Annotated in this window: 48 protein-coding genes and 1 pseudogene (2 of these 49 cut by a window edge); 41 read left to right on the forward strand and 8 right to left on the reverse strand. The window is 71.1% G+C overall.

Going from position 1 to position 57,671, the window contains the following annotated elements:
- From uvrA to ACWGR4_RS19360, 16 genes are all read left to right on the forward strand, one after another.
- Positions 1-2,331 carry the 3' portion of an excinuclease ABC subunit UvrA gene (gene uvrA, locus ACWGR4_RS19285; protein WP_380011324.1) on the forward strand. The gene continues 516 nt to the left of window position 1, outside the view, so only the last 2,331 of its 2,847 coding nucleotides appear in the window; its start codon lies beyond the left edge, outside the window; it ends in the stop codon at positions 2,329-2,331.
- 104 nt (positions 2,332-2,435) lie between these two features.
- Entirely contained in the window at positions 2,436-2,912 is a 477-nt protein-coding gene (locus ACWGR4_RS19290) for a Rieske (2Fe-2S) protein (protein WP_380011321.1), read from the forward strand.
- A 39-nt stretch (positions 2,913-2,951) separates the two neighbouring features.
- A complete protein-coding gene (gene uvrC / locus ACWGR4_RS19295) occupies positions 2,952-5,108 on the forward strand; it encodes an excinuclease ABC subunit UvrC (protein WP_452133600.1) in 2,157 nt (718 codons plus the stop codon).
- A gap of 24 nt (positions 5,109-5,132) precedes the next feature.
- The gene (gene rapZ / locus ACWGR4_RS19300; RefSeq protein WP_380011315.1) at positions 5,133-6,026 is read left to right on the forward strand and encodes an RNase adapter RapZ; all 894 of its coding nucleotides are present in this window, start codon (positions 5,133-5,135) and stop codon (positions 6,024-6,026) included.
- Positions 6,023-6,988, forward strand: a complete 966-nt coding sequence (locus tag ACWGR4_RS19305; protein WP_380011312.1) for a gluconeogenesis factor YvcK family protein — start codon at positions 6,023-6,025, stop codon at positions 6,986-6,988. Before rapZ ends, ACWGR4_RS19305 begins: the two co-directional genes overlap by 4 nt.
- Positions 6,979-7,959 (forward strand): DNA-binding protein WhiA, encoded by a 981-nt coding sequence (gene whiA / locus ACWGR4_RS19310; RefSeq protein WP_020553580.1) that lies wholly within the window; start codon positions 6,979-6,981, stop codon positions 7,957-7,959. The genes ACWGR4_RS19305 and whiA overlap by 10 nt, the downstream gene beginning before the upstream one ends.
- Before the next feature lie 186 nt (positions 7,960-8,145).
- Positions 8,146-9,390: a GNAT family N-acetyltransferase gene (locus ACWGR4_RS19315; protein WP_452133599.1), complete on the forward strand. Its 1,245-nt coding sequence runs from the start codon at positions 8,146-8,148 to the stop codon at positions 9,388-9,390.
- 180 nt (positions 9,391-9,570) lie between these two features.
- Complete coding sequence (locus ACWGR4_RS19320; protein WP_452133598.1) at positions 9,571-12,798, forward strand: M14 family zinc carboxypeptidase; 3,228 nt, start codon at positions 9,571-9,573, stop codon at positions 12,796-12,798.
- Positions 12,799-12,942: 144 nt separating this feature from the next.
- The gene (locus ACWGR4_RS19325) at positions 12,943-13,479 is read left to right on the forward strand and encodes a hypothetical protein (RefSeq protein WP_452133597.1); all 537 of its coding nucleotides are present in this window, start codon (positions 12,943-12,945) and stop codon (positions 13,477-13,479) included.
- Between the two features lie 210 nt (positions 13,480-13,689).
- The gene (gene gap, locus ACWGR4_RS19330; RefSeq protein ID WP_380011300.1) at positions 13,690-14,694 is read left to right on the forward strand and encodes a type I glyceraldehyde-3-phosphate dehydrogenase; all 1,005 of its coding nucleotides are present in this window, start codon (positions 13,690-13,692) and stop codon (positions 14,692-14,694) included.
- Between the two features lie 137 nt (positions 14,695-14,831).
- A complete protein-coding gene (locus ACWGR4_RS19335; protein WP_452133596.1) occupies positions 14,832-16,019 on the forward strand; it encodes a phosphoglycerate kinase in 1,188 nt (395 codons plus the stop codon).
- Between the two features lie 5 nt (positions 16,020-16,024).
- Entirely contained in the window at positions 16,025-16,819 is a 795-nt protein-coding gene (gene tpiA, locus ACWGR4_RS19340; protein ID WP_380030711.1) for a triose-phosphate isomerase, read from the forward strand.
- Positions 16,820-17,069: 250 nt separating this feature from the next.
- Complete coding sequence (locus ACWGR4_RS19345) at positions 17,070-18,743, forward strand: hypothetical protein (protein ID WP_452132102.1); 1,674 nt, start codon at positions 17,070-17,072, stop codon at positions 18,741-18,743.
- Positions 18,740-19,084 carry a hypothetical protein gene (locus ACWGR4_RS19350; RefSeq protein WP_452132103.1) on the forward strand — a complete coding sequence of 115 codons (345 nt, stop codon included), beginning with the start codon at positions 18,740-18,742 and terminating at the stop codon, positions 19,082-19,084. The genes ACWGR4_RS19345 and ACWGR4_RS19350 overlap by 4 nt, the downstream gene beginning before the upstream one ends.
- A 126-nt stretch (positions 19,085-19,210) precedes the next feature.
- The gene (gene secG / locus ACWGR4_RS19355; protein WP_380011290.1) at positions 19,211-19,447 is read left to right on the forward strand and encodes a preprotein translocase subunit SecG; all 237 of its coding nucleotides are present in this window, start codon (positions 19,211-19,213) and stop codon (positions 19,445-19,447) included.
- Between the two features lie 198 nt (positions 19,448-19,645).
- The gene (locus ACWGR4_RS19360) at positions 19,646-19,981 is read left to right on the forward strand and encodes an RNA polymerase-binding protein RbpA (RefSeq protein ID WP_040877318.1); all 336 of its coding nucleotides are present in this window, start codon (positions 19,646-19,648) and stop codon (positions 19,979-19,981) included.
- Between the two features lie 154 nt (positions 19,982-20,135).
- Here the strand turns inward: ACWGR4_RS19360 and ACWGR4_RS19365 are convergent, their stop codons facing one another.
- The gene (locus ACWGR4_RS19365) at positions 20,136-21,497 is read right to left on the reverse strand and encodes a hypothetical protein (protein ID WP_452132104.1); all 1,362 of its coding nucleotides are present in this window, start codon (positions 21,495-21,497) and stop codon (positions 20,136-20,138) included.
- A 275-nt stretch (positions 21,498-21,772) separates the two neighbouring features.
- Between ACWGR4_RS19365 and ACWGR4_RS19370 the strand changes: the two genes are divergently transcribed.
- Positions 21,773-22,384, forward strand: coding sequence for a hypothetical protein (locus ACWGR4_RS19370; protein WP_452132105.1), 612 nt, complete (start codon positions 21,773-21,775; stop codon positions 22,382-22,384).
- A 123-nt stretch (positions 22,385-22,507) separates the two neighbouring features.
- Here ACWGR4_RS19370 and ACWGR4_RS19375 read toward each other — a convergent pair whose 3' ends face one another.
- Together ACWGR4_RS19375 and ACWGR4_RS19380 are read right to left on the reverse strand one after the other, a co-directional pair.
- A complete protein-coding gene (locus tag ACWGR4_RS19375) occupies positions 22,508-22,867 on the reverse strand; it encodes a hypothetical protein (RefSeq protein ID WP_126641309.1) in 360 nt (119 codons plus the stop codon).
- A gap of 112 nt (positions 22,868-22,979) precedes the next feature.
- Positions 22,980-23,930, reverse strand: coding sequence for a heme o synthase (locus tag ACWGR4_RS19380; RefSeq protein WP_078977682.1), 951 nt, complete (start codon positions 23,928-23,930; stop codon positions 22,980-22,982).
- 444 nt (positions 23,931-24,374) lie between these two features.
- Between ACWGR4_RS19380 and tkt the strand changes: the two genes are divergently transcribed.
- The 10 genes and pseudogenes from tkt (at position 24,375) to egtD (ending at position 37,769) form a co-directional block, all read left to right on the forward strand.
- Positions 24,375-26,465 (forward strand): transketolase, encoded by a 2,091-nt coding sequence (gene tkt / locus ACWGR4_RS19385; RefSeq protein ID WP_452132106.1) that lies wholly within the window; start codon positions 24,375-24,377, stop codon positions 26,463-26,465.
- A 126-nt stretch (positions 26,466-26,591) separates the two neighbouring features.
- Complete coding sequence (gene tal, locus ACWGR4_RS19390; protein WP_452132107.1) at positions 26,592-27,704, forward strand: transaldolase; 1,113 nt, start codon at positions 26,592-26,594, stop codon at positions 27,702-27,704.
- Positions 27,705-27,883: 179 nt separating this feature from the next.
- Complete coding sequence (locus tag ACWGR4_RS19395) at positions 27,884-29,566, forward strand: glucose-6-phosphate isomerase (RefSeq protein ID WP_452132108.1); 1,683 nt, start codon at positions 27,884-27,886, stop codon at positions 29,564-29,566.
- On the forward strand, positions 29,563-31,119 hold the full coding sequence (gene zwf / locus ACWGR4_RS19400; RefSeq protein WP_380011267.1) for a glucose-6-phosphate dehydrogenase: 1,557 nt from the start codon (positions 29,563-29,565) through the stop codon (positions 31,117-31,119). The genes ACWGR4_RS19395 and zwf overlap by 4 nt, the downstream gene beginning before the upstream one ends.
- Entirely contained in the window at positions 31,116-32,288 is a 1,173-nt protein-coding gene (opcA, locus tag ACWGR4_RS19405) for a glucose-6-phosphate dehydrogenase assembly protein OpcA (RefSeq protein WP_452132109.1), read from the forward strand. Before zwf ends, opcA begins: the two co-directional genes overlap by 4 nt.
- Positions 32,285-33,043, forward strand: a complete 759-nt coding sequence (pgl, locus tag ACWGR4_RS19410) for a 6-phosphogluconolactonase (RefSeq protein WP_380011261.1) — start codon at positions 32,285-32,287, stop codon at positions 33,041-33,043. Before opcA ends, pgl begins: the two co-directional genes overlap by 4 nt.
- 336 nt (positions 33,044-33,379) lie before the next feature.
- Complete coding sequence (egtA, locus tag ACWGR4_RS19415) at positions 33,380-34,630, forward strand: ergothioneine biosynthesis glutamate--cysteine ligase EgtA (protein WP_452132110.1); 1,251 nt, start codon at positions 33,380-33,382, stop codon at positions 34,628-34,630.
- Positions 34,627-35,973: an ergothioneine biosynthesis protein EgtB gene (egtB, locus tag ACWGR4_RS19420; RefSeq protein ID WP_380011255.1), complete on the forward strand. Its 1,347-nt coding sequence runs from the start codon at positions 34,627-34,629 to the stop codon at positions 35,971-35,973. Before egtA ends, egtB begins: the two co-directional genes overlap by 4 nt.
- Positions 35,973-36,674, forward strand: a pseudogene (gene egtC / locus ACWGR4_RS19425) (ergothioneine biosynthesis protein EgtC); the annotation flags it as partial. The gene egtB and the pseudogene egtC, both read left to right, overlap by 1 nt.
- Positions 36,675-36,791: 117 nt before the next feature.
- On the forward strand, positions 36,792-37,769 hold the full coding sequence (egtD, locus tag ACWGR4_RS19430; protein ID WP_452132112.1) for an L-histidine N(alpha)-methyltransferase: 978 nt from the start codon (positions 36,792-36,794) through the stop codon (positions 37,767-37,769).
- Positions 37,770-37,846: 77 nt separating this feature from the next.
- Here egtD and ACWGR4_RS19435 read toward each other — a convergent pair whose 3' ends face one another.
- The 3 genes from ACWGR4_RS19435 to ACWGR4_RS19445 form a co-directional block, all read right to left on the reverse strand.
- Positions 37,847-38,797 carry a COX15/CtaA family protein gene (locus ACWGR4_RS19435; RefSeq protein ID WP_380011252.1) on the reverse strand — a complete coding sequence of 317 codons (951 nt, stop codon included), beginning with the start codon at positions 38,795-38,797 and terminating at the stop codon, positions 37,847-37,849.
- A gap of 80 nt (positions 38,798-38,877) precedes the next feature.
- Positions 38,878-39,594 (reverse strand): ABC transporter permease, encoded by a 717-nt coding sequence (locus ACWGR4_RS19440; protein WP_452132113.1) that lies wholly within the window; start codon positions 39,592-39,594, stop codon positions 38,878-38,880.
- An 83-nt stretch (positions 39,595-39,677) separates the two neighbouring features.
- Complete coding sequence (locus tag ACWGR4_RS19445) at positions 39,678-40,607, reverse strand: ABC transporter ATP-binding protein (RefSeq protein WP_380011249.1); 930 nt, start codon at positions 40,605-40,607, stop codon at positions 39,678-39,680.
- Positions 40,608-40,810: 203 nt separating this feature from the next.
- Between ACWGR4_RS19445 and ACWGR4_RS19450 the strand changes: the two genes are divergently transcribed.
- The 8 genes from ACWGR4_RS19450 to ACWGR4_RS19485 are packed head-to-tail and all read left to right on the forward strand — an operon-like array spanning position 40,811 to position 47,509.
- A complete protein-coding gene (locus ACWGR4_RS19450) occupies positions 40,811-41,677 on the forward strand; it encodes a helix-turn-helix transcriptional regulator (protein WP_380011246.1) in 867 nt (288 codons plus the stop codon).
- On the forward strand, positions 41,674-43,086 hold the full coding sequence (gene sufB / locus ACWGR4_RS19455) for a Fe-S cluster assembly protein SufB (protein WP_380011243.1): 1,413 nt from the start codon (positions 41,674-41,676) through the stop codon (positions 43,084-43,086). Before ACWGR4_RS19450 ends, sufB begins: the two co-directional genes overlap by 4 nt.
- 3 nt (positions 43,087-43,089) lie before the next feature.
- Positions 43,090-44,322: a Fe-S cluster assembly protein SufD gene (gene sufD / locus ACWGR4_RS19460; protein WP_380011240.1), complete on the forward strand. Its 1,233-nt coding sequence runs from the start codon at positions 43,090-43,092 to the stop codon at positions 44,320-44,322.
- The gene (locus ACWGR4_RS19465; RefSeq protein WP_380011237.1) at positions 44,319-44,636 is read left to right on the forward strand and encodes a non-heme iron oxygenase ferredoxin subunit; all 318 of its coding nucleotides are present in this window, start codon (positions 44,319-44,321) and stop codon (positions 44,634-44,636) included. The genes sufD and ACWGR4_RS19465 overlap by 4 nt, the downstream gene beginning before the upstream one ends.
- Positions 44,637-44,643: 7 nt before the next feature.
- Positions 44,644-45,408, forward strand: a complete 765-nt coding sequence (sufC, locus tag ACWGR4_RS19470) for a Fe-S cluster assembly ATPase SufC (protein WP_380011234.1) — start codon at positions 44,644-44,646, stop codon at positions 45,406-45,408.
- Positions 45,405-46,664 (forward strand): cysteine desulfurase, encoded by a 1,260-nt coding sequence (locus ACWGR4_RS19475; RefSeq protein WP_380011231.1) that lies wholly within the window; start codon positions 45,405-45,407, stop codon positions 46,662-46,664. The genes sufC and ACWGR4_RS19475 overlap by 4 nt, the downstream gene beginning before the upstream one ends.
- Before the next feature lie 36 nt (positions 46,665-46,700).
- Positions 46,701-47,180 (forward strand): Fe-S cluster assembly sulfur transfer protein SufU, encoded by a 480-nt coding sequence (sufU, locus tag ACWGR4_RS19480; RefSeq protein WP_452132111.1) that lies wholly within the window; start codon positions 46,701-46,703, stop codon positions 47,178-47,180.
- Positions 47,177-47,509: a metal-sulfur cluster assembly factor gene (locus tag ACWGR4_RS19485; protein ID WP_078977703.1), complete on the forward strand. Its 333-nt coding sequence runs from the start codon at positions 47,177-47,179 to the stop codon at positions 47,507-47,509. Before sufU ends, ACWGR4_RS19485 begins: the two co-directional genes overlap by 4 nt.
- A gap of 612 nt (positions 47,510-48,121) precedes the next feature.
- Here the strand turns inward: ACWGR4_RS19485 and ACWGR4_RS19490 are convergent.
- Complete coding sequence (locus ACWGR4_RS19490) at positions 48,122-51,019, reverse strand: hypothetical protein (protein WP_452130671.1); 2,898 nt, start codon at positions 51,017-51,019, stop codon at positions 48,122-48,124.
- A gap of 545 nt (positions 51,020-51,564) precedes the next feature.
- Between ACWGR4_RS19490 and ACWGR4_RS19495 the strand changes: the two genes are divergently transcribed.
- Both ACWGR4_RS19495 and ACWGR4_RS19500 read left to right on the forward strand, forming a co-directional pair.
- Entirely contained in the window at positions 51,565-51,996 is a 432-nt protein-coding gene (locus ACWGR4_RS19495; RefSeq protein ID WP_452130670.1) for an ATP-binding protein, read from the forward strand.
- A 171-nt stretch (positions 51,997-52,167) separates the two neighbouring features.
- Positions 52,168-52,695, forward strand: coding sequence for a hypothetical protein (locus tag ACWGR4_RS19500; protein WP_452130669.1), 528 nt, complete (start codon positions 52,168-52,170; stop codon positions 52,693-52,695).
- A gap of 320 nt (positions 52,696-53,015) precedes the next feature.
- On the opposite strand, the gene ypfJ is transcribed toward ACWGR4_RS19500, so the two are convergent.
- A complete protein-coding gene (gene ypfJ / locus ACWGR4_RS19505; RefSeq protein WP_452130668.1) occupies positions 53,016-53,912 on the reverse strand; it encodes a KPN_02809 family neutral zinc metallopeptidase in 897 nt (298 codons plus the stop codon).
- 249 nt (positions 53,913-54,161) lie between these two features.
- On the opposite strand from ypfJ, the gene ACWGR4_RS19510 reads away from it, so the two are divergent.
- The 4 genes from ACWGR4_RS19510 to ACWGR4_RS19525 form a co-directional block, all read left to right on the forward strand.
- The gene (locus ACWGR4_RS19510; RefSeq protein WP_380011213.1) at positions 54,162-55,760 is read left to right on the forward strand and encodes an ABC-F family ATP-binding cassette domain-containing protein; all 1,599 of its coding nucleotides are present in this window, start codon (positions 54,162-54,164) and stop codon (positions 55,758-55,760) included.
- A gap of 430 nt (positions 55,761-56,190) precedes the next feature.
- Entirely contained in the window at positions 56,191-56,424 is a 234-nt protein-coding gene (locus tag ACWGR4_RS19515; protein WP_020553538.1) for a helix-turn-helix domain-containing protein, read from the forward strand.
- A gap of 244 nt (positions 56,425-56,668) precedes the next feature.
- Entirely contained in the window at positions 56,669-57,418 is a 750-nt protein-coding gene (locus tag ACWGR4_RS19520) for an enoyl-CoA hydratase/isomerase family protein (protein ID WP_380030737.1), read from the forward strand.
- Positions 57,419-57,654: 236 nt separating this feature from the next.
- On the forward strand, positions 57,655-57,671 hold the 5' end (the start) of the coding sequence (locus tag ACWGR4_RS19525) for an ABC transporter ATP-binding protein (RefSeq protein WP_452130667.1). 1,885 nt of this gene lie beyond the right edge of the window; 17 of the gene's 1,902 nt are visible here — the first part of the coding sequence; the start codon lies at positions 57,655-57,657; its stop codon lies beyond the right edge, outside the window.

Here is a 57,671-nt window from a genome sequence, read left to right on the forward strand (position 1 = left end):
AAGGGCTACAGCCGGGCCCGGGTGGACGGCACGGTGATCCAGCTCACCGACCCGCCCAAGCTGAAGAAGCAGGAGAAGCACACGATCGAGGTGGTCATCGACCGCCTCACCGTGAAGTCCTCCGCCAAGCGCCGGTTGACCGACTCGGTGGAGACCGCCCTCGCGCTCGGCTCCGGCATGGTCATCCTGGACTTCGTCGACCTGCCCGAGGACGACGCGCACCGCGAGCGCATGTTCTCCGAGCACCTCTACTGCCCCTACGACGACCTGTCGTTCGAGGAGCTGGAGCCGCGCTCGTTCTCGTTCAACTCGCCGTTCGGCGCCTGCCCCGACTGCACCGGCATCGGCACCCGCATGGAGGTCGACCCCGAGCTGGTCGTGCCCGACGGGCAGAAGTCGCTCGACGAGGGCGCGCTCGCACCGTGGAACGTCGGACACGCGTCGGAATACTTCGGCCGGTTGGTCTCCTCGCTCGCCGAGGAGATGGGCTTTCGGACCGACATCCCCTGGGACGGGCTGCCGCAGCGGGCCAAGAAGGCGCTGCTCAACGGCCACAAGACGCAGATCCACGTCAAGTACCGCAACCGCTACGGGCGCGAGCGCTCCTACTACACCTCGTTCGAGGGCGCGCTGCCCTACATCGTGCGCCGGCACTCCGAGGCGGAGACCGACGTCAGTCGCGAGCGCTTCGAGGGCTTCATGCGCGAGGTGCCGTGTGCCACCTGCCACGGCGCCCGGCTCAAGCCGATCGTGCTCGCGGTGACCATCGCCGACAAGTCCATCGCCGACGTGGCTGGCATGTCGATCAGCGACTGCGCCGAGTTCCTGAGCCGGATCAAGCTGGTGGCGCGGGAGAAGAAGATCGCCGAGCGGGTGCTCAAGGAGGTCAACGAGCGGCTGCGCTTCCTGATCGACGTGGGCCTGGAATACCTCTCGCTCAGCCGCCCCGCGGCCACTCTGTCCGGCGGCGAGGCGCAGCGCATCCGGCTCGCCACCCAGATCGGCTCGGGTCTGGTCGGCGTGCTCTACGTACTCGACGAGCCCTCCATCGGCCTGCACCAGCGCGACAACCACCGGCTGATCGAGACCCTGGTCCGGCTGCGCGACATGGGCAACACGCTGATCGTGGTCGAGCACGACGAGGACACCATCCGGGTCGCCGACTGGGTCGTCGACATCGGCCCGGGCGCCGGTGAGCACGGCGGCGAGGTGGTGCACTCGGGCACCTACAAGGACCTGCTCAAGAACAAACGTTCGGCCACCGGCGACTACCTCTCCGGCCGCAGGTCGATCCCCACCCCGACCGAGCGCCGGGTACCGGACAAGAAGCGCCGGCTGGTGGTGCACGGCGCCCGGGAGAACAACCTGCGCGACGTCGCCGTGGGCTTCCCCCTCGGCGTGCTCACCGCGGTCACCGGCGTCTCCGGCTCGGGCAAGTCGACCCTGGTCAACGACATCCTGTACACCCACCTGGCGCGCGAGCTCAACGGCGCGCGCAGCGTGCCGGGCCGGCACACCCGGATCACCGGCACCGACCTGGTGGACAAGGTCGTGCACGTCGACCAGGGGCCGATCGGGCGCACCCCGCGCTCCAACCCGGCCACCTACACCGGCGTGTTCGACCACATGCGCAAGCTGTTCGCGGAGACCACCGAGGCCAAGGTGCGCGGCTACCTCCCGGGCCGGTTCTCGTTCAACGTCAAGGGCGGTCGCTGCGAGAACTGCGCGGGCGACGGCACGATCAAGATCGAGATGAACTTCCTCCCCGACGTATACGTGCCGTGCGAGGTCTGCCACGGCGCGCGCTACAACCGGGAGACCCTGGAGGTGCACTTCAAGGGCAAGAACATCTCCGAGGTGCTGGACATGCCGATCGAGGAGGCCCTGGCCTTCTTCGAGGCGGTCCCCGCGATCGCTCGGCACCTGCGCACGCTCAACGACGTCGGCCTGGGCTACGTGCGTCTGGGCCAGCCCGCCACCACGCTCTCCGGCGGCGAGGCGCAGCGCGTCAAGCTGGCCTCCGAGCTGCAGCGCCGCTCCAGCGGCAAGACGGTCTACGTCCTCGACGAGCCGACCACGGGTCTGCACTTCGAGGACATCAGCCGGCTGCTCGGCGTGCTGACCAGCCTGGTCGACAAGGGCAACACGGTGATCGTGATCGAGCACAACCTCGACGTGATCAAGACCGCCGACTGGGTCGTCGACCTCGGCCCCGAGGGCGGCAGCGGCGGCGGTCTCGTCATCGCCGAGGGCACCCCCGAGGAGGTCGCCGAGGTGGCGGGCAGCCACACCGGCAAGTTCCTCCAGGACGTGCTGTACGACCGACGCTGACGCGAGTGGCGCAGGGGCCGGGTGCGAGGATTGACCGGCCTCACGGTGGCGCGGCCGACGTCCGGCCGCGCCACCGGCGTCACCCGTTCACAAGGAGATCCCGCATGACCGCGCAGCACCAGCCCCGGCCCGAGCACCCGTCCGACACCGCGGGCGGGACCGGACCGGATCGGCGCACGCTGCTGCGCGGCGCCGCGGTGGTGGGCGCGGTCGGCGTTGCCGGTGCGGCCGTGACCGCCTGCGCGACGGACAACCAGCCCGCGACGCCGCACGAGAAGAAGCTGCTCGACGGTCCGGTCACGGTGGGCCGGGCCGACGACGTGGTGGTCGGCAAGGGCAAGGTCTACACCGACACCTCGATCGTGGTCACCCAGCCGGCCAAGGACGATTACAAAGCGTTCGACGCCCGTTGTCCGCACCAGGGCTGTCTGGTCACCAAGGTCGACCAGGGTGTCATCCAGTGCCAGTGCCACGGCAGCCAGTTCTCGATGAACGACGGTTCGGTCGTGCGCCGACCCGCCAAGCGCGGTCTGACGCCGCTGCCGGTCACCGTCGCGAACGGCGAGATCGTGGTGGGTTGACCGCGAAAATCTGTTGGAGCCAGCACATAGGGTGGAGAAATGGACCCGTCGTCGTACCGGCCCGCGCCCGGCCAGATCCCGACGTCGCCCGGTGTGTACCGGTTCAGCGACGAGCACCGGCGCGTGGTCTACGTCGGCAAGGCGAAGAACCTGCGCGCCCGGCTCTCGTCCTACTTCCAGGACCTGGCCAACCTGCACCCGCGCACCCAGACCATGGTCACCACCGCCGCCTCGGTGGACTGGACCGTGGTCGGCACCGAGGTCGAGGCGCTCCAGCTCGAATACTCCTGGATCAAGGAATTCGACCCCCGCTTCAACGTCAAGTACCGCGACGACAAGAGTTATCCCTCGCTCGCGGTGACGCTGAACGAGGAGTTCCCGCGCGCCCAGGTGATGCGCGGTCCGCACCGCAAGGGCGTGCGCTACTTCGGACCGTACGGGCACGCGTGGGCCATCCGCGAGACGCTCGACCTGCTCCTTCGGGTTTTCCCGGTACGCACCTGCTCGGCCGGGGTGTTCAAGAACGCCCGCCGGGTGGGCCGGCCCTGTCTGCTGGGCTACATCGGCAAGTGCGCGGCGCCGTGCACCGGCAAGATCTCCGCCGAGGACCACCGCGCGCTGGCCGAGGACTTCTGCGAGTTCATGGCCGGCCGCACCGGGCCCTACGTCAAGCGCGTCGAGCGCGAGATGAAGCAGGCCGCGCAGGCGATGGAATACGAGAAGGCGGCCCGGCTGCGCGACGACCTGGCCGCGCTCACCCGCGCCCTGGAGAAGAACGCGATCGTCTTCGGCGACGGCACCGACGCCGACGTGATCGCCCTCGCCGAGGACGAACTCGAGGTCGCCGTCCAGATCTTCCACGTGCGCGGCGGCCGGGTGCGCGGCCAACGCGGCTGGGTCACCGAGCGGGTCGAGGACGTGGACACCGCCGACCTCGTCGAGCACTTCCTCCAGCAGCTCTACGGCGAACAGCGCGGCGAGGCGGTGCCGCGCGAGGTGCTGGTGCCCGCCCTGCCCGCCGACACCGCCGCCCTGAGCGAATGGTTGTGCGAACTGCGCGGCGCCAAGGTCGAATTGCGGGTGCCGCAGCGCGGCGACAAGAAGTCGCTCCAGGAGACCGTGCAACGCAACGCCGCCCAGGCGCTGAACCTGCACAAGCTGCGCCGGGCGGGCGATCTGACCGCCCGCTCGCTGGCGCTGCAACAGCTGGCCGAGGCACTGGAGATGGACACCGCGCCGCTGCGCATCGAGTGTTACGACATCTCGCACCTGCAGGGCACCGAGGTGGTCGCCTCGATGGTGGTCTTCGAGGACGGGCTGCCGCGCAAGAGCGAGTACCGGCGCTTCGCGATCAAGACCTTCGAGGGCCAGGACGACCCGCGCGCGATGCACGAGGTGCTGACCCGGCGTTTTCGGCGGTACAAGTCCGACCTCGCGCGGGACGCGGCCGGCGATGCCGCGGCGGAGGCGACGGACGCGCAGGGCGCCGACGGCGCGGAGCACACCGGGCCGATCGACCCCGAGACCGGCAAGCCGAAGCGGTTCGCGTATCCGCCGCAGCTGGTCGTGGTCGACGGCGGGCAACCCCAGGTCGCCGCCGCGATGCGGGCCCTGGAGGAGGCCGGCGTGGTGGACGTGACCGTGTGCGGCCTGGCCAAGCGGCTCGAAGAGGTCTGGGTCCCGGGGGAGGACGACCCCATCGTGCTCCCGCGCAGCAGCGGCGAGGCGCTGCTGATGCTCCAGCGCATCCGCGACGAGGCACACCGCTTCGCGATCACCTACCACCGCGCCAAACGCTCCAAGGCGATGACGGCGAGCGCGCTGGACGACATCCCGGGCCTGGGCGAGACCCGGCGCAAGGCGGTCCTCGCGCACTTCGGCTCGCTCAAGCGCCTGCGCGCGGCCCGGATCGAACAGATCACCGAGGTGCCCGGCATCGGTCGGGCCACCGCGGCGGCGATCGTGGCGGCGCTCGCCACGCGGGCGCCCGCGGCTCCCGCCGTGAACACCGCCACAGGCGAGATCATGGAAGACGACGACGCCGCCGGCGGCATCGACGCCGGTAGCGGTGCCGAGGTCGACGACGGCGGCGAAGGCGGCGCCGACGACGGTGTCGGCGCGACGGACGAGGCGGTCCCGGTTGCACCCCCGAGGCAGGAACCAGCAGGAGGAAGCGTTGAACTCGCCCAGCCGTAGGTGCGGCACGCACCGGGGGGACGCATGAGTACCGAGAACACGAACGACGAGGTCGAGGGCACCCCGGAGCTGGTGATCATCTCCGGCATGTCCGGCGCCGGTCGCAGCACCGCCGCCAAGGGCATGGAGGACCTCGGCTGGTTCGTGGTGGACAACCTGCCGCCGTCGCTGATCCCCGCCATGGTCGACCTCGGGGCCCGTACGCAAGGGGCGGTCGCGCGGATAGCGGTCGTCGTCGACGTGCGCGGCCGTACCTTCTTCGACGACCTGCGCTCCGCGCTCGGTGAGCTGGACGCGTCCGGTGTGGTGCGTCGGATCGTCTTCCTGGAGGCCTCCGACGACGTGCTGGTGCGCCGCTTCGAGGGGGTCCGCCGGCCGCACCCGCTCCAGGACGACGGCCGCATCCCCGACGGCATCGCCCGCGAGCGCGAACTGCTGCGCGAGCTGCGCGGCGAGGCCGACCTGGTGATCGACACCTCCGACCTGAACGTGCACCAGCTGCGGGCCCGGATGGACGACCGGTTCGCCGGCTCCGGCGAGCCGCAGCTGCGCGCCACGGTGATGTCCTTCGGCTTCAAGTACGGCCTGCCCGTGGACGCCGATCTGGTGGTCGACTGCCGCTTCCTGCCCAACCCGCACTGGATCCCGGAGCTGCGCCCACACACCGGCATGGACGAGGCGGTCAGCCGCTACGTGTTCGACCAGCCCGGCGCGAAGGAGTTCCTGGACCGCTACGCCGAGCTGCTGCACATCGTCACCGAGGGCTACCGGCGCGAGGGCAAGCGCTACGTCACGCTCGCGGTGGGCTGCACCGGCGGCAAGCACCGCAGCGTTGCGATGGCCGAGCGCCTCGCCCGCCGGCTCACCGAGGACGGCCTGGACACCGTGCTCGTGCACCGCGACATGGGCAGGGAATGAGCGGCCCCAAGGTGGTCGCCCTGGGCGGCGGACACGGGCTCTCCGCCTCGCTGGCGGCGCTGCGCCGGCTCACCGACGACCTGACGGCGATCGTCACGGTCGCCGACGACGGCGGCTCCAGCGGGCGGCTGCGCAAGGACCTGGGCGTATTGCCGCCGGGCGATCTGCGGATGGCGCTGGCCGCGCTGTGCGGCGACGACGAGTGGGGGGTGACCTGGAGTCGGGTCATCCAGCACCGGTTCCGCCGCGAGGGCGAGTTGAACGGGCACGCGGTCGGCAACCTGCTCCTGGTCGGCCTGTGGGAACTGATGGACGACCCGATCGCGGCGCTGGACTGGATGGGCCGCCTCCTCGGCGCGCACGGGCGGGTGTTGCCGATGTCGGCGGTCCCGCTCGACATCGAGGCCGACGTCGCCGGGCACGACCCGGCCCACCCGGAGCGGGTGTCCACGGTGCGCGGGCAGGCGCAGGTCGCGGTCACCCCGGGCGACGTGCGCGGGATCCGGCTGCTCCCGGCCGATCCGCCGGCGGTGCCCGAGGCGGTCGCGGCGGTCCGTGACGCCGATTGGGTGGTTGTCGGGCCCGGTTCGTGGTTCACCTCGGTGCTGCCCCACCTGCTCGTTCCCGAGTTGGCGGCGGCGCTGGTGGAGACCAAGGCCAGGCGGTTGCTGGCGCTGAATCTGGCCCCGCAACCGGGCGAGACGGCGGGTTTCTCGCCGCAGCAGCACCTGGAGGTACTGGCCGCGCACGCCCCGGGGCTGACCTTTGACATCGTCCTCGGCGACCGCGACCGTGTGGAGGACGTACCGGGCCTGGAACGGGCCACGGCGGCGCTCGGTGGACACATCCATCTGGCCCCCGTGTCGGCGGTCGACGGCTCGCCGCGACACGACCCCGAACGGTTGGCCTCGGCCTACGGCCGGATCTTCGTCGATCGTGAAAGGATCGCTCCATGGCGATGACGGCAGCAGTGAAGGACGAGCTCAGCCGCCTCCCGGTCACCCGGTCGTGCTGTCGCAAGGCGGAGGTCTCCGCCCTCTTGCGCTTCGCGGGCGGACTGCACATCGTGGGCGGGCGAATCGTCATCGAGGCGGAGCTGGACACAGCGATGGCCGCGCGCCGGCTGCGCAAGGACATCCTCGAGGTATACGGGCACAGCTCGGACCTGGTCGTGGTGGCCCCCGGCGGGCTGCGTCGCGGCAGCCGCTACGTGGTCCGGGTCGCGGTCGGCGGCGATCAGCTGGCCCGCCAGACCGGGCTGCTGGACGCGCGCGGACGACCGGTACGCGGACTGCCGCCCCAGGTCGTCTCGGGTGCCACGTGCGACGCGGAGGCTGCCTGGCGCGGTGCGTTCCTGGCCCACGGCTCGCTTACCGAACCCGGCCGCTCCTCGGCCCTGGAGGTGACCTGCCCCGGCTCCGAGGCGGCGCTCGCCCTGGTCGGCGCGGCCCGTCGGCTGGGCCTGGCGGCCAAGTCGCGCGAGGTGCGCGGGGTGGACCGGGTGGTGGTCCGCGACGGCGACGCGATCGGTGCGCTGCTCACCCGGCTCGGCGCGCACGAGAGTGTGCTGGCCTGGGAGGAGCGGCGGATGCGCCGCGAGGTGCGGGCCACCGCGAACCGGCTGGCCAACTTCGACGACGCGAACCTGCGCCGCTCGGCCCGGGCGGCGGTGGCCGCGGGGGCACGGGTGCAGCGGGCGTTGGAGATCCTGGGCGAGGAGGTCCCGGAGCACCTGGCGGCGGCCGGCAAGCTGCGGCTCGACCACAAGCAGGCGTCCCTGGAGGAGTTGGGCGGGCTGGCCGAGCCGCCGCTGACCAAGGACGCGGTCGCGGGTCGGATCCGCCGCCTGCTGGCGATGGCCGACAAGCGCGCGGGCGAGCTGGGCATGCCCGGCACCGACGCCGGATTGTCCGTGGACATACTCGTGTCCTGAGCGATCCCGGGGCGGGTCGCGCGACCCGCACGGGCGGTGCGAACCGGCGGGTCCGGCACGCGGCCCCGCCGCGTGAGCCAAAACCATTCGAAGGCGTCGATCCGCGAGGCATAGGGTCTCCGGATCGGCGCCTTCGTCCGTTGCCGCGGAGGGAAGGCCGCGCACGCGAGGGAAGGAACCACCACCGTGGACGTCCGCACGATCGACGAAGACGAGATCATCCCGTGGACCGCCGCCGTCGGCGTCGGCTTTCTCCGAGTCCCCGACGACTCCAAGGAGAACCGCGAGAAGCGGTTGGCCCACTGGCGCGAGCGGGCCGACCTGGCCAGGACGCGCGGGGCCTACGACGGAGATCGTTGTGTGGGCACCTTCCGCAGCTTCGCCACCGGGCTGACCGTGCCCGGCGGCGCGATCGTGCCGGTGTCGGCGATCACCAACGTGACCGTCTCGCCCACCCACCGCCGGCGCGGACTGCTGACCGAGATGATGCGGCTCGACCTGGCGGACGCCGCCGCGCGCGGCGAGATGCTGGCCATCCTGATCGCCGCCGAGTACCGCATATACGGGCGGTTCGGCTTCGGCGTGGCTACCGAATACCAGAAGTTCACGCTCGACATGCTGCGCACCGACTTCGTCCCCGACGCGCCGGTCGAGGAGGGCGGGCGGGTCGAGCTGGTCACCCCCGAGGAGGTGGCCGAGCTGGGTCCGCCGCTGCACGAGGAGTTCCGCGGGCTGCGCGCGGGCGCGATCGGCCGCACGGCGCTGTGGTGGGGCAACTACACCGGTCTGAACCCCTCCCCCGCCAACCCGGCGCCGCCCCGCTTCCACGCGATCTACCGCGACCCGTCCGGCAAGGTCGCCGGCCTGGTCTCCTACCGCACCGACGACCACTGGGACGAGTTCGTACCCAAGGTGACGCTGACCGTGGACGCGCTGCTGGCGCTGACCCCGGCGGCCGAGTTCGCGCTGTGGCGGTTCTGCGCGAGCGTGGACTACGTGGAGAAGATCGAGGCCGCCGACCGCAGCCCCGACGAACTGCTGCCGATGTTGCTCACCGACGCCCGGGCGATCACCACGCAGACTCGCCGGGACTTCGTCTGGACCCGGATCCTGGACGCGCCGGCCGCGTTCTCCGCGCGCACCTACGGCGCCCGGGACCGGCTCGTGGTCGAGGTCTCCGACGATCTCGGGTACGCGGCCGGCCGGTTCGCGATCGACGGCGGACTCGACGGCGGCACGTGTGTGCCGACCGGGGAGCCGGCCGACCTGTCCCTGGACGTGGCCACGCTCGGCGCGTTGTACCTGGGTTCGGGGTCGCCGGTACGGCTGGCCGTGGCCGGGCGAATATCCGAATTGGTACCCGGTGCCGCCGAGCGGGCCGAGGCATTGTTGCGGACGCCGCGCGAGCCATGGTGCCCCGACTGGTTCTGACCACATCGTGGAATCTTTGCGCGTAGCTTCGACCGAATATGACCGTCAGTCAGGTCTCGTGTACCACGCGGTAGGTGCCGTAGCATGCGCAACACCCGGGCGCAGGAGTCACGTTCCATCCCTCGGGTGGTGATTTCGCGCCTTACCCGTATGCACGCCTAACCCACGACTGGGGGGTCGATGAGGCGTCATCGTTCCACGGGCACCACCAAACGAGTTCGGCTGGCCACGACGGGGATCGCGGCGCTTTCGCTGGCACTGGGTCTGTTGACCGCAGCGCCGGCGAGCACCGCGGCACCCGCCGCCGGTCCCGGCTCCTATCCCGAAGTGACCAGCGCACCGCCGGAAGCGAAGCTTCCTCCGGCGGGCGACAGCGGTCCGCAGTCCTACCGGATCAAGGCCGACGCCGCCCAGGTGAAGCAGATCTTCGACCTGGGCGTGGACCGACACGAGACGAAGGCCACCAAGGCCGCCGACGGCAAGGCCGAGCTGGAGGTGGTCCTGAGCGATGCCCAGGCCGCCAAGCTGCGTGCCGCCGGCCTCTCGGTGGAGGCGAAGTCCCAGGCGCAGGACCGCACGGCGGCTCCGGCCGCGGCGGGCGTCTTCCGCAAGTACAGCGGCCCTGGCGGCCTCGGCGCCGAACTGGTGCAACTCGCCAAGGACCACCCGGACATCGCCAAGACCGTCAGCATCGGCAAGACCGTGCTCGGGCAGGACATCCTCGCGGTCAAGGTGACCAAGAACGTCCGCACCAGCCCCGACGGTTCCAAGCCCGCCGTGTTGTACATGTCCAACCAGCACGCGCGCGAGTGGATCACGCCGGAGATGACCCGCCGGCTCCTGCACCACTACGTCGACGGCTACGGCACCGACGCCGAGGCGACCCAACTGGTCGCGGACAACGAGCTGTGGTTCGTGATCTCGGCCAACCCCGACGGCTACGACTGGACCTTCCAGACCGGTCAGCGGTTGTGGCGCAAGAACCTGCGCGACAACAACGGGGACGGGGTGATCACCGCCGGCGACGGTGTCGACCTCAACCGCAACTTCGATTACAAGTGGGGCTACGACAACGAGGGCTCCTCGCCCGACCCGCTGAACGAGACCTACCGCGGCCCCGCCCCGTCCTCCGAGCCGGAGACCCGGGCGCTGGAGGGCTTCGCCGGGCACATCAAGGCCAAGTTCGTGGTCAACTACCACTCCGCCGCGCAGCTGATCCTGTACGGGGTCGGTTCGCAGGTGGCCACGCCCAGCCCCGACGACGAGATCATGGTCGCGCTCGCGGGCGACGACGCGCACCCGGCCGTCGCGGATTACGACCCGGACCTGTCGGCCGAGTTGTACGTGACCAACGGCGACACCGACGGGCAGATGAACGAGGCGTACAAGACGTTGTCGTTCACCCCGGAGATGTCCACGTGTGCCACGGCCGCCGGCTACCTGCCGGACGACCCGTACACGGTGGAGAACTGCGGCGGCATCTTCAGCTTCCCGAACGACGAGACGCTGATTCAGATGGAGTACGCCAAGAACCAGGCGTTCGCGCTGTCGGTGGCCAAGTCGGCCAAGGACCCGGACGACCCGGTCTCCTCGGTCGGGCGCAAGGCCCCCGACCTGGTCGCCGACCGGTTCGAGCACTCCTACGCCGAGGACCACGACGACCAGACCGTCGCGGTGATCGCCAAGCGCGCGCTGACCAACCGCAAGCTCAACTACCGCGTCAACGGCGGCCCGGCCAAGACCGCGGGCGTCAAGGAGTGGAAGGGCGGCAAGCGGTACGGCGAGCAGGGTTCGGCCTACTACGCCGAATACCGGGGCGACATCAAGAACGTGCGCACCGGTGACCGGATCGAGGTGTGGTTCACCGGCGAGAAGGCCGGCACCGGCAAGGTGGAAAGCGATCGTTTCACCTTCACGGTGGAGAGCGGCATCGCCGAGAAGACCGAGACGCTGGTCCTGGCCAACGAGGACTACAAGGGCGTCAACCCGACCTACCCGCCGAACACCGTCGGTCCCAAGTACGCGCAGCAGTACGTGGACGCGCTGGCAGCCAACGGCATCAAGGCGGCCGTCTACGACGTCGACAAGCTCGGCGCACCGCACCACCTCGGCGTGCTCTCGCACTTCAAGGGGGTGTTCTGGTACCTCGGCGACAACCGGCTGACCACGGACGCGGCCCACGAGAACACCGACGTCCAGGGCGAGATCTACAAGGATGCCCAGGTCACCCCGCTGGTGCAGGATCTGACCGTCAACGTGCGCGACTACCTCAACGAGGGCGGCAAGCTCGCCTACCTCGGCGAGACCGCGGGCTACTACGGTCCCCTGCGCAGCGCCGCGGGCGGTGGCATCTACTACGGCTTGAACGGGCACCCGGACCAACCGTGCAAGGTCACCTCCGACCCGACCGGTGACTGTCTGATCGTCTCCGACGACTTCACCCAGTACTGGTTGGGCGCCTTCGACCGGTCGGCGACCAACGGCGCCACCGGCGTGGTGGGTTCGGCCGCGCCGTTCGAGGGGATCGACAAGGCGCTCCCGGGCACCGCGTCCAACCCGCTGAACGAGGCGGGCGGGTTCCTGCCCACGAGCGCGATCCTGACGCCGGACAAGTTCCCGATGTTCGACAGCCGTTCGGTGGCGACCTACTCGGGCAACACGTCCGGGCCGTACTCGCCGGCCGAGGGCAAGTGGTACATCAACGGTCTGCACACGGACAACGCGTACAAGCGCCTCGTCCGCACGATCGACCTCACCTCCGTCACCGCGGCGGACGCGGCGAAGCTGACCGCGCAGTTCTCGTACAGCACCGAGGCCAACTGGGACCACGCGATCGTGGAGGCGCACACGGTCGGCGCCGACGACTGGACGACGCTGCCCGACCTGAACGGCAACAGCAGTACCAAGCCGCCCACCTCGTGTGAGGATGGCAGCTTCGCCGCCACCCACCCGCAGCTGCGGCACTACCTGACGGTGACCACCCCCAAGTGCCTGAGCAACGGCACCACCGGGTCGTGGAACTCCTTCACCGGCAACTCGCAGGGCTGGAAGCCGGTCGCGTTCGACCTGTCCGCGTACGCGGGCAAGAAGATCGAGGTCTCGATCTCGTACGTCAGCGACGCGAACACCGGCGGGACCGGCCTGTTTGTGGACGACACCAAGGTCGTCAAGACGTCGGGCGTGATCGACGCCGAGGGCTTCGAGACCGGACTGGGCCCGTGGGCCCTGGCCGGCCCGCCGCCCGGCGACCCGGCGCTGGTCGGATTCACCCGCAGCCAGGCCGTGTTCGGCTCGTCGGTGATCGCCACCGACGACACCATGCTCGTCGGCTTCGGCCTGGAGCAGCTGGCCACGGCGGAGGACCGCAAGGTCTTCGTCGACCGCATCCTGCGGGAGCTGTATAAGTAGGCGCGAGCGCGCGTGATCGACCCACCGGTGAAAACCGGTGGCCGTGATACCGGCCCCCGGCGGAGACTTCTCCGCCGGGGGCCATTAACGTCTCTGCGCACATGCGAGTTCCCGCATGTGCACTTCTTTCGGGGGGATTTCTTCGTGAGCAACAACGCGCCGGGGTCGTGGGGGCCGCAGCAGCAGGGTCCCGGCCAGTGGGGGCCGCAGCCGGGCCCGCCCGGACCGTTCGGCTCGGGCCCGTACGGCGGCCCGCCGCCGCAGCCGCAGCCGCGCACCGGCAACGTGGGTCTGGCCGTGCTGGCCGGGCTGGGAGCGATGCTGGTCGCCGCCGGGGTGTACGGCGTGATCGTGAAGTCGATGGAGATCCAGAGCACCTGGTTCGGCGTGGGCGTCGCGGCGCTGATCGCGTTCGCGGTGGGTCGGGTCGGCGGGGCCAACCCGGTGCTGCCGGTGGTCGCCACGGTGCTGGCGCTGCTCGGGGTCGTCCTGGGGCAACTCACCGCGCTCACCCTGTCCGGTGCCGACGAACTGAACATCTCGGTGCTCGACGTGCTCACCGATTACGGCAGTGACCTGATGCGGGGCTGGAAGGACGGACTCGAGTTCTTCGACCTCCTCGTCTTCGTCTTTGCCGGGGTCGCGGCCTTCGGCATCACGAAGTCGGTCGGGGAGAAGTAACCCGCCCGGGATCACCCGCCCGAGATCGCACACTGATCTGCTTTGCGACGATCCGTCCCGCTCCGGGCTCCTTGCGCAGCAAGCCTGCGTGGAGGTGCCCGGGGCGTCACGGTAGGGTCGGACATGGCCGGGGATATCGCAGATTCCACTGACCATCTCCTCGGCCATTCACCATCAGGGCATTCGGCGTTCGACAGAGGAGATCGGTTCGTGACGATCCGGGTAGGCATCAACGGATTCGGCCGTATCGGCCGCAACTTCTTCCGCGCGGCGCTGGCCTCGGGCGCGGACTTCGAGATCGTCGGGGTCAACGACCTCACGAACATCGCGACCCTGGCCCACCTGCTGAAGTACGACAGCATCCTCGGCCGCATCGGCCAGGAGGTCACCCACACCGACGACGCGATCACCGTCGGCGACAAGACCTTCAAGGTCATCGCCGAGCGTGACCCGGCCGCACTGCCCTGGGGCGAGCTGGGCGCCGACATCGTGATCGAGTCCACCGGCATCTTCACGGACGCCGAGAAGGCCAAGAAGCACATCGAGGCCGGCGCGAAGAAGGTCATCATCTCGGCTCCGGCCAAGAATGAGGACGTCACGATCGTGATGGGCGTCAACCACGAGAAGTACGACGCCGCCGCGCACACGATCATCTCCAACGCCTCCTGCACGACCAACTGCGTCGCGCCGATGGCCAAGGTGCTCCTGGAGAACTTCGGCCTGGTCAAGGGCATGATGACCACGGTCCACGCGTACACGAACGACCAGGTCATCCTGGACTTCCCGCACTCGGACCTGCGTCGCGCCCGCGCCGCCGCCACCAACATCATCCCGACCTCCACCGGTGCCGCCAAGGCCACCGCGCTGGTCATCCCCGAGCTCAAGGGCAAGCTGGACGGCATCGCCATGCGCGTCCCGGTCCCCACCGGCTCGGTCACCGACCTGGTCGTCGAGCTCGAGCGCGAGGTCACCCGCGACGAGGTCAACGCCGCCTTCCAGAAGGCCGCCGAGGGTGCGCTCAAGGGCTACCTCACCTACACCGAGGACCCGATCGTCTCCTCCGACATCGTGACCGACCCGTCCTCGTGCACCTTCGACTCGGGCCTGACCATGGCCCAGGGCAAGCAGGTCAAGGTCGTCGGCTGGTACGACAACGAGTGGGGCTACAGCAACCGCCTGGTCGACCTGGTCGGCTACATCGGTGGTCAGCTCTGACGGACCGGCACACGTGCCGATAGTCGACGCTTGACGATGCGGGCCCGGGTGACACGTCGTCACCCGGGCCCACGTTTCTTCGACATCCGAGCACGACCATCCCCACCGTTTCTTCGACATCCGAGGACGAGTCGAACTTGAAGACCATCGACGACATCGACGTATCCGGTAAGCGCGTGCTGGTGCGCGCCGACCTCAACGTCCCGCTCGACGGCGGACGCATCACCGACGACGGCCGGATCCGGGCGAGCGTGCCGACCATCGAGGCGCTGCGTGCTCGCGGCGCCAAGGTGATCGTGTGCTCGCACCTGGGTCGGCCCAAGGGCGCCCCCGAGCCCGAGTTCTCGCTCGCCCCCGTGGCCGCGCGACTGGGCGAACTCCTGGGCGCCGACGTGGCGTTCGCGACCGACACGGTCGGCGACAGCGCCCGGGCGACGGTCGGCAAGCCGGCCGACGGCGAGGTCGCGCTCCTGGAGAACCTGCGCTTCAACCCGGGCGAGACGGCCAAGGACGACGCCGAGCGCGGGGCGTTCGCGGACCGGCTCGCCGACCTCGCCGAGGTGTACGTGGGCGACGGTTTCGGCGCGGTGCACCGCAAGCACGCGTCGGTGTACGACGTGCCGGCCCGGCTGCCGCACGCGGTCGGCGGCCTGATCGCCACCGAACTGGAGGTGCTCAAGCGGCTCACCGACGACGTGCAGCGCCCGTACGCGGTGATCCTGGGCGGCTCGAAGGTCTCCGACAAGCTCGGCGTGATCGACAGCCTGCTGGAGCGGGCCGACCGCATCCTCGTCGGCGGCGGCATGGTGTTCACCTTCCTGGCCGCGCAGGGCCACGAGGTGGGCAAGTCGCTTCTGGAGCGGGACCAGATCGACCGGGTCCGCGAGTATCTGGCCCGGGCCGAGGCCAAGGGCGTGGAGTTCGTACTGCCCGTCGACGTGATCGCGGCCACCGCGTTCGCCGCCGACGCGGACCACGCGGTGGTCTCCGTCGAGGCGATCCCGGCGGACCGGCTCGGCCTGGACATCGGCCCGGCGTCCGGCGAGCTGTTCGCCGACAAGCTGGCCGACGCGCAGACGGTCTTCTGGAACGGCCCGATGGGCGTGTTCGAGATGGAGCCGTACAGCCACGGCACCCGCGCGGTGGCCCAGGGGCTGATCGACTCGGACGCGTTCACCGTGGTCGGCGGCGGCGACTCGGCCGCGGCCGTGCGTACCCTCGGCTTCGACGAGAACGCCTTCGGCCACATCTCCACCGGTGGCGGCGCGAGTCTGGAATACCTCGAAGGCAAGTCCCTGCCCGGCCTCGAAGCCCTGGAGGGCTGAATCCGATGTCCGCCGTGAAGAACACCTCCGGTCGTATCCCGCTGATGGCGGGCAACTGGAAGATGAACCTCAACCACATCGAGGCCATCTCCCTGGTGCAAAAGCTCGCATTCACCCTGAACGACAAGGACTTCGACCGGGTCGAGGTCGCGGTCCTGCCGCCGTTCACCGACCTGCGCTCGGTGCAGACCATGGTCGAGGCGGACAAGCTCCGCTTCACCTTCGGCGCCCAGGACATCTCGCAGCACGCGGGCGGCGCGTACACCGGCGAGATCGCCGGGTCGATGCTGGCCAAGCTCAACTGCACCTACGCGCTGGTCGGCCACTCCGAGCGGCGCCAGTACCACCACGAGGACGACGCACTGGTCAACGCCAAGGCGCACGCCGCCTACGCGAGCGGCCTGGTGCCGATCGTGTGCGTCGGCGAGGGCCTGGACGTGCGCAAGGCCGGCGAGCACGTCGCGTACACGCTCGCCCAGGTCGAGGGCGCGCTCAAGGGCATCACTCCCGAGCAGGCCGAGTCCGTGGTCATCGCCTACGAGCCGGTCTGGGCGATCGGCACGGGCGAGGTGGCCACCCCGGAGAACGCGCAGGAGGTGTGCGCTGCGATTCGGGGCAAGCTCGCCGAGCTGTACTCCGCCGACCTGGCGGACCGGGTGCGGGTGCTGTACGGCGGTTCGATGAAGCCGAACAACGTGGCCGGCCTGATGGCGCAGGCCGACGTGGACGGCGGCCTGGTCGGCGGCGCCTGCCTCCTCGCGGAGGACTTCGCGCGGATCGTGCGTTACCAGGAGCAGTAGGACCAAGGGTGTTCGGTCGGGCCCGGGGCGTGCGTCGCCCCGGGCCCGACGCGTGTCCGAGATTGTGCGCCGATCGGTCATCGGGGCCGGAACCACTCGTTCCTCATAAACCCGACGCGAGTATTTCCAACCCGCTTGCCCCACCCATAACCGGTACCTGACGATAAGTCATCGCCAAGTGGCCGGTAGTCGCCCCTCTGCGGCGACTGTGGCCGGCTGCCCCCAGGGGGTGCGGGTGTCCTTTCCAGACATGTCCAGAACCGGGGATACCGGAGCCACACGGTATCTGTGTACGGGTGCGGAGATCGACGAGCGGTTCGCCGCGCGGGTGATCGAGGAATTGTGGGAGAACGCGCACCGGGACCGCGCGCCGTCCTACGGATACAACGAACAGGCGGTCCTGGAGCACGCGTTGGCCGCCCGCAGGCGGCGGATCCTGCGTGATGTGATCGCGTTTTTGGTGCCGGTGATGATGGCCCTGATCGGGTTCGGCGTCGCGGCCGGGCTGACCTGGCTGGCGCTGGTGGTCTTCTTCGGTCTGGTGACGGTGCGCAGCGGCGTCGTCGGCGGGGGTGGTGTGCGCGACCTCCGGAGCCGGGCGGCGGCGCAGGTGTCGTGGATGGCGGCGCTGCTGTTCGGGCTGATGTTGTACCTGGTTGCGGGCGGGACCGGGGAGCCGCCGGACTTCACGATGATCGCGCTGACCGTGCTGCCCGCCTACGCCGTGGTGGTGTTCGTGGTGTGGATCGAGCGTATGCAGCAGCGCGCCACGGTGGTCTCGGACCTGGGCCCCGGGCGCACCTGGGTGCCGACGCCGCCGCCGATCGGCCCGGCGCCGGGCGGCGGGGTCGGGACGTTACAGGGGGCGCTGACCGAGGTGTTGCCGCCGCGCCCGACACACGCCCCGGTCGACATCGCCGAGCCGCCGGGGTCGCCGGCGCCGCCGCCGATTCCCTCCACCGTGCGCTACAGCGGCTACGTGCCGTTCGTCGGCGCGGGCGAGCTGGTGGAGAGCTGGACCTTCCCGGTCGAACTGCGCGGGGCCGGGCCCTCCGTGCTGGACGCACCGCGACCGCGTACCGCCGACAAGAACGGATACACCCCGTTCACCGTCGACGAGCTGACAGCTGCGATCTGCACCGCGTTCGAGGGGTTGTCCCGGTCCGAGGAGGGCCGGCACCGGTTGACCGGGCTGAGTGTGCAGATGCACGAGTTCAGCAGCGGCGTCACCGGCGGCGCGGTGCCGCCGCCGGCCGAGGCGACCCGGCGCTACCTGTGTGTGCGGGTGGGCACGTGGTCGCAGGAGGTGGTCGTCTCGGTTTTGATCCGCTTCACCCTGGACGGCCGCATGTTGTACACCGAGCTGCACGAGTTGGTGCTGCCGCCGATCCGGCCCGACTTCCACGTCGCCGACGAGTGGCTGCACGCGGCCGATGCGGCCACCCTGTGGGGGGCGTTCGGCCACGCGCTCGTGGAGGCGCCGGGGTTGATGGCCTCGGCGGCGGGCCGGCTGATGCGGGTGTGGACCTCGTGGTGGCGCCGGTCCGGCAACCTGCGCGCGGCGCACGAGCGCACCGCCCGCAATCTGCCGGTGGATCGAGGTGCGCGGGCCTCGGTGCGCGAGTTGGGCGCGTCGGCGAACTACGCCACGTTCTTCCAGAACTCGGACGCGGAGAAATACCTCAAGCTGATCGAGCGCAAGTTCACCGTATTCGTGCTGGACTTCCTCCAGCGCAGGAACGTGGATGTCACCGAGTATCGCGCGCGCAACGAGCTGGTCCTCAACAACGGGATCATCCAGCACGTCTCGGGTGATCTCAACAACAGCGGCGCGATCGTCGCGGGCCGCGGCAACCAGGCGTCCGTGCGCGGTTCCGGCGGGGTCGGCACCGGCGCACGATCGACAGCGGGAGGTACCTCGTGAACGCCGCCGAATCGAACGTGCCCGGGCCGGAGCCCGAGGACCGGGACGCGGAGGAGTCGCGCAACGACGGGATCAGCCTGTCGGGCGGCCCGGTGACCAACACCGGCGCGATCGTGGCGGGCGGTGACAACCGGGTCACGGTGCGCCGCACGGGCGCGGTGCGCGGCACCCGGGACGCCGGCCGGGGGCACCCGCTGACCAGCACGGGTGCGCTGGTCAGCGGCAGTGGTCACGAGGTGGAGCTGGAGGACACCGGCGACGTCGAGCCGGCCGACGCCGCGGCGGCAGACGCCGGGGAGGGGCGGTCGCCGGGGGAGCGGAGCACGCCCGACCAGCCGTAATACTATGATCCGCCGGATTAGCCGAAGGGCCGCACGGCTCCCACTTGCGGGGCGCGGCAGCGTACTCTGTCCGGTGGCCGGGAATCTCCGGCCTCCGCGTTCCGCCAGAAGGAGTTGGGCCCGGCCGTGATCACCGGTTTCTCGATCGCCCTGATCGTCTTCAGCCTGCTCATGGTGCTGTTGGTGCTGCTGCACAAGGGCAAGGGCGGCGGCCTGTCGGACCTGTTCGGCGGCGGCATGTCCTCCTCGCTCGGCGGTTCCTCCGTCGTGGAGAAGAACCTCGACCGCATGACCATCATCGTCGGCGTGTGCTGGATCACGACGATCGTCGTACTCGGTCTGCTCCTGAAGCACTCGTACTGACGACTCGTAGCGACAAACGCGTACCGACAGGGCCGGTTCGGCCGCTGTTTCCACCCGCGCGGTGGCCTTTCTGACGGACTGTCGGAAACAGTCGGAAAAGGGCCACCGCTCGGTTCAACCTTGCGCGAGGCGCACGTACACTGGACGCCAAGCCGCGCAACGGGGGCGCGACCTCAAGGACCAAGGGGAGTTTTTACCGTGGCAAGTGGCAACGCCATCCGTGGGAGTCGGGTCGGCGCCGGCCCGATGGGGGAGGCTGAGCGCGGCGAAGCAGCCCCACGTCTCCGTATTTCTTTCTGGTGCGCGAACAAGCACGAGACCCAGCCGAGCTTCGCGACCGACGCTCAGGTCCCCGAGACGTGGGACTGCCCCCGCTGCGGTCTGCCCGCCGGGCAGGACCAGCACAATCCGCCGGACGCCCCGCGTACCGAGCCCTACAAGACGCACCTCGCCTACGTGCGCGAGCGGCGCAGCGACGCGGACGGCGAGGCGATCCTCGCCGAGGCGCTGGCCAAGCTGCGCGGCGAACTCTGAGTCCGGTTCCGGGCTCGACGAGCGTGTACCCGTACGGTAGGCCGTAGGCCCGCCGTCGGGGGAGCCGCCGGGAGTGACGACCCACCTTCGGGTGCCGTCGTGACTCCCGGCGGCTTTTTTGCGCGTCGTTCGGCGTGCGCCGCCCGGGCCGGGGTCAGTCGCGGGCGGGCAGTGCCTCCTGGGGGACCGGGCGGTGTACGCGGCGGCGGTCGGCCTGGTGCGGGAGCGGGCGCTGACCGCGTTCGATCCAGGCCGGCAACTCCTCGCCGGTGGCCGCGAGCCACCGCTTGCGCACCGCGTCGGGGTCGGCGTGGTGGGCCCGCACGAGGGTGTCGCCGGCCAGGTCGGAGACGCGGTCCAGGTTCAGCGCGGTGCCCACGCCCAGGGCCGCGGCGAGCGGCGGCACCGCGTCGGCGGGCCGGCCGGCGGCGACCAGGACGATGCCGTACAGCGCGTAGGTGACCGGGACTTCGGGGCGGCGGGCCAGCACGGGGTCGGCCCGCACCCGTCTCGCCCGCAGCCGGACCGCCTCCTCCAGCGCGTCCACCGCCTCGTCGTGCGCGCCGGCGGCGCTGTGCAGCAGGCCCAGACTCTGGAGCGAGGCGGCGAGCTCGTCCTCGCGGCGCCCGGCGGGGGCATGCTCGGCGCTTGCGTAGCCGCGGCGCACCTCGACCGCCTCGGCGGCCAGTGCGATCGCCTCGGGGCCGCGGCCGAGGCGGGCGAGCAGGGTGGCGTGCCGGAGCAGCACGGCGGCCTGCCGGGCCTCGGGCGGGCCGACCCCGAGCAGTCGTTCGGCCTCGGTGAACGCGGCCAGCGCGGGTTCGCTCGCGCCGCCGGCGGCGAGTCGGCCGGCGAGTTCGTCCAGGGACAGGGCAAGTTCGACCCGGTGCCGCTCGGGCGTGCGGGCGGCGAGGGTGCGGAAGAGCTGTACCGACTCGTGCAGCGCGCCGAGCGCGGCCGGTTCGTCGCCGTGGTCGCCGAGTCGGGCCCCCAACTCGCGCAGGGTCAGCGCGAGCAGCGGGCGGTGCGCGCGGTGGTCGAACGCGGCCAGTCGGCGGGCGTGTTCGGCGGCGCTCGCGGCCACCTTCACCGCGTCCTCGGTGCGCGCGTCGGCGGCCAACACGGCGGCGAACGCGCGCAGTCCGCCGACCAGGGCGGGCCCGTGCCGGCGGTGGTCCCTCGCGGCGAGCACGCCCAGCATCCGCACCGCGGCACGGGCGGGCGCGGCGGCGTCGGCGTGCCGACCGGCGCGGGTCAACCGCCGTGCCTTCTCGGTCAACATCTCGGCCCGGGTCGCCTCGGCGTCGTCGGCCTCGGCCGGAGCGCTCGCGCCGCCCGGCGGATTCGATTCCGGTTCGGCCGGATCATGCCCCTCGGTTTGCCCGGGTTCGGCGAAGGATGGCGCGGCCGGCGGGGTTTCGGGCGTGGCGAGGCCCGGACACGGCGATTGCAGCTCGCGCCGGTGCCGGTATTCCTCCAGGTGACGCTCATGGCGTCGCAGCCATCCGAACCGCACGGGTCCCACCTCGCCTCTGGTCCCGAAGACCTCCGCGTGACGCTATCGCGAGCGGGGCGCCGACGGGGCCGAACGGGTACGGATCCGGCCACGAACACCTGACCGAGACGACGGCGGGATGTCCGTGGCATGCCGGTTTGCCCGGCCCGGTTCACTCCTTGGGCCCGGCTTTGCCAACTCGGGGGCGGATCCCGGGTGCTCGCGTTCCAAGATCGCTAATGTGTGCGAGTTCCATCGAAGTACGGGCGCGCCGCGCCCGACGCACAGGGGGTTCGATGCATCCGATCACACGCAGGACGTTGGGCGGGATCACCGCCGTGACGATCGGCGCGCTCGCGCTGGTCGCCTGCAACGCGGACGACAAGAAGAAGGGCACATCCGAGGCGGCCGACAGCCCGCCCTCGACGGCGCCGGTGCTCGCGCAGCCGCCCACCGGCAACCCCGGCGGCTCCGGTGCGCCGGGCACCCAGGCGCCGAAGTCGACCAAGCCGTCGGCGAGTCGGTCCTCGGCGGGCGTCCCGGGCGACGATTGCGGCCCGGCGCCGACCACCAAGCCCGGACACCGGATCGTCCACCCGAACAAGGCACCCGGCAAGGACTCGTTGTACTACCGCAACACCAAGTTCGTGTGCGACCCCAACGACGGCCACTACGAGCCGGTCGGCGCCGAACAGACACCGCTGCACTTCGCGCCGCAGGCCACGGGCACGCTGTCCGGCCCGGCCCCGTGGAAGGCGGAGTACCTCGGCCAGGTGTGGGACCACATCGACAAGTGCCTCACCCACCAGACCGACCCCGGACACGCTTGCTCGTCGTTCGGGGCCTACGAGGTCACCCTGAACGCCGCCGGTGAGATCAGCGACATCAGGGAGATCTTCCACTCCTGACCGTCGGCAGCGCCGGACTCTCCCGCTGCGGGGGAGTCCGGTACCACCCGGCGCCGGCGGGGGTTCACCGCCCCAGCCGGGTCCGGAGGGGTTGCGGCGGGGCCGGGCGGACCGGCCCGCCCGTCAGCCCTGCGCGCCGCCCAGTTGCAGGCCCGCCATTCGGGACCACTCGTACTCGGTCGTGCGCACCTTCGCCGCGAGTTCGTTCGGGAACTCCTCATGCAGCGTCACGCCCGCCTTCACGATCGCCGCGCGGGCGATGTCGCGGTCGCGTACGACCTGGTCGCCCCAGGCCCCGTCGGTGCCGACGAGCACGATCCGGGTCGCGTCGCGGCCGACGTACTCGACGACCGCGTCGCCCCCGCCGCCGTGCGCGGCGGTGAAGCGCTCGATGTGTTTGGCGATCCTGCGCACCTGTCGCTCGACCCGCGCATCCGGGGAACCCGGTTCCGGCGTGGCCGTCGTGGTCTCGGTGTCCGTCATGGCGCCCACATTACCGACGGGGCGTCACCGGATCCGGCGCAATCGCGCGTGGTCCGGATCACGTCGCGACACACCGGTTCGGGCACGGTGCGGGCGCCGTGCCCGAACCGGCTCAGAACAGCAGCGGGTCGACCGCGACCGCGACGAACAGCAGCGTCAGGTAGGTGATCGACCAGTGGAACAGCCGCATCTCCTTGAGCTTGGCGCCGGTCACCTCGGCCTTGGCCCGACGCTGCAGCCCGTGCGCCTCCCACAACCAGGCCGCCCCCAGCAGCGCCGCGGCGATCGGGTACAGCGGTCCGGTGTCCGCGGCCGGCCACAGCAGCATCGACACCCCGACCATGACCCAGCTGTAGAGCACGATCTGGTTCGCGACGACCTTGTTGCCCGCGACCACCGGCAACATCGGCACACCGGCATTGGTGTAGTCGTCGGTGAACTTCATCGACAGCGGCCAATAATGCGGCGGGGTCCAGAAGAAGACCACCGCGAACAACACCACCGGCGCCCAGTCCAGCGAATTCGTGACCGCGGTCCAGCCGATCAACACCTGCATACAACCCGCGATACCGCCCCACACGATGTTCTGCGGCGTGCGCCGCTTCAGCAACATCGTGTAGACGACGACGTAATAGAAGATCGCGAAGACGGAAAGCGCCGCCGACAGCGGATTGACCAGGAACCAGAACCACGCGGTGGAAATCACCCCGAGCGCGCTCGCGAACACGATCGACTCGCGCGGCGACACCATTCCGGTGACCAGCGGCCGCCGTTCGGTGCGGTGCATCAGCCGGTCGATGTCCCGGTCGATGTACATGTTGAAGGCGTTGGCGCTGCCCGCCGAGAGGTAACCGCCGAAGACGACCAGCAGCACCAGACCCAGATCCGGCAGCCCGTGCGCCGCGAGGAACATCACCGGAATCGTGCTGATCAGCAGCAGTTCGATGATGCGCGGCTTGGTGAGGGCCACGAATGCGAGAACCCGGGCCATCGGCGGGCGGGCGCCGGCGGGCGCATTTCCCACCAGCCCGGCCGGTCGGGATTCGACGGCTGTCACGAACACCCCATCAGCAGCGTTTTCGGCCGGGCCCGGGTGCCGCCCGGAAGCCGGTTTGCTCGTCAATACGTAAGCGGAAGGCAAGCGGTGTCGAGACGTCGAGGCCCGGACCCACTAGCAGGAAACTGTAGTCCCTCACCAGGGGCACGAAGCCTCCGGGGCATGCCCGCCGCACCGCCGGGTAGCCGACCGGAAGGTCGCCGCGTGCGTCGTCCCGTGCCCACCACGCGTCGTGCCTCGTCCCGCGTGTCCCCGCGGTCCGTTCGACCACGTGGACATCGGGGTGAACCCCACGGTGAACGTCACCACCCGGGTGGCCGTCCTCCGAGCGAGGGAACATGCCGCCCCCGGTAGGCTCGGCCACGTGCCTGAGGCGCCGGGGCGAAGGTCCCGAGCCGGCCGCAATCATTCGGCCTATCCCGGAAGACCCCGGAAGGAGCCCTGACAAGGGTGAGCACCAAGCCGACCCCCGACAACAGCTCTCTCGACTGGAGCGACCTCGACAAGCGAGCCGTCGACACCGCTCGTGTGCTCGCGATGGACGCCGTTCAGAAGGTCGGTAACGGCCACCCCGGAACGGCCATGAGCCTGGCCCCGGCGGCCTACCTCATCTGGCAGAAGTTCCTGCGCCACGACCCGACCGACCCGGACTGGACCGGTCGCGACCGGTTCGTGTTGTCCCCGGGCCACACCAGCCTGACCCTGTACACCCAGCTCTACCTGTCGGGCTACGGCCTGACCCTGGACGACCTGAAGTCGTTCCGCACCTGGGGCAGCCGCACCCCCGGCCACCCCGAGCACGGCCACACCGCCGGCGTCGAGACCACCACCGGGCCGCTCGGCCAGGGCGTGGGCAACGCGGTCGGCATGGCGATGGCGGCCCGCTACGAGCGCGGCCTGTTCGACCCGGACGCGGCCCCCGGTACCTCCCCGTTCGACCACACCATCTGGGTGATCGCCTCCGACGGCGACCTGGAAGAGGGCATCTCCGCCGAGGCCAGCTCGCTCGCCGGGCACCAGAAGCTGGGCAACCTCGTCGTGCTCTACGACGACAACCACATCTCGATCGAGGGCGACACCGAGACCGCGTTCAGCGAGGACGTCCTCGCCCGCTACGCGGCCTACGGCTGGCACACCATCCGGGTCGAGCCGCAGGCGGATGGCGACATCGACGTCGTGGCGCTGCACGCGGCCCTGGAGGCGGGCAAGGCGGAGACCGGCCGGCCGACCATGATCGCCATGCGGACGATCATCGCCTGGCCCGCGCCGAACGCGCAGAACACCGGCAAGGCGCACGGCTCGGCGCTCGGCGCCGACGAGGTCGCGGCCACCAAGCGCGTGCTCGGCTTCGACCCGGAGCAGACCTTCGAGGTCGCCGACGAGGTGCTCGCGCACGCTCACCAGGTGGTCGACCGCGGCCGTGCGGCGCACGACGCGTGGAAGAGCGCGTTCGCCAAGTGGGCCGAGACCAACCCCGAGCGCGCCGCCGAGCACGCCCGCATCTCCGCTCGCCGGCTGCCCGACGGCTGGGAGAAGGCGCTGCCGGAGTTCGAGGCCGGCAAGCCCGTCGCCACCCGCAAGGCGTCCGGCAAGGTGCTCGCCGCGCTCGGCCCGGTCGTCCCCGAACTGTGGGGCGGCTCGGCCGACCTGGCCGAGTCCAACAACACCACCATCGACGAGGGCAGTTCGTTCCTGCCCGACGGCAACCCCCTCAAGGGCGCGAACCCGTACGGGCGCACCGTGCACTGGGGCATCCGCGAGCACGCCATGGGCTCGACCATGAACGGCATCGCGCTGCACGGCGGGACCCGCATCTACGGCGGCACCTTCCTGGTGTTCAGCGACTACATGCGCCCGGCCGTCCGGCTCGCCGCGCTGATGAAGCTGCCCACCACCTACGTGTGGACGCACGACTCGATCGGTCTCGGCGAGGACGGTCCCACCCACCAGCCGATCGAGCACATCGCCGCGCTGCGCGCGATCCCGGGCCTGGACGTGGTTCGCCCGGGCGACGCCAACGAGGTCTCGGTGGCCTGGCGCAAGATCCTGGAGACCACCGACCGCCCGGCCGGCATCCTGCTCACCCGCCAGGACGTACCCACCTGGGACCGCACCGAGTTCGGCTCGGCCGAGGGCACCGCGCGCGGTGGCTACGTGCTCGCCGAGGCGTCCAGCGGCACCCCGCAGGTGATCCTGATCGGCACCGGTTCCGAGGTGCAGATCGCGGTCGCCGCGCGCGAGGTGCTGGAGGCCGAGGGCGTGCCCACCCGGGTCGTCTCGCTTCCCTGCCTGGAATGGTTCAACGAGCAGGACCAGGCGTACCGCGAGCAGGTGCTGCCGCCGGCGGTCAAGGCGCGCGTGTCGGTCGAGGCCGGCATCGCCCAGGGCTGGCGCGAGCTGGTCGGCGACGCGGGTCGGATCGTCTCGCTGGAGCACTTCGGCGCGTCCGCGGACTACAAGAAGCTGTTCGCCGAGTTCGGGCTGACCCACGAGGCCGTCGTTTCGGCCGCTCGGGAATCCCTGGCGCACGCCGGTAGCTGAAGATCATGTGACCCGGTGGGCGGTGTCGGGTGGCAACACCCGCCCGACACCGCCCGCGCCGGGCGTAGATCCGCCGCCCACGACGCGGCCGGATCCGGCCGCCCACTCGATAAGGAGCAAAGTGTCATGACGGAATCCCTGCGTCGCCTGTCCGCCGAGGGCGTGGCCGTATGGCTCGACGACCTGAGCCGGACGCGGCTGGAGTCCGGCAACCTGCACGAACTCGTCCGCGACCGCGAGGTCGTCGGCGTGACCACCAACCCGGCGATCTTCCAGAAGGCGATCACCGGCAACGACGTCTACGACGCGCAGTTGCGCGACCTCGCGGTGCGCGGGGTGACCGTCGAAGAGGCCGTGCGGATGATCACCTCGGCCGACGTACGCCAGGCGTGCGACGTGCTGCGCCCGGTCTACGACGCGACGAACGGCGTCGACGGCCGGGTGTCGATCGAGGTCGACCCGCGCCTCGCGCACAAGACCGAGCCGACCATCGCCGAGGCCCGCCAGCTGTGGTGGCTCGTCGACCGGCCGAACCTGTTCATCAAGATCCCCGCCACCAAGGCCGGTCTGCCCGCCATCGCGCAGACCCTCGCCGAGGGGATCAGCGTCAACGTCACGCTGATCTTCTCGCTGGCCCGCTACCGCGAGGTGATGGAGGCCTACATCGAGGGCATCGAGCGCGCCCGCGCCGCCGGTCTGGACATCTCGAAGATCGAGTCGGTCGCGTCGTTCTTCGTCTCCCGCGTGGACACCGAGATCGACAAGCGGCTGGCGGCACTCGGCACCGACGAGGCCAAGGCCGCGGCGGGCAAGGCCGCGGTGGCCAACGCGCGACTGGCCTACCAGGCGTACGAAGAGGTCTTCGGCACCGAGCGCTGGCAGGCCCTCGCCGCCGCCGGGGCCCGGCCGCAGCGCCCGCTGTGGGCCTCGACCGGCGTCAAGGACCCGGCGTACCGCGACACGATGTACGTGGACGACCTGGTCGTCAAGGGCGTGGTGAACACCATGCCCGAGGCCACCTTGAACGCGGTCGCCGACCACGGCGCGATCACCGGCGACACCGTGCACGGCACCTACGAGTCGGCGCAGGCCGACCTCGACGCGGTCGCCAAGCTCGGCATCTCCTACGACGAGGTCGTCGACCTGCTCGAGGAGGAGGGCGTCGAGAAGTTCGAGACCTCCTGGAACGAGCTGCTCGCGTCCGTACAGGGCGAGCTGGACCGGCTCGCCAAGGGCTGACGCCCACCTCGTCGAACGGCCGTTGCACCCGGTCGGCCTCCCTCGCCGACCGGCGCAGTACCCGCTCGTCCCGCCGCCGCCGCATGTGACCCGTTCGGCGGCGGCGGGACGGGTAATCCACGCAATCAGGGCATGATTTCAGCACACTCCCACCCCATTCATAGGAGGGCTGACCGCCCGTGGTACACGCAAACGACGAACGCGTGACCGCAGGCGGCGTGGACGTCACCGTTTCCGGTGACCTCGTTCACTCCGCCGCAGTCGCCGAAGTCATCACCGCCTGCGTCGTGGACAAGGTGCCCGCGCGCCTGGCCGCCTCCGACGCCACCCTGTGGGGTCCGGACGCCGAGTCGCTGGCCGCGATCCGCCTGGGATGGGTGGACCTGCCCGCCTCCTCGCGCGCGTTGCTGCCGCAACTCGCCGAACTGCGCGAGCGGCTGGCCGCCGAGGGCCTGGACCACGTGGTCCTGGCCGGCATGGGCGGCTCCTCGCTGGCCCCCGAGGTGATCACCGCCACCTACGGCAAGCCGCTCACCGTGCTCGACACCACCGACCCCGCCCAGGTCCGCCGCGCGCTCGGCGACGACCTGGAGCGCACCGTCGTGGTCGTCTCCAGCAAGAGCGGCGGCACCGTGGAGACCGACAGCCACCGCCGCGCGTTCGAACAGGCCTTCCTCGACGAGGGGTTGACCAACGACCAGCTCGCCGGGCGGATCGTGGTGGTGACCGACCCCGGCTCGCCGCTGGAGAACACCGCGCGCAACGCCGGCTACACCATCGTGCTCGCCGACCCCAACGTCGGCGGCCGCTACTCCGCGCTGACCGCGTTCGGCCTGGTGCCCAGCGCGTTGGCCGGCGTGGATGTGGAACGCCTGCTCGACGAGGCCGCGGCGCTGGCCCCGACGCTGGCCGGCGATCGGGACAACCCCGGCCTGCTGCTCGGCGCGGTGCTCGGGGCCGCCGCCAACCACGGCCGGGACAAGCTGGTCCTGGCCAACAGCGGCGACATCGTCGGATTCGGCGACTGGGCCGAGCAGTTGATCGCCGAATCCACCGGCAAGCAGGGGCGGGGCATCCTGCCCGTCGTGGTCGAGAGCCCGACCGCGCCCGGCTTCGACCACGCGAGCGGCCCCGACGCGGTGCGCGTGGTCATCGGCGCCGAGGACATCGAGCGCCTCGCCGCCGACCTGCGCGTGTCCGGCCCGCTGGGCGCACAGTTGCTGCTGTGGGAGTACGCGACCGCGGTCGCCGGCCGAGTGCTCGGCATCGACCCGTTCGACCAGCCCAACGTGCAGGAGTCCAAGGACAACACCGGCGCGCTGCTCGAGCGCGCGGGCGACGACGGACCGCTGCCGGTGGGCACGCCCGCGTTCGTCGACGGCGCGGTCGAAGTACACGGCGACGCCGAACTGTTGGCCGGCGCGAGCGACCTGACGGGGGCGCTGCGCGCGCTGCTGGCCACGGTGCCCGACAACGGCTACCTCGCGGTGATGGCCTACCTGGACCGGCTCGGCGACACCGACGCGCCCAAGCTGCGCCCGCTGCTCGCCGAGGCACTGGACGGGCAGCAGGTCACCTTCGGCTGGGCACCTCGATTCCTGCACTCCACCGGCCAGTTCCACAAGGGTGGCCCCGCCGTCGGCGCCTTCCTCCAGATCACCGGCGCCAACACCGAGGACCTGGACGTACCGGCCAAGCCGTACAGCTTCGGCCGCCTGCAACTGGCCCAGGCCCTGGGCGACCTCGGCGCGATCACCTCGCGCGAGCGCCCGGTCCTGCGCCTGCACCTGACCGACCGCGCGGCCGGACTCGGGCAACTGCTCGACGCCGCCCGCGCCCTCGCGGACGGAGCGGCTCGATGAGCCCCAAAGCCGGCAAGAGCAAGCCGGCCGTCTGGCCGGAGAACCCGCTGCGCGACCCCCAGGACCGCCGACTCCCGCGCATCGCGGGCCCGTCGGGCCTGGTCATCTTCGGCGTCACCGGCGACCTGTCCCGCAAGAAGCTGATGCCGGCGATCTACGACCTGGCCAACCGCGGCCTGCTGCCGCCGGGCTTCGCGCTGACCGGGTTCGCCCGGCGCGACTGGGAGAACCAGGACTTCGCCCAGGTGGTCTACGAGGCGGTCAAGGAACACGCCCGGACCCCCTTCCGGGAAGAGGTCTGGCAGCAGCTGTCCGAGGGATTCCGGTTCGTCCAGGGCGAGTTCGACGACGGCAAGGCGTTCGACCAGCTGCGCCAGACGATCGACGAGCTGGACGAGCAGCAGGGCACCCAGGGCAACCATGCGTTCTACCTGTCGGTGCCGCCGAAGGCCTTCCCCGAGGTGGTCCGCCAGCTCAAGGAGCACGGACTCGCCGACCCCAAGGCCGACTCGTGGCGCCGCGTGGTGATCGAGAAGCCGTTCGGGCACGACCTCAAGAGCGCGCGCGAGCTGAACAAGGTCGTCGACGAGGTCTTCCCGCCCGAGTCGGTCTTTCGCATCGACCACTACCTGGGCAAGGAGACCGTCCAGAACATCCTGGCGTTGCGCTTCGCCAACACCATGTTCGAGCCGCTGTGGAACCGCTCCTACGTGGACCACGTACAGATCACCATGGCCGAGGACATCGGCATCGGCGGCCGGGCCGGGTACTACGACGGCATCGGCGCCGCGCGCGACGTGATCCAGAACCACCTGCTGCAACTGCTCGCGCTGACCGCGATGGAGGAGCCGGTGTCCTTCGACGCCGACGCCCTGGTGGCCGAGAAGCTGAAGGTGCTCGGCTCGGTCAAGCTGCCCGACGATCTGTCGCGCGGCACGGTGCGGGCCCAGTACACCCGCGGCTGGCAGGGCGGCGAGCTGGCCAAGGGCTACCTCGAAGAGGACGGCATCCCGCCGGACTCGCGCACCGACACCTACGCCGCGATCAAGCTGGAGATCGCCAACCGCCGCTGGGCGGGCGTGCCGTTCTACCTGCGCGCGGGCAAGCGCCTCGGCCGTCGGGTCACCGAGATCGCGGTGGTCTTCCAGCGCGCCCCGCACCTGCCGTTCGACGCCACCGCGACCGAGGAGCTGGGGCAAAACGCCCTGGTCATCCGGGTGCAGCCGGACGAGGGCATGACGGTGCGCTTCGGCTCCAAGGTGCCGGGCACCGCGATGGAGGTGCGCGACGTCAACATGGACTTCGCGTACGGCGAGTCGTTCACCGAGTCGAGCCCGGAGGCGTACGAGCGCCTGCTGCTCGACGTGCTGCTCGGCGACGCCCCGCTGTTCCCCCGGCACGAGGAGGTCGAGCTGTCCTGGAAGATCCTCGACCCGATCGAGGAGCACTGGGCACAGCACGGCAAGCCCGAGCCCTACGTGTCCGGGACCTGGGGCCCGGACGCGGCCGACGAGATGCTCGCACGTGACGGACGGAGCTGGCGCCGCCCATGATGATCGATCTGACGGACACCAAGTCGAGCAAGATCAATGCCGCGCTGGTCGAGGCCCGCCGAGGAATGGGCAGCCCCACCCTCGGCATGGTGCTCACCCTGGTCATCGTCACCGACGAGGCCAACCAGTACGACGCGATGAAGGCCGCGAGCACCGCCGCCCGCGAGCACCCCTCGCGGATCCTGGTGGTGATCGGCCGCCCGGGAGCGGAGATCGCGCCGCGCCTGGACGCCGAGGTCCGGGTCGGCGACTCGGGCGTGGGCGAGACCGTACTGCTGCGCATGCACGGCGAGTTGGCCAACCACGCCGAGTCGGTCGTGCTGCCGCTGCTGCTGCCGGACGCGCCGGTCGTGGTGTGGTGGCCGGGGCGTGCGCCCGAGGTGCCGAGCAAGGACCTGCTCGGCGCGCTGGCCACCCGCCGGGTGACCGACGCCGCCGCGCCGCCGCGCCGGGCCGATGTACTGCGGCTGCGGGCGAGCGCGTACACGCCGGGGGACACCGACCTGGCCTGGACTCGCACCACGCCGTGGCGCAGCCTGCTGGCCGCGGCGCTCGACCAGAAGTACAGCCGGATCCTGAGCGCGAAGGTCGGCGCCAAGGCGGGCAACCCGAGCGCGGAACTGCTCGCGCTGTGGTTGACCGATCGCCTGGAGGTCGACGTGGAGCGGGTGGAGACCAACGGCCCCGGGATCACCGCGGTCACGCTGGTGACCGAGGACGGCGAGATCGTGATCGACCGCCCCGACGGGATGATGGCGTCGCTGTCCTCGCCCGGCCAGCCGGACCGGGTGGTCGCGCTCAAGCGGCGCGAGGCCTCCGACCTGGTCGCCGAGGAGCTGCGCCGGCTGGACCCGGACGACGTGTACGCGGCGACGTTGGCGCGGGCCGCGTTGGAGGCGGCGCGGGTGCCGTCGGCGGCGTCGTTCACCGAGTCGCCCGTGTCGCAGACGCCGGTGAGCGACGTGGAGAAGGCCGAGGAGGGCGAGGCGCCGCTCCGAAAGGCGAAGAAGGAGGTCGGTGCGGCTCCGCCGCTGAAGCGCACGTCGAGCGCGGCGGGGGCGAAGCGGCCCACCGCCCGGGCGCGGGTGGCGGACGAGGGCGCGCCCGCCGCCACGCCGAAGAACACGGCCGGCCGGGCGCCTCGCAAGAAGAAGGGCGACGGCGCGTGAGCCCGCACGGCCCGGTTCGGGTGCACGCCGACACGGCACTGCTTGCCAAGGCGGCGGCGACCGGGCTGATCCAGCGGGTTGCCGACGCGCAGGCCGAGTTCGACGTGGCGCACATCGTGCTCACCGGTGGTCGCAACGGCAACGCGTTGTTGCACGAGTTGTCGCTCACGCCCACGCTGGGCGCGATCGACTTCGACCGGCTGCACGTGTGGTGGGGCGACGAGCGGTTCCTGCCGGCGGGCCACGCCGACCGGAACGAGACGCAGGCGCGCGAGGCGTTGTTGGACACCGTCCCGGTGTTGCCGGAGCTGGTGCACCCGATGCCGGCCAGTGACGGTCCGGACGGGGACGACGTGGAGGCGGCGGCGGCGCGGTACGCCGCCGAACTGGCCGCCGCCGCGCCCGAGGGCGCGCTGGTGCCGGCGTTCACCCTGGCCATGTTCGGGGTGGGCCCCGACACGCACGTCGCGTCGCTGTTCCCGGGCTTCGCGGCGACGGAGGAGACGGGGCGCACGGTGGTCGCGGTCCGCGAGGCCCCCAAGCCTCCGCCGACCCGGATCACCCTGACCTTCCCGGCGATCCGAGCCGCCCACGAGGTGTGGCTGCTCGCGGCGGGCGAGGACAAGGCCGACGCGGTGGCGGCGGCGCGGGCCTCCACCGACCCCACGAAGACCCCGGCGGCCGGCGCCTACGGCACCGGCGCGACGCTGTGGCTGCTCGACCGGGCCGCGGCGGCGCGGCTGCCGGAGCACTAGCCGCACCCGAAGGGCGGGGCGGAGGCCGGGATCGGCTTCCGCCCCGCCCTTTCGCATGCCCCGCGCGACCGATCGCGGGCGACGGTCGACGCCGGCTCGTTCCCTGACACACCGTTACATTTCGCGTGCCGTAATCGGGCGGATGCGGCAACCGGATGGTCTTGCTCGGGGGTTTGTGGGGCTTCATCCCCGCGTGGGCCCGCGTTCACGGAGGTACGGGTGTTCCGGTCGGCAATGCCGGGTACAGCAGACCGGGAAAGTTACGGGAGGGCCACATCGGGGGCCACGAGTGGGTCCGGAATCGGGACCACGCGAGGGATCGAAGGAGTGCGTGCGATGGCTGCCACTCTGCGAGAGGACGACGCACAGGCCCATGTACACGGGGTGTGCTTCAAGACCGGCCCGCCCGCGCGGGTCGGGATCGAACTGGAATGGATCGTGCACGACGGCGCCGACGCCCACCGGGAGGTGGCGCCGGAGCGGCTGGACGAGGCCCTGGCCCCGCTGGAGGCGCAGGGGCTGCCGTTCGGCAGCAGATTGACCCGCGAGCCGGGTGGGCAGGTCGAACTGAGTTCACTGCCCGCCGACACGCTCGCCGGATGCGCCCGAGACCTCCGCGCCGACATGACGGCCCTGGAGCAGGCGCTGGCCGCCGGCGGACTCGTGCTCGCGGGCCACGGCCTGGAGCCGTATCGAAACCCGGCACGCGTCCTGGACCATCCGCGCTATCGGGCGATGGAGGCGTACTTCGACCGGGACGGCTCCTGGGGCCGGATGATGATGCGCGGCACCGCGTCCGTGCAGGTCAACCTGGACGCGGGCGACGAGAGCGCGGGCCTTCGCGGCTATCGATCACGCTGGGAGCTGACCCACCGGCTGGGCCCGGTACTGGTCGCCGCGTTCGCCAACTCACCGCTGTGGCAGGGCAAACCGACCGGTTGGCGATCCACTCGGCAACTGGTCTGGGCCCGGATGGACCCCGGCCGTACCCGCCCGCCCGGCCCGCCGCCGGGCATCGACGGCGACCCGCGCGCCGCGTGGGCGCGCTACGCGCTGGACGCGCCGCTGTTGTGCCTGCGCGGCGCCACGGCGGACGGCTGGAACGCCCCGGAGGGGTTGACCTTCCGCTCCTGGCTGCGCGGTGTACCCGGGATGCGGCCACCCACCCTCGACGACCTCGACTACCACCTGACCACCCTCTTCCCGCCGGTGCGCCCGCGCGGCTGGCTGGAGTTGCGGATGATCGACGCGCAGTGCGGCCGGTACTGGATCGTGCCCGCCGCGATGGCCGCCACCCTGCTGGACGACCCGGTCGCGGCCGAGGCGGCCTGGGCGGCGACCGAGTCCCTGTGCGCCGACGGCGCGACCGTACCGACCGAGGCGGTCTGGCGGCGCGCCGCCCGGATCGGCCCCGCCGACCCGGTGCTCGGCAAGGCGATCCTCGCCTGCTTCGCCGCCACGGAGAACGCGCTGGCCGACGCCGACGCGCCCGGCCCGGTCCGTGCGGCCGTCGCCGAATTCACCCGGCGCTACGCCGAACGGGGCCGATGTCCCGCCGACGATCTGCTCGAAAGGACCTGTCGATGACGTCGCTGAAGCCGTCGGAAACCTCGACATCCGCGAAATCGATAGCCGAGGCCGCGCTGGCGCGGGCCCGGCGCCGGACGCTGGCCCTGACCGAGTGTTTGACCGACGAGGAACTGAGCGCCCAGCACTCCCCGTTGATGTCCCCGCTGGTCTGGGACCTGGCGCACATCGGAAACCAGGAGGAGTTGTGGCTGGTCCGCCGGGCCGGCGGGCGCCCGGCGCTGCGTGCGGATCTGGACGCGCTGTACGACGCGTTCCGCCACCCTCGCGCGAACCGGCCGGCCCTGCCGCTGCTCGCGCCCGATCCGGCCCGGGACTACGTCCGCGAGGTGCGGGTCCGGGCGCTGGAGGTGCTGGAGGGCGCCGACTTCGATCCCGACGGTGATCCGCTCCTGGCGCACGGGTTCGTGTTCGGCATGCTCGCCCAGCACGAGCAGCAGCACGACGAGACCATGCTCGCCACCCACCAGCTGCGCGCCGGACCGGCCGTCCTGGACGCCCCCGAACCGCCCGCGGCGCCGCCGGACGCGGCCGGGTTGCCGCGCGAAGTGCTGGTCGCGGCCGGGCCGTTCGAGATGGGCACCGACACCGACGGGTGGGCCCTGGACAACGAGCGACCCGCGCACACCGTCGAGGTGGCGGCGTATTGGCTGGACACCGTGCCGGTGACGAACGCGGCCTATCTGGAGTTCATCGCCGACGGCGGATACGACCGGGACGACTGCTGGACTCCGGAGGGGCGCCGGCATCGGGACGAAGCCGGGCTACGCGCACCGCTGTTCTGGTGGCGCGACGGTGACACGTGGCTGCGCAGGCGGTTCGGCCGGACCGAGCCGGTGCCGCCGGACGAGCCGGTCGTGCACGTGTGCTGGTACGAGGCCGACGCCTACGCGCGCTGGGCCGGGCGGCGGTTGCCGAGCGAGGCCGAGTGGGAGAAGGCGGCGCGGCACGATCCGGCGGAGGGGCGGTCGCGGCGGTATCCGTGGGGCGACGCCGAACCCACGCCCGAACACGCCAACCTCGGGCAGCGGCATCTGCGGCCGGCGCCGGCCGGGGCGTATCCGGCGGGTGCCGCGCCTTCCGGGGCACGGCAGTTGCTCGGCGACGTCTGGGAGTGGACCGCCTCCGACTTCACCGCCTACCCCGGGTTCGCGGCGTTTCCCTATCGGGAGTATTCCGAGGTGTTCTTCGGGCCCGGGCACAAGGTGCTGCGCGGCGGCGCGTTCGGGGTCGACGAGGTGGTCGCCCGGGGCACGTTCCGCAATTGGGACCTGCCGATCCGGCGGCAGATCTTCGCCGGATTCCGCACCGCGCGCGACGCGGCGCCCGGGGAGGCGGGCTGATGTGCCGTCACCTGGCCTATCTGGGGCCGGAGATCCCGCTGGCGTCGGTGCTGGTGGAGCCGACGTGCGGGTTGTACGAGCAGTCCTGGGCGCCGCGCCGGCAGCGGTACGGGACGGTCAACGTCGACGGGTTCGGCTTCGGCTGGTATCCCGACGCGGGCCCGGACGCGGATCCGGCGGACGTCGAACCCGCCCGCTATCGCCGCGCGTTGCCGATCTGGGCCGACCCGAACCTGCCCGACCTGGCCCGGACCGTACGCAGCGGCGCGTTCCTGGCCGCCGTGCGCAGCGCCACCGCCGGCACCAGTCAGGAGGAGGCGGCGGCCGCGCCGTACCGGGACGGTGTGTGGTTGTTCAGCCACAACGGCGCCGTCCCGGACTGGACCCGGCTGCCGGTCGGGCCCGCGCTCGATCAGGCCGCCCTGCTGGAGATGGAGGCGCGCTGCGACTCGGCGCTGATCTGGGCCCTGCTCGCGCGCCGGCTGCGGCAGCGTGAGCCGGTCGGCGGCGCGCTGGTCGACGTGGTCCGGCGGATCGCCGAGGCGCGCCCGACGGCCCGACTCAACCTCCTGCTCACCGACGGCCGGACCGTGTTCGCCACCCGCTACGCGGACACCCTCTGGTATCGCACCGGCCCCGGCCGGGTCCTGGTCGCCTCCGAGCCCGACGAGCACCCGGATGCGACCTGGGGGGCGTGGCGAGAGGTACCCGACCACTCCCTCCTCGTCGCCACCCGCGACGGCGTCCGCATCGCCCCGATCCGTCCCGTGCGACCCGTCGCCGCACGTCCGTCATCCGCACCACAGGAACGGCGTCCCATGAACAGCCGATTCACCCTCGACCACCGGCTGCCGGCCGACTACTTCGACACCACCCTGCGCGCCGACGTGCGCCACGGACTGACCGCACCGAGCAAGTCGTTGCCGCCCAAGTGGTTCTACGACGCGCGCGGCAGCGAGTTGTTCGAGGAGATCACCCGGCTGCCCGAGTACTACCCGACCCGCGCCGAGCAGGAGATCCTGACTCGACGCGCCCCCGAGATCGCCGCGGCGACGCGGGCCCACTCGCTGATCGAATTGGGCTCGGGCTCGTCCCGCAAGACCCGGCTGCTCCTGGACGCGCTCACCGCGGCGGGCACGCTGGAGCGCTATGTGCCGCTGGACGTGAGCGATTCGGCGCTGGTCCAGGCCGGTGAGGCGCTGTGCCGCGACTACCCGGCGCTGCGGGTCGCGGCCACGGTCACCGACTTCGAACACGAACTCGCCCTGGCGGACGAGCCGGGCCCGCGCCTGCTCAGCTTCCTGGGCAGCACGCTCGGCAACCTCGACCCCGCCCAGCGCACAGCCTTCTACCGCATCCTGCGCCGCGCGCTGAGCGCCGACGACACCCTGCTGCTCGGGGTCGACCTGGTCAAGGACCCGGCCGTGCTGGTCGCCGCCTACGACGACGCCCAGGGCGTCACCGCCGAGTTCAACAAGAACGTGCTGCACGTGCTCAACCGCGAACTCGATGCCGACTTCGACCCCGACGCCTACGACCACGTGGCGCTGTGGAACGCGGACGAGGAACGCATCGAGATGCACCTGCGCTCCAGGATCGACCAGACGGTCAAGATCCCGCCCCTGGACCTGTCCGCCGACTTCACCCGAGGCGAACACCTGCGCACCGAGATCTCCACCAAATTCCGCCGCGAGCCGCTGGAAGCCGAACTGGCCGAGGCCGGCTTCACCATCCGCCAGTGGTGGACCGACGCGCAAAACCGCTTCGCCCTCCTCCTGGCCGTCCCCGCCCGCTGACCCGGGCGACACCGCCCGAGAACACCGAGACGGACCGGACCCCGCCGGGGTCCGGTCCGTCTCCACGGGTGCGGCGCTCAGTAGCTGGTGGCGACCGGTTCGCGGGCTTCGGCCGCTGCCTCCGGGGTGGGCTCGGCGTGTTCGCCTCGGATGCGGAGGGCGAAGAGGGTTCCGGTTGCGGTGACGACCGTGAGGGCGGCGCCGAGCATGTGGGTGAGGACCATCCACTCGGGGAGGCCGTTGAAGTATTGGATGTAGCCGATCAGGCCCTGGGGGATCAGGACGGCGAGCAGCCACCACACGCGCGTCTGGGCGGCCCGGGGGGCGTCGGTGACGCGCAGGGCCAGGGCCAGGGCGACGGCCGCGCCCAGGAGGAGGAAGGCCAGGTCGGCGTGCAGCCAGGCGATCTGGTCGATGTCCACGTCGAAGCGCTTGGCCTTGAGGTCGCCCGCGTGCGGGCCGGAGCCGGTGACCACGGTGCCGATCACGATCAGGGCACCTGCCAGGCCGAGGGTGCCGTAGCCGAACCAGCGGATCTCGGGGCGGACCAGGAACCGGGCCGGCGCGTCGCCCTCGCCGGAGCGTTCGTACAGCGCCACCGCCGACGCGATCAGCAACATCGACAGGAGCAGATGGCTCGCCACCGCCATCGGGTGCAGGTCGGTGAGCACGGTGATGCCGCCGAGCAGGGCCTGGCCGACCACCGTGCCGATCTGGATCCAGGCCAGCGTGGTGATGTCCTTGCGGCGCACGGTCATCCGGTACGCCGCCACCACGCACGCCACCGCGATCGCGCCGACCACGTAGGTCAGCATGCGGTTGCCGAACTCGATGTACGCGTGGTGGCCGACCGCCTCGTGCGGCGTCCAGTTGCTCGTGTCGCTGTCGCACCGGGGCCAGGTGTCGCACCCCAGACCCGAGTCGGTGAGTCGGACGAGACCGCCCGTGACGACGATGCCGATCTGCGCCACCAGGTTCGCGAGGAACACGCGGCGCGCGACGAGTGGGGAGACGGCCTGCAGACTCATGCGCGACATGCTACGTCGTGAACGAATTCACAAGCGCACCAGGGGTGTCGGCCCGCGCCCGCCCCGACCCCCCTCCGGCCTCACTCCCAACGGAAGAAGCGCGCCGCCGCGCCGAGGCCCAAAACCGCCCAGACCGCCAGGGTGGCCAGATCGCCCAGCGGCAGACCCGATCCGTCCCGGAGCACGTCGCGCAGCCCGTCCGACAGCGCCGAGATGGGCAGCAGCGCGAGCGTGTGCTCGACCCCGGAGGGGAACTTGTCCAGCGGCACGATCACCCCGCCGCCGAGCAGCAGCAGGATGAACACCAGATTCGCGCCCGCCAGGGTTGCCTCTGCCCGCAGCGTGCCGGCCATCAGCAGGCCGAGCCCGGAGAACGCCGCCGTGCCCAGGAGCAGCAGCAGGATCACCCACACGGGGTTCCCGTGCGGTGACCAGCCCAGCCCGAACGCGATCGCCGTGAGCAGCGCCACCTGGAGGATCTCCACCACCAGGACACACGCCGTCTTGGCCACCATCAGCCCCCACCGGGGCAGCGGGGTCGAGCCCAGCAGCTTGAGCACGCCGTAGCGCCGCTCGAACCCGGTGGCGATCGCCTGCCCGGTGAACGCGGTCGACAACACCGCCAGCGCGAGCAGCCCCGGCGCCAGGAAGTCCACCCGGTCGCCGTCCCCGGTGTCCACGAGGTCGGCCGAGCTGAACACCACCAGGAGCAGCGTCGGAATGATCACCGTCAGCAACAGCTGCTCGCCGTTGCGCAACAACATCCGGGTCTCCAGGGCGCTCTGCGCCAGGATCATCCGACCCAGCGGCGCCGCGCCCGGCGCGGGCGTGAACGTACCGCGCCTCTCGTCCCGCGTTGCCGCGGCCTTCGCCACCGCGCTCAACTCCGCAGCTCCCGTCCGGTCAGCTCCATGAACACGTCCTCCAGGCTGCGCCGTGCCACCGTCAGCCGCTCCGGCATCACCCCGTGCTGCGCACACCAGGAGGTGACCGTGGCGAGCAGTTGGGGGTCGATCTCGCCCTCGATCCGGTACGCGCCGCGCGAGACCTCGAACGCCTTGGCGCCCTCGGGCAGCGCGTTCAGCAGCGAGCCCATGTCCAGACCGGGCGGACCGGAAAAGCGCAGCGAGTTCTCCGCGCCGTCGTGGCACAGCGCCTCGGGCGAGCCGGACGCGATCACCCGGCCGCGGTCCACGATCGCCACCTCGTCGGCCAGCTTCTCGGCCTCGTCCATCAGGTGTGTGGTGAGCACCACGCTCACCCCGTCGGCGCGCAGCTCGCGCACCAGGTCCCAGGTGGCGTGCCGGGCGTGCGGGTCGAGGCCGGCGGTCGGCTCGTCCAGGAACACCAGTTCGGGGCGGCCGACCACGGCCAGCGCGAGCGCCAGGCGCTGCTGCTGGCCGCCGGACAGCCGGCGGTAGGTGGTCCGCCCGCACGAGCCCAGGCCCAGGCGTTCGATCAGCATCGCCACGTCGAGGGGGTGTGCGTGCAGTTTGGCGACGTGGCGCAACATCTCCTCGGCGCGCGCTCCCGAGTACACGCCCCCCGACTGCAACATCACCCCGATCCGGGGCCGCAGCGCGGCGGCGTCGCGCACCGGGTCCAGGTCGAGCACCCGGACCTCGCCCGCGTCGGCGCGCCGGTAGCCCTCGCAGATCTCGATCGTGCTGGTCTTGCCGGCACCGTTGGGGCCGAGGACCGCGGTGACCCGGCCGCGTTCGACGGTGAGCGAGAGCCCGTCCACGGCGGTCTTGTCGCCGTAGCGCTTGACCAGGCCCGTGAGCGCGACTGCCGGCGACGAGGAGTCCATGACGAGTCAGTCTAGAAAGCCCCGGGCACCCCTCGTGCCGGGGCCGGCGAGAACGGCCGGAACAGCGCGGGGCTGACGGGTCGTCAGGTGAATCCGCAGGTCGAACGCCATGCCGAGAGGAGTGTGATGTTAGGTACGCCTAAGTGATGGACTCCACGCGGACGCCGTTTGGCCTGGCGCACTATTAACGCAACAATGGTGTTGTGGAAAACGCGCGGACGAGCGAAGAGGCACCGAGGCGGGCGACCGTCCCGGGTGCCGGCACGCCCGAACACGACGGCCACGAGGGCACCCGGCACCGGGTCACCCGGTCGATCGTCGAACACGGTCCGTCCACCGCGGCGGACCTGGCCGAGCGACTGGAGCTGACCCCGGCGGGTGTGCGTCGCCACCTCGACGCACTGCTCGCCGAGGGTGTGCTGGTGGCCGGCGAGCAGCGCGTCTACGGACGCCGAGGCCGGGGTCGTCCGGCCAAGCTGTTCGCGCTGACCGACGCCGGCCGCTCCGGGTTCCACCAGGAATACGACGAGCTGGCGGCCGAGGCGCTGAGCTTCGTGGCCGAACGGCTCGGCACCGAGGCGGTGGCAACTTTTGCCCGCGAGCGGCTTGCCGCCCGCGAGGAGAGGTATCGTCCCTCGGTCGAGTCCGCGCCCACCGGGGAGCGGGCCCGAGCGCTGGCCGAGGCGCTGTCCGCCGACGGGTATGCCGCGAGTGCGCGGCCCGCACCCGGCGGAGAGCAGCTTTGCCAGCACCACTGTCCGGTGGCGCACGTCGCCGAGCGGTTCCCGCAGCTCTGCGAGGCCGAGGCCGAGGTGTTCGCGCGCCTTCTCGGCACGCACGTGCAACGGCTGGCGACCATCGCCCACGGCGACGGCGTCTGCACCACGCACGTTCCTGCTGTACAGGCTGAAACGGCCGGTCCGACCGGTCGCAGGACCGGCTCGTCCGGTCCGCCGGCCGCACCCTCCGTTTCGAAAACCAGCGAAGACCAGAATCCGCCGCGCCGGGGCCCCTCCCGTTCGCGGGAATCGACCGCCGCCGACCCGGCTTCCGGGAGGACTACTTCATGACCACCGACGCTCGCCCCGAGCTCGAGGGCCTGGGCACCTACGAGTACGGCTGGGCCGACTCGGACACCGCCGGCGCCTCCGCGCGCCGGGGCATCTCCGAGGAGGTCGTCGCCGACATCTCGGCGAAGAAGTCCGAGCCCGAGTGGATGTTGAAGCAGCGCATGAAGGGCCTTCGGCTCTTCGCCAAGAAGCCCATGCCGACCTGGGGCTCCGACCTCTCCGGCATCGACTTCGACAACATCAAGTACTTCGTCCGCTCCACGGAGAAGCAGGCCGCCTCGTGGGAGGACCTGCCCGAGGACATCAAGAACACCTACGACCGGCTCGGCATCCCGGAGGCGGAGAAGCAGCGCCTGGTCGCGGGCGTCGCCGCCCAGTACGAGTCCGAGGTCGTCTACCACCAGATCCGCGAGGACCTGGAGGAGCAGGGCGTCATCTTCCTGGACACCGACACCGGGCTGCGCGAGCACCCGGAGCTGTTCAAGGAATACTTCGGCTCGGTCATCCCGACCGGCGACAACAAGTTCTCCGCGCTGAACACCGCGGTGTGGTCGGGCGGCTCGTTCATCTACGTCCCGCCGGGCGTGCACGTGGAGATCCCGCTCCAGGCCTACTTCCGGATCAACACCGAGAACATGGGCCAGTTCGAGCGCACGCTGATCATCGCCGACGAGGGCTCCTACGTGCACTACGTCGAGGGCTGTACGGCGCCGATCTACAAGTCGGACTCGCTGCACTCGGCCGTGGTCGAGATCGTGGTCAAGAAGAACGCCCGGGTGCGTTACACGACCATCCAGAACTGGTCGAACAACGTGTACAACCTGGTGACCAAGCGCGCGGTGGCCCACGAGGGCGCCACGATGGAGTGGATCGACGGCAACATCGGTTCCAAGGTCACCATGAAGTACCCGGCCGTGTGGCTGCTCGGCGAGCACGCCAAGGGCGAGACGCTGTCGATCGCCTTCGCGGGCGAGGGCCAGCACCAGGACGCGGGTTCGAAGATGGTGCACTGCGCCCCGAACACCTCGTCCAACATCGTGTCCAAGTCGGTGGCGCGCGGCGGTGGCCGCACCTCCTACCGCGGCCTCGTGCAGATCGAGGAGGGCGCGCACGGCTCGACCTCGTCGGTCAAGTGCGACGCGCTGCTCGTGGACACGGTCAGCCGCTCGGACACCTACCCGTACGTCGACGTCCGCGAGGACGACGTGTCGATGGGTCACGAGGCGACCGTCTCGAAGATCTCCGACGACCAGCTGTTCTACCTCATGAGCCGCGGCATGACCGAGGACGAGGCCATGGCGATGATCGTGCGCGGGTTCGTCGAGCCCATCGCGCGCGAACTGCCCATGGAGTACGCCCTCGAATTGAACCGCCTGATCGAGCTTCAGATGGAAGGGGCTGTGGGCTAGTCCATGGCTGCGAACACCAACACTCCCGGTAGCACCACCGCCGGATCGATCGCCGTGCGCGAGGCCGGGGCCGAGAACGTGCTCGCCGGCCCCGGCACCGGCCGCTCGGTCGCCCAGCCCGCCGACGCCCGCCAGGTCGCCGCCGCGTCCTACGACGTGGCCGACTTCGCCGTGCCGACCGGCCGCGAGGAGGACTGGCGGTTCACCCCGCTGGCCCGCCTGCGCGGTCTGCACGACGGCACCGCGGCGGCGGCCGAGCGCGGCGAGGTCACCGTCTCGGTGACCGCCCCCGAGGGCGTCACCGTCGAGACGGTCGACCGCTCCGACGCGCGCATCGGTCGGGCCGGCAAACCCGTCGACCGGGTCGCGGCCCAGGCGTACAGCTCGTTCGAGAAGGCCACCCTCGTCGTGGTCGGCAAGGACACCCAGCTCGCCGAGCCGATCGTGATCGACCTGCGCGGCGCCGGTGGCACCGCGTTCGGGCACGTCGCGATCGAGGTCCAGCGGTTCGCCGAGGCGACCGTGGTGCTCGACCACGCCGGCTCCGCCACCTACGCGCAAAACGTCGAGTTCATCGTCGGCGACGGCGCGAAGCTCAAGGTCGTCTCGATCCAGGACTGGGACGCCGACTCGGTGCACGTGGGCGCGCACCTGGCCCGGGTGGGCCGCGACGCGTCCTTCACCTCCGTGGTGGTCACCCTCGGCGGCGACCTGGTCCGGCTCTTCCCGCGCGTGGTCTACGACGCCCCGGGCGGCGACGCCGAGCTGTACGGCGTGTACTTCGCCGACGCCGGCCAGCACCTCGAACACCGCCTGTTCGTCGACCACGACGTGCCGCAGTGCCGCAGCCTGGTCACCTACAAGGGGGCCCTGCAGGGCGCCGACTCGCACACCGTGTGGATCGGCGACGTGCTCATCCGCGCCGCGGCCGAGGGCACCGACACCTACGAGCTGAACCGCAACCTGGTGCTCACCGACGGCGCCCGCGCCGACTCGGTGCCCAACCTGGAGATCGAGACCGGCGAGATCGCCGGCGCCGGACACGCCAGCGCAACCGGCCGCTTCGACGACGAGCAGCTGTTCTACCTCCAGTCGCGCGGCATCCCGGCCGACGAGGCCCGCCGCCTGGTGGTGCGCGGCTTCTTCGCCGAGGTGATCGCCCGGGTCGGCATCGCCGACCTCCAGGAGCGGCTGATGAAGCAGATCGAGGCCCGGCTCGAGGGCGGCGCCCGATGAGCTACCTCAAGGCATGCGCCGAGGGCGACCTGCACGAGGACACACCGCTGCGCGTCGTGCTCGACGACGTCCCGGTGACCCTCGTGCGCACCGAGGGCGACGTGTACGCGATCAACGACGTGTGCTCGCACGCCAACGTCTCGCTGTCCGAGGGCGAGGTCGAGGACTGCACGATCGAGTGCTGGCTGCACGGCTCGCGCTTCGACCTGCGCACCGGCCGTCCCTCGGGCCCCCCGGCGAACCTGCCGGTCCCCGTATACCCCGTGAAGATCGACGGCGGCGCCGTCTACGTCGAAGTGAACCAGGAGTCCTGAGTCCGTTATGGCAACGCTTGAGATCCGCGACCTGCACGTCAGTGTGGACGCCGAGAACGGTCCGCGCGAGATCCTGCGCGGCGTCGACCTGACCGTGAAGCAGGGCGAGACCCACGCCATCATGGGCCCCAACGGCTCCGGCAAGTCGACGCTGGCGTACTCGGTCGCGGGACACCCGAAGTACCAGGTCACCGGCGGCAGTGTGCTGCTCGACGGCGCGGACGTGCTGTCCATGACCGTCGACGAGCGGGCCCGCGCCGGCCTGTTCCTGGCCATGCAGTACCCCGTCGAGGTCGCCGGCGTCTCGGTGTCCAACTTCCTGCGCACCGCCGCCACCGCCACCCGCGGCGAGGCCCCCAAGCTGCGGCTGTGGATCAAGGAGGTCAAGGAGGCCATGGAGCGCCTCCAGATGGACCCCTCCTTCGCCGAGCGCAACGTCAACGAGGGCTTCTCCGGCGGCGAGAAGAAGCGCCACGAGATCCTGCAGCTGGAACTGCTGCGGCCGAAGATCGCGATCCTCGACGAGACCGACTCCGGTCTGGACGTCGACGCGCTGCGCGTGGTCTCCGAGGGCGTCAACCGCGTGCAGGCCACCGGGCAGATCGGCACCCTGCTGATCACCCACTACACCCGCATCCTGAAGTACATCAAGCCCGACCACGTGCACGTCTTCGCGGGCGGCCGGATCGTCGAGTCCGGCGGTGCCGAGCTCGCCGACAAGCTGGAGGACGAGGGCTACGAGGCGTACACCGGCAAGGGGGAGTCTGCATGACACTGCACCTGCCGGGGCTGCTCGACACGGACACGATCCGCAAGGATTTCCCGATCCTCGAACGGCTCCTGCACGACGACCGACCGCTCGTCTACCTCGACAACGCGGCGACGTCGCAGACCCCGCGTCAGGTGATCGACGCCATGACGCACTACTACGCGAGCAGCAACGCGAACGTGCACCGCGGCGTGCACGTGCTGGCCGAGGAGGCCACCGCGCTGTACGAGGGCGCGCGGGACAAGGTCGCGGCGTTCATCAACGCGCCCAGCCGGGACGAGATCGTCTTCACCAAGAACTCCTCCGAGGCGATCAACCTCGTCGCGAACATGCTGACCTGGGCGGACGAGCCGTTCAAGGTGGGCGTGGGCGCCGACGTGGTGATCACCGAGATGGAGCACCACTCGAACATCGTGCCGTGGCAGCTGCTCGCGCAGCGCACCGGCGCCCAGCTCAAGTGGTTCGGACTCACCGACGACGGCCGGCTCGACCTGTCGAACATCGAGCAGGTGATCACCGAGGAGACCAAGGTCGTCTCGGTGGTGCACACCTCGAACATCCTCGGCACGGTCAACGACCTGGACCCGATCGTGCGCCGCGCGCACGACGTCGGCGCCCTGGTCGTGGTCGATGCGTCGCAGGCCGCGCCGCACATGGTGCTCGACGTACAGGCGCTCGGCGCCGACTTCGTCGCGTTCACCGGCCACAAGATGTGCGGCCCGACCGGGATCGGCGTGTTGTGGGGCCGGCTCGGTCTGCTGGAGGAGTTGCCGCCGTTCCTGGGCGGTGGCGAGATGATCGAGACCGTCACGATGAGCGCGTCCACGTACGCGCCCGCGCCGCACAAGTTCGAGGCCGGCACACCGCCGATCGCGGAGGCGGTCGGGCTCGGTGCGGCCATCGACTACCTGTCGGCGATCGGCATGGACCGGATCGCCGCGCACGAGCACGCGCTCACGGGATACGCGGTCGACGCGCTGAACAGCGTCGAGGGGCTGAAGATCATCGGCCCGGCCGACAACGTGGCGCGTGCGGCGGCGATCTCCTTCACCTTCGGCGACATCCACCCGCACGACGTGGGCCAGGTGCTCGACGAACAGGGCATCGCGGTCCGGGTGGGGCACCACTGCGCCCGTCCGGTCTGCCTGCGCTACGGCGTGCCGGCGACCACCCGCGCCTCGTTCTACCTGTACTCCACGCCGGCCGAGGTCGACGCGCTCGTGGCGGGGCTGGAACATGTTCGTCGGTTTTTCGGTTAGTACGGGTTCGGCGGAGCAGGGGCGGGAGGCGAAGAGATGAAGCTCGACGGGATGTATCAGGAAATCATCCTGGATCACTACCGGCACCCCCACAACAAGGGGTTGCGGGATCCGTTCGACACCCAGGTCCACCACGTCAACCCGACCTGTGGGGACGAGGTCACGCTGCGCGTGAAGCTGGACGGCGAGAAGGTGCTCGACGTCAGCTACGAGGGCCAGGGCTGTTCGATCAGCCAGGCCAGCGCGTCGGTGATGACCGACCTGGTGATCGGGCACACGATCGAGGACGCGATGCACGCCGGGGACGAGTTCCTGGCGCTGATGCAGTCCAAGGGTCAGGGCGAGCCGGACGAGGACGTGTTGGAGGACGCCGTGGCGTTCGTCGGCGTCAGCAAGTATCCGGCGCGGGTGAAGTGCGCGCTCCTGGGGTGGATGGCCTTCAAGGACGCCACGGCGCAGGCGCTGAACACGGCGCACTCGGCGCAGGCGCCGCAGACGATGGAAGGGCAGAAATGACCGAGACCCAGGCGGCCGGTGTGGCCACGCCGGAGGACGTCACCGAGGCGATGTACGACGTCGTCGACCCCGAGCTCGGGATCAACGTGGTCGATCTGGGGCTGGTGTACGGCGTGCATGTCGACGACGCGAACATCGCCACGATCGACATGACGTTGACCAGTGCGGCCTGTCCGCTCACGGATGTGATCGAGGATCAGACGCGGACCGCCACGGAGGGGATTGTGGCGGACATGCGGATCAACTGGGTCTGGATGCCGCCGTGGGGGCCGGACAAGATCACCGATGACGGGCGTGAGCAGCTGCGGGCTTTGGGGTTCAACCTGTAGCTCTTGGGCCGCTGGGCCCTTTGGCCTCAAACGCCGGCCGGGCCGGTTGTGGTTGGCCCGGCCGGCGGCCGAGGCGGCCTCAAGCGCCGGCCGGGCTGGGGGGTTCGGGCTTGGGGTTTTTGGCCGGCGTTGGGTGTTGGTTGGCTGGGGTGGCCTCAAGCGCCGGTCGGGCTGGGGTTGCATGGTGGGCTGTGCCTTCCGGTGGAGCGCAGCGGAGCCGGAATTCGCTTCGCTACCGGTGGAGCGCAGCGGCACCGGAAACCCGGCGCCGCGCAGCGGCAACGCCCCCCGCGCCTCCGCCCCCCCCGACGGAGCGCAGCGGAGGAGAATCACTTCGCCGAACGGCCCAACGGCGGCTTTGCCCGGACGCCGGGCCAGTCCCGACACGGCTCACTACCTGCCTCCACGATCATGGCCGAGTCTCGGTGGCCTGCCTGGTCCATGGCGCCCTTGCGGAGTGGTTTCTCCTCCGCTGCGCTCCGTCGGGGGCGGAAGGGCGCGGGGGCGTTGCCGCTGCGCGGCGCCGGGTTTCCGGTGCCGCTGCGCTCCACCGGTGGCGTAGTGGGTTGCGGTTTCGCTGCGCTCCACCGCTTGGACCCGGTTCCGCTTCGGTTATGGGCGGGGTTGGGAGACGCCCAGGAGTTCGAGGATGTCTGTGTCGCCCCGTTGTTGTAGGTGGTGCAGGACGGCCTTGAGGTCGATGGCTGGGTCGAGGCCGATTCTGGCGCCCAGGAGTTCGGGGAGGTTCACCTGCTCCGGGACCGGGTCTACGCCGGTGTGGCGTAGGGCTCTTGCCCAGCGGGGGAGGCGGACCGTGGCGTCGCCGCGGACCAGGCGGGCCTCCAGGCGGCCCTGGTGGATCGACGAGATGAAGACCATGTCGCCCTCGTGTGCGGACAGGCCGGCCAGGATCGCGCGCAGGGACACCAGGTAGGGCGTGTCGGACCAGCGCAGTGCGGCGGGGCCGTGGCCGTGGTGCAGCCGGACCTGGCCGCCCGGTGTGACGCCGAGGGATTGGGCGAACGCCGCCGGCACCTTGACCGGCTCGCCTTCGAGCATCGCGGTGGACACGTCCACCCGGAACGCCCACGCGCCGGTGTCCTCGCGGAAGCAGCCCGCGGTCCGGGACGGATCGCCGATCGGTGCCGACCCGCCCTTCCGGGCCGGCCGCTCCAGGGTGTCCGCGGAGCGGGACAACACCTGGTCGTTCTCCACCTGGAAGCCCTCCAGGCGGGCGATCCAGGCGGCCTGCAGCGGCGGGCGGACGCCCATCGCGGTCAGGTCCCGCTCCAGCGCGGCCAGCGGCACCGGGCCGCGAGCGCAGGCCGCGTCCAGGGTGGCCTGGGTGCGGTCGGACAACTCGCCCAGCGGCGCGCTCGACAACCAGCCGTCGACCGAGGTGTGCAGGCCGAGCAGGCCGCGCAGGACCTGCCAGACCTGGATCTCCAGACCCGGCACGGTCTCGGTGTGCTTGGGGTGCAGCGTGCGCAGTTCGGACACCGTGGTCAGGACGCCGAGCCGGTCCCGGACGAAGCTCAGGTGCACCCGGACCGGCGCGCCGTCGGAGCGGCCGATGCGCTCGTCCAGGTTGCGCCGCAGGTCCCGCTCCAGGATCTTGACCTCGGCCGGCGAGGTGCCGAACTCGGCGGCCAGCGAATCCAGTTCGCGGGGTTCGTCGGTGAACAGCCGGTCCCGGGCGAGTACCCGGCGGCGCGGCTCGCTCGCCGGGAACCAGGTCGCCAGGACGATGACGAGGTCGCCGCCGCCGGGCTCGCCGGCGCGCGACTGCGGCCGGTCGACGAGCATCGTGACGTCCTCGGCGGGCGCGGCCGGCAGCGTGCCGGGCACCATCTCGACGGTGGCCTCGGGGTCGGCCGCCTTCGCCTTCGTTCCCCGATTGGTGGGCGGCACGGCGGACGGGTCCGGCGGCGCGGGCACGGACGGTACCTCCGCGGCGGTCGCGGCGGCCGGCGCGGGCGTCGGCGCGGAACGCGGCGGGTGGCTCGGTCGGGGCGGGATGCGCAGGCCCTCGGGGGTGCGCGGCACGGCGGCCTCGCCCACCGCCGGGACCGCGCCGGCGGTGAGCGGCGGGACCTCGCCGAACGCGTCCCGGCCGCCCTCCTCGTTCGGGTCGGCGCTCTCGGCGCGCGACTCGGATCGGGTCGGCGGGGCGGTGCGCTTGCCCTTGCGGGTGAGCGCGGGGATCGGGACGTCGGCGACGGTCATCGGCGGCGTCTCGCCGAACGCGTCCACGCCGGGCGCCTCGTCGATCGTGGGCTCCTCCGCCGGCGAGACCGGGTGCGGCCGGCGGTCCTCGGAGGTGTCCGTGGTGCGGATCTTCGGCACCGGCCTGGCACCGGTCGGGGCGGCGGGCTCGGCCGCGGGCGCGTCGAGGTGGTGGGCGGCGACCTCGGGGAGGGGTTCCGTGCGGGCCTCGGCGGCCGACGCGCGCTCGGGGCCGGGCGCCGCGACGGAGGGCAGGCTCGCCCGGGTGGTCGGCGGGATCTCACCGTAGGCGTCCCGGCCCGAGTCGGTCGCATCGTCGTCGTCGGAGTCGGCGACATCGTCATCGTCATCGGCGTCGGGCGCCTCGGCGGCGGCCGGCTCCGGCTGGGTCGCGACGGGGGCCGTCGGCAGTGCCAGCGACGCGCGCAGCCCGGACGGCACCTGGGTGAGCAGCGCGGTCAACGCGATCCGCACCTCGTCCGTGGCGTTCTCCAGGCCGACCACGGCCGCGGTCTCCAGGGTGACCTGGGCGAGCTGCGCCATCAGCGGTACGTCCGGCGCCTGTTCGGCCAGCCAGCGCACCACGGTGCCCAGTTCGGCGGTCAACGGCTCGGGCAGCTTGACCGGACGCAGTTCCTCGTCGTCCAGGTCGCCCCACTCGTCCGGGTTGTCCCAGTCGCCGTCCTCCGGGGCGGGCGGGATCACGGTCGCCGCAGCGGGCGCCGGCTCCGGCGCGGGTTCCGGCTCGGGCTCGGGCTCCGGGTCGGCGACCGGCTCGGGCATCGCCGCCGGGCTCGCCGCCATGCCGGACGCGTCGAACAGCGCGTCCACGTCTACCGATTCGTCGTCCTGCGGCAGCAGTCCCAGGACCTCCTCGAACAGCCGGGCCACCAGCGGCCGCACGGTCGAGGTGCCGATCTGGGTCCAGTCGCCGACCTCGCGCACCGTCGTGGTGAGCAGGTCCGCCCAGTCGGGGGTGCGCACCATCACGTTGGTCCGCGCGCCGTCGGGCCACTGGGACAGCCGGAAGCCGTTGCGCGCCAGCCAGGCCCCGGGCAGCAGGTCGCCCAGGCGCAGGTGCCGCAGCTCGGTGTAGGCGAGATCGGCGAGCCGTCCCGGCAGTTCGTCTCGGCCGAAGGTGTCGGCGGCACGCACCACCGGCACGCTCATCCACCACGCTGCGGGCAGATCGTCGTGCTCGAGGTAGTCGGCGACGAGTTCGGGCGCGACGAAGCGCAGGGCGGGCACGAAATCGGCCAGAGTGGCCTGGAGCCGGGGCTGCATGCAGGTCCTCCGTGACGCGGTCGGTAACCCCGACGTTAGTACCCCGGCCGGAAAGGTTCACCGGCTCCGGTGTGCGGTGTGGTGCGTGATGCGGCGCCTCGCCGCACCTCGCACCGGGAGCCGGTGGAACTCTCCGGTCGCGATCCCGACGGTCGGGTGGCGAGCCGGCACCGGGGGGTCCCGGGTCGTTGCCGTCTGTTTGCGGGACGAAACGGCGGTTCGGTTGGTTCCCCGAGCCGGGGTTCGAGCCGTGCGACGAGGGTCACGCGACGACTTCGAGCCGGTGGCATGGGGCGGCTGTCGTCGGGGATCGCTACCCCGCCGGCCCGGCCGGGAACCGCCCCTCGGGCGTCGGGCGACGCTTTCCACCACCCTGTGCGCCGACCGAGCGCCGCCCGTGCGTCCATCGCCGGCCCGCGCCACGTTTCACCAGGGGGAAAGAAGTCGATCTCACCAACAGCGGAGACAAGGACGGCTAGTTTGGACAAAGGTCGCCGATGCCTCCGGCCGCCTCATCCGCGCCACCAGGGGAGACAGGGGGAGACGTGGGCGAAATCGCATCATCGCCGCGATTCGGGGAGTCTCCGGCCGGCCCGCTGTTGTTGTCGCTGTGTCTGTCGGCCACCGTCGAGGCCGTACCTCGCGCCCGACACGCGCTACGCGCGGTGCTTGCGGAGCGGGTTCCGCACGCACCTGTGGACACCCTCGAACTGCTGCTCTCCGAACTGGTGACCAACGCGGTCCAGCACTCGACGCGGGGGCGTACGGTCGCGGTCGCCGTGCTGCGTCGGGAGAACTCGATCCGGATCGCGGTGGTGGACGACGACACGGCGCTTCCCGAAGCGGGGGGCGGGGTGGACCTGTTGGACGAGCATGGTCGCGGGTTGTTGCTCGTGGAGGCGATGGCCGAGGAGTGGGGGAGCTATCCGGTGCCGGATGGCAAGGTCGTGTGGTGTGACGTGAAGACGGTGGAGTGAGACGTCTTCGGGTCGGGCGGTTCGTTGGTCGGTTGGTCGAAGGTGGGCGGGGGCCTACCCGGGTGTGGGTGGGTCGAACCAATAAGTGCAAAAAATGGCGCAATTGGCGTCTGCCGTGCACCCTGGCAGGAACGATTTCGGTCGCCTGTACACGTGTGCAAGGAGGATCCGTTGCGCGAACAGACCATCGGGGAACACCTCGATCGACTGGCCAGTCCCGACGTCCGGGTGCGGGGGGCTGCCGCCGCGCTTCAGGCCGCGCAGGCCGCCGCGCTCGTCGAGCGGGCCGCCGCACTCGCCCTGCACACCACCGACGCGGAGGAGACGATGCGGGCGGCGCGGGCCGAGGCGGGGCGGATGCGGGAGCGGGCCATGCGCACGGGCCATGCGGCACGGGAGGTTTCGGATCGGCCTGGGCCGGGGGTGGATTCCGCCGAAGTGCCTTTGCGGGTCGCGGCGTTGGCGGCGGATGTGATCGGGCTCGCGGGTACGGTGCGGGATGGGGCGGATGACGATGTGCTGCCGTATCTGGCTGCGGCTGCGGCCAGTGCGCGGGCTGCGCTCGAGGCTTCCGCCGCTTGGGTTTCGTTGCTTGTTGCCGATGGCGGGGGGCGGGAAGTGCGGGTTCGGATGGCGCGGCATCTTTCGGCTGTCGCCGATGCGGAGGAGATCGTGGATCGGGCTCGGGCTGCGGCCTGAGGTTGGCCTCGAACGCCGGCCGGGCTCCTGAGTTGGCCTCAAGCGCCGGCCGGGCTGGAGTGTGTTTGGCCGGCGCCGGGCGTGGGTTGGGTTGGCCTCAAGCGCCGGCCGGGCTGGTGTGTGTTCGGCTGGCGTCGGGCCTGGGTGGGGTTGGGTTGGCCTCAAGCGCCGGCCGGGCTGATGTGCGTTTGGCCGGCGCCGGGCGGGGGTTGGGTTGGCCTCGAACGCCGGGCGGGCTGGTGTGTGTTTGGCTGGTGTTGGGCGTTGGGTGGGGTGGGGTGGCTCGGGCGGGGGTGGGTGGCGTTGAGGGCCGGGGTGGGTTAGATGCGGCTGGTGAAGGTGTCGCATTTGGTTGGGTCGCCTGTGGTGTAGCCGGTTTGGAACCACTGTTGGCGTTGGGCTGCCGAGCCGTGGGTCCAGGATTCCGGGGTTACGCGGCCCTGGAATTCCTGTTGGATGCGGTCGTCGCCTACCGCTGCTGCGGCGTCGAGGCCGTCGGCGATGTCCTGGGGGGTGAGGTTGGTGATCAGGGCTCCCGGGGGTGTGGTCGCGTGTTGGGCCCAGACGCCGGCGTAGCAGTCGGCTTGGAGTTCGAGGCGGACCGAGCCGCTTTGCGGGCCCTGACGGTCGTTGCCGACCCTGGCCATTTGGCCGGTGAGGTCCTGGATGTGGTGGCCGTACTCGTGGGCCAGCACGTACGCCTCGGCGAACGGCCCGCCCCTGGCGCCGAATTTGGTGCGTAGTTCGTTGAAGAAGCCCAAGTCGATGTAGACCCTGCGGTCGCCGGGACAGTAGAAGGGGCCCACCGCCGAGGTGGCGCCGCCGCACGCGGTCGAGGTGCTGCCGGTGAAGAACCGGGTCGGCGCCGGCTTGTACGTCGCGCCCCGGCGCCGGTACTCGTCCGTCCAGTAGGCCTGCACGCTGTTCACCACCCCGACGATCCGGCAGTCGTCGCGTGCGTTGGCGTCGGTGCCCTTGCGGCACGAGTCCTGGAGCGCACGATTGTCCGCCGGCACGGCGCCGCCCCCGCCCCCGCCGCCGTCGCTCAGGCCGAGCTGGTTCGGGCTCAGACCGAAGATCAGGCCGAGGACCACGGCGATCAGGCCCGCCGCGCCGCCGCCCACCGCGAGACCGGGACGACGCAGCCCGCCGCCCCCCGAGCCGCGCTCGTCCTCGATCTGGGACGTGTCCAGATCCGCATCGTCGTCGAACTGCATCGTGCGACCGCCAAGGCAACAGGGAATAGACGCCGGGTGACGGATATCCCTTTTCGCGGGTTTTATCGCGCCCGTCGTCTTCGCGCCGGGAGGATGCCCGGAAATTCGTTCCGACGGCTCCCGTAGACTCGTGGGCATGGTCGGTTTCCCTGGATATCCCCGCGAGCGGCCTTAGCGCGGTGCGGCTTCCCAGCGAGCCCCGCACGATCGTCCGTCTTCGTCAGTCCCCGACCGGGAGTCCAGTCCTTCATGATCAACGCAACCAACGTCGAACTGCGGGCCGGCGCCCGCATCCTCCTCGAGCCGGCCTCCTTCCGGGTCGCGGCCGGCGACCGGATCGGCCTGGTCGGCCGCAACGGCGCCGGCAAGACCACGCTCACCAAGACGCTGGCCGGGGAGACCCAGCCCGCGGCCGGGACCATCACCCGCACCGGCGAGGTCGGCTACCTGCCGCAGGACCCGCGCACCGGAGACCTGGACGTGCTGGCCCGGGACCGGATCCTGTCCGCGCGCGGCCTGGACGTCGCGCTCTCCGGGATGCGCGAGGCCGAGGGCCTGATGGCCAGCGCCAGCGGCGAGACCGCGGCCAAGGCGATGCGGCGGTATTCGCGCCTGGAGACCGAGTTCCTGACCAAGGGCGGCTACGCGGCCGAGGCCGAGGCGGCCACCATCGCGGCCAGCCTCGGGCTGCCGGACCGGATCCTGGGCCAGGAACTGCACACGCTCTCCGGTGGCCAGCGGCGCCGGGTCGAGCTGGCCCGGATCCTGTTCTCCGACGCCGACACGTTGCTCCTCGACGAGCCCACCAACCACCTCGACGCCGACTCGATCGGTTGGCTGCGCGACTTCCTCAAGACGTACAAGGGCGGCTTCATCGTGATCAGCCACGATGTCGGCCTGATGGAGGCGTGCGTCAACAAGGTGTTCTACCTGGACGCCAACCGCACCACGATCGACATCTACAACGTCGGCTGGAACGCCTACAAGCTCCAGCGCGAGACCGACGAGCGCCGCCGCAAGCGCGAGCGGGCCAACGCCGAGAAGAAGGCCGACCAACTCTTCTCGCAGGCCGACAAGATGCGCGCCAAGGCGACCAAGACGGTGGCCGCGCAGAACATGGCCCGCCGGGCCGAGAAGCTGCTCTCCGGCCTGGAGAGCGAGCGCAAGTCCGACAAGGTCGCCAAGCTGCGCTTCCCCAAGCCCGCCCCCTGTGGCAAGACCCCGCTGATGGCGACCGGGCTGTCCAAGTCGTACGGCTCGCTGGAGATCTTCACCGACGTCGACCTGGCCATCGACAAGGGTTCGCGCGTGGTCATCCTGGGCCTCAACGGCGCGGGCAAGACCACGCTGCTGCGGCTGCTCGGCGGCGTCGAGGACCCGGACACCGGCAAGGTCGAGCCGGGCCACGGCCTGCAACTCGGTTACTACGCACAGGAACACGAGACGCTGGACCCGGAGCGCACGGTCCTGGAGAACATGCGCTCGTCCTCGCCCGACCTCGATCTGGTCGAGGTGCGCAAGGTGCTCGGCTCCTTCCTGTTCTCCGGCGACGACGTGGACAAGCCGGCCGGTGTGCTCTCCGGTGGCGAGAAGACCCGGCTCGCGCTCGCGACGCTCGTGGTGTCCAAGGCCAATGTGCTGCTCCTGGACGAGCCGACCAACAACCTCGACCCGGCCAGCCGCGCCGAGGTGCTGGACGCGCTGCGCACGTACGAGGGCGCCGTGGTGCTCGTCACCCACGACGAGGGCGCGGTGGAGGCGCTGCAGCCGGAGCGGATCATCCTGCTCCCGGACGGCGTCGAAGACCTGTGGAGCGAGGACTACGCCGACCTGGTCGCGCTCGCCTGACCGTCCGGGCGGTGCGCCCGAGCTTCCGGGCGACGCGGCCCGGGAGCCCCGAACGACCGACACCCCGTCGGGTTGCCTTCCTCGGCAACCCGGCGGGGTGATCGCTTTCGTCCCCCCGACAGGTTTTCCCCACGAAACCCTCACAAGGGGAAGCCATCCTTCCGGTCCGTACGTGACGCCGGTCACGAGACTCGACGGCGACACAGAGCAAGGTCGTGAATCTCATGGGTGACCAGCGCCTTTGTCGGCGGACACAGGATTCGGTCAAGCATTCGGCAAAGGAAGGCGTGATTCCGCTCGGGTGATCTTTGTGTGCAAGAGGCCACGCGCCGCGATGATCAAGCCATCGGGCCTGGTGGAATCACTGGCCTTGCCATGCCCCAGGGGTGATCATGGGATTCCAGAGCGCACTTCCTATGAGGAGGCACGTGTGGCCGAGACTCTGAAGAAGGGCAGCCGGGTGACCGGTGCCGCGCGCGAGCAGCTCGCGGCTGACCTCAAGAAGAAGTACGACTCCGGTGCCAGCATCCGCGCCCTTGCGGAGGAGACGGGCCGTTCCTACGGCTTCGTGCACCGGATGCTCAGCGAGTCGGGAGTGACCCTCCGCGGCAGGGGTGGGGCAACACGGGGCAAGGCCAAGACCGCCGCGTCGTCCTCGGCCTGAGACCGAGTCCCGGGGCAGTACGGCACCATCCGTCGAACGACCATGTGACCGACCGGTAACGTCGGACACGTGGTCGTTTGCCGGAAGCGACCCGAACACGGGAGGGACCGTGGACGTGGGCGCGAATCAGCTCGGCTCGAACGACGACACGAGTGGCAACACGAGTGACAACAGGGGCGGCACGGACAACAGCGGTCGCGGGGTCGGCGGTGCCGACAGCGCGGCAGGGCAGGGCCTTTCGGTCGTGATCGAAGGTGCGTTCGCGGTGGTGAGCCTCACCAACCCCGATCGGCGCAACGCGCAGACTCCCGCGCTCTGGCGCGCGCTCGCCGCCGTCGGCCGCGATCTGCCCGGTGATGTCCGGGCCGTGCTGTTGCGCGCGGAGGGCGTCTCGTTCTCCGCGGGCCTGGATCGACGGATGTTCCCCGGTGGTGGGGGCATCCCGGGGGAATCGGACCTCGCCACGCTGGCCGGGGCGAGCGACGACGAACTCGACGCCACCATCGCCTCGTTCCAGGAGGCGTTCACCTGGTGGCGACGCCCGGACCTGATCACGGTGGCCGCCGTGCAGGGGCATGCCGTGGGGGCCGGGTTCCAACTGGCGCTGGCCTGCGATCTGCGGGTGTGCGCCGACGACGCGCGGTTCTCGATGCGCGAGACCGCGCTCGGTTTGGTCCCGGACCTGGCCGGGACGAAGCCGCTGACCGACCTGGTCGGCTATGCCCGGGCCCTGGAGATCTGCGTCACGGGCCGCTGGGTGGGGGCCGATGAGGCGGTCTCGATGGGACTGGCCACCCTCGCGGTGCCGCGCGAGGAGTTGGACGGTGCCGCACGCGACCTGATCGCGGCACTCGTCGCCGCACCGCGCGACGCGGTGATCGAGACGAAAGCCCTGCTCGCGGGTGCCGCGACGCGTGGCTACGACGAACAGCGCGCCGCCGAACGCGCCGCACAGGCCCGTCGCCTGCGCGACCTCGCGGGGACGGGGGAGTAGACCCGGCCCGGCGGATCCCGGCGCGACCCGCTTCCTCGGGATCCGCCGGGCACGTTTCGGTGAGACGTGCGCCACATGTCCGCCCGCCGGCGGTCGATGCGCCGGGCGCGGGTCCGGGACTAAGCGTGCCCGTGTCGGTGTTCCCGTATACGAAGTACTGAGGTTGACTCAGGAATTTGTTCGAGCATTCGGCTCGGGCGGGCGACACGTACGGGATGTACGGGGAACGAGGCGGGATGAGTGGCGGCGGCCC

The organism is Embleya sp. NPDC055664 (genome assembly GCF_053618075.1).

Coding starts and splice junctions, on each gene's coding strand:
- ACWGR4_RS19290 (WP_380011321.1), top strand. CDS start 2,436: ATGACCGCGCAGCACCAGCCCCGGCCCGAGCACCCGTCCGACACCGCG.
- uvrC (WP_452133600.1), top strand. CDS start 2,952: ATGGACCCGTCGTCGTACCGGCCCGCGCCCGGCCAGATCCCGACGTCG.
- rapZ (WP_380011315.1), top strand. CDS start 5,133: ATGAGTACCGAGAACACGAACGACGAGGTCGAGGGCACCCCGGAGCTG.
- ACWGR4_RS19305 (WP_380011312.1), top strand. CDS start 6,023: ATGAGCGGCCCCAAGGTGGTCGCCCTGGGCGGCGGACACGGGCTCTCC.
- whiA (WP_020553580.1), top strand. CDS start 6,979: ATGGCGATGACGGCAGCAGTGAAGGACGAGCTCAGCCGCCTCCCGGTC.
- ACWGR4_RS19320 (WP_452133598.1), top strand. CDS start 9,571: ATGAGGCGTCATCGTTCCACGGGCACCACCAAACGAGTTCGGCTGGCC.
- tpiA (WP_380030711.1), top strand. CDS start 16,025: ATGTCCGCCGTGAAGAACACCTCCGGTCGTATCCCGCTGATGGCGGGC.
- ACWGR4_RS19345 (WP_452132102.1), top strand. CDS start 17,070: ATGTCCAGAACCGGGGATACCGGAGCCACACGGTATCTGTGTACGGGT.
- ACWGR4_RS19370 (WP_452132105.1), top strand. CDS start 21,773: ATGCATCCGATCACACGCAGGACGTTGGGCGGGATCACCGCCGTGACG.
- ACWGR4_RS19375 (WP_126641309.1), bottom strand. CDS start 22,867: ATGACGGACACCGAGACCACGACGGCCACGCCGGAACCGGGTTCCCCG.
- tal (WP_452132107.1), top strand. CDS start 26,592: ATGACGGAATCCCTGCGTCGCCTGTCCGCCGAGGGCGTGGCCGTATGG.
- zwf (WP_380011267.1), top strand. CDS start 29,563: ATGAGCCCCAAAGCCGGCAAGAGCAAGCCGGCCGTCTGGCCGGAGAAC.
- opcA (WP_452132109.1), top strand. CDS start 31,116: ATGATGATCGATCTGACGGACACCAAGTCGAGCAAGATCAATGCCGCG.
- egtA (WP_452132110.1), top strand. CDS start 33,380: ATGGCTGCCACTCTGCGAGAGGACGACGCACAGGCCCATGTACACGGG.
- egtB (WP_380011255.1), top strand. CDS start 34,627: ATGACGTCGCTGAAGCCGTCGGAAACCTCGACATCCGCGAAATCGATA.
- egtD (WP_452132112.1), top strand. CDS start 36,792: ATGAACAGCCGATTCACCCTCGACCACCGGCTGCCGGCCGACTACTTC.
- ACWGR4_RS19435 (WP_380011252.1), bottom strand. CDS start 38,797: ATGAGTCTGCAGGCCGTCTCCCCACTCGTCGCGCGCCGCGTGTTCCTC.
- ACWGR4_RS19440 (WP_452132113.1), bottom strand. CDS start 39,594: ATGATCCTGGCGCAGAGCGCCCTGGAGACCCGGATGTTGTTGCGCAAC.
- ACWGR4_RS19445 (WP_380011249.1), bottom strand. CDS start 40,607: ATGGACTCCTCGTCGCCGGCAGTCGCGCTCACGGGCCTGGTCAAGCGC.
- sufB (WP_380011243.1), top strand. CDS start 41,674: ATGACCACCGACGCTCGCCCCGAGCTCGAGGGCCTGGGCACCTACGAG.
- sufD (WP_380011240.1), top strand. CDS start 43,090: ATGGCTGCGAACACCAACACTCCCGGTAGCACCACCGCCGGATCGATC.
- ACWGR4_RS19465 (WP_380011237.1), top strand. CDS start 44,319: ATGAGCTACCTCAAGGCATGCGCCGAGGGCGACCTGCACGAGGACACA.
- sufC (WP_380011234.1), top strand. CDS start 44,644: ATGGCAACGCTTGAGATCCGCGACCTGCACGTCAGTGTGGACGCCGAG.
- ACWGR4_RS19475 (WP_380011231.1), top strand. CDS start 45,405: ATGACACTGCACCTGCCGGGGCTGCTCGACACGGACACGATCCGCAAG.
- sufU (WP_452132111.1), top strand. CDS start 46,701: ATGAAGCTCGACGGGATGTATCAGGAAATCATCCTGGATCACTACCGG.
- ACWGR4_RS19485 (WP_078977703.1), top strand. CDS start 47,177: ATGACCGAGACCCAGGCGGCCGGTGTGGCCACGCCGGAGGACGTCACC.
- ACWGR4_RS19490 (WP_452130671.1), bottom strand. CDS start 51,019: ATGCAGCCCCGGCTCCAGGCCACTCTGGCCGATTTCGTGCCCGCCCTG.
- ypfJ (WP_452130668.1), bottom strand. CDS start 53,912: ATGCAGTTCGACGACGATGCGGATCTGGACACGTCCCAGATCGAGGAC.
- ACWGR4_RS19510 (WP_380011213.1), top strand. CDS start 54,162: ATGATCAACGCAACCAACGTCGAACTGCGGGCCGGCGCCCGCATCCTC.